This window comes from Blastococcus sp. SYSU DS0541 (genome assembly GCF_054050875.1).
On sequence record NZ_JBJHAD010000024.1, the window covers coordinates 1 to 44,512 of the forward strand.

A 44,512-nucleotide genomic window follows, 5' to 3' on the forward strand; every position below is an offset into this window, starting at 1 on the left:
CATCTAGAATGAAACCGAGCACGACCCCGGCCGCCCGCGCCCGGCCGGCGCGCCCCCCCCCCCCCCCCCCCCCCCCCCCCCCCCCCCCCCCCACCCCCACCCCCGTCCCCCCTGCACCACCACCCTGGAGTTCCCACCATGCCCACGAGCCGCACCGCTCGTGCCGCCCTCGCCGGCGCCGTCCTGCTCACCCCGTTGACCGGCTGCGCGGCCACCGGCACTCCCGCTGCGCCCCCCGCGACCGGCGACACCACCGGCACGCTGCCGACCGCGCACGTGCACGCCGTCGCCGTCGACCCCGGCGACGGTGCACTGCTGCTGGCCACCCACGAGGGGCTGATCACCGTCGACGCCGACGGTGGGCCGGCAGCCGTCGGCCCGGTCATCGACCTCATGGGGTTCACCGTCGTCGGCCCCGACCACTACCTGGCCTCGGGTCACCCCGGGCTGCGCACCGACCTGCCCAACCCGGTCGGGCTCATCGAGAGCACCGACGGCGGGACGACCTGGACACCGCTGTCGCGCGCCGGCGAGTCGGACTTCCACGCCCTGACCGCCCTGCCCGGCGGCGGCGCGCTGGGCTATGACGGGACCCTGCGCCGCACCACCGACGGCACCACCTGGGAGCCGCTGGGCATCCCGGCCGAGCCGCACACCCTCGCCGCCGCCCCCGACGGCCAGGTGCTCGCCACCACCGGCGCGGGGCTGCTGCGCTCCACCGATGCCGGAGCGACGTGGGCGCCGGTGGACGACGTGCCGCTGCTGCAGGTGGTCACCTGGTCCGGCGACGGCACGGCCGCGGTCGGGATCACACCGGACGGGGCGGTGTGGACCAGCACCGACGGCGCGGTCAGCTGGGTGCAGCAGGGGCAGCTGGACGGGACGCCGCAGGCGGTCGCGGCGACCACCGACGACGGCGACCTGCGCGTCCTCGTGGTGACCGACCACGGCCTGCTCGAGTCCACCGACGGCGGCGCCACGTTCACCGCGGTGCTGTCGGCCTGAGTCCCGGCACCGGTCAGCCGGTCGGGCAGTCGCGCAGCGCCGAGTCCTCGGGCCTCTGGTCCTGGCCCGTGGGCGGCACGGAGGTGACGGCCCAGTGGTGCATGTCCTGCCTTCCATGGCCGTGACGTGACCGGCGTTGCTACCGTCGACATCGCCGATCCCCTGTCCCGCGCGCAGAGTCGCAGGTCAGGAGCCCGGAGGAGGGCTCGCCTAGTGGCCGATGGCGGCGGTCTTGAAAACCGCTAAGAGGTAACCCCTCTTCGTGGGTTCGAATCCCACGCCCTCCGCAGTGTGATGTCGCAGGACATCGGCATGGCCCGGACCCACGATTGGTGGGTCCGGGCGGTGCCTTGCTCCCGAGCCCGTGCCGCCCGGCCGCGGATGTGTCGGACGTCTCAGAACGGCACGCCGCGTCCCAGCGCGTGAGACGACGCCGAACCGTTTCCGGCGCATCCGAAACCGTTTCGCAAGGGTAAAGAGCCAGGTCGCTGCGGCAGTCGCTGACGCTCGGTCACGCTCCGGTGCGTGACCGGTCCGTACCGCTGTGTGGACAGGGTTGCGAGGCTCACCTAACGTCCCGGCCGACCGCCCGAGAGGGCCGCCGGTGGCCCCCCGCCGGTCGGCTGGACGGTCTTCCTCTGACCCAGGAGACGCATCCTTGAAGAGAGCTCTGGCCGTCGTCGCCGGCGCCGCCCTGGTCATGGCGGTTCCCGTGACGGCTTCCGCCGCACCCCCCGCTGAAGGCGCGCCCGCGAACCCCCAGCGCGCCCACGACCTGCCCAACCCGCTCGCCGAGACGCAGCAGGAGCTGCGCGCCGAGGCGCTCGAGCAGGTCCTCACCGGGCAGGCCACGCCGCGTGGCGACAACAAGGTCGTCGAGGTGGCGCGCGGCCGCTACGTCGAACTGGCCCAGGAGGACAGCGACGCGATCTGGACCGTCCTCGGCGAGTTCAGCGACCTGCCGCACAACTCGATCCCCCAGCCGGACCGGTCGGTGGACAACAGCACCATCTGGACCGAGGACTTCTCGCAGGGGTACTTCGACACCCTGCTCTACAGCAGCGCGCCCGGCGTCAACTCGGTGGCGAACTTCTACGAGCAGCTCTCCTCGGGCCGCTACACCGTCACCGGTGAGGTCGAGGACTGGGTGCAGGTGCCGGGCACCGGCGCCTCCTACGGCGACAACGACCTGGGCGACAGCGCCGTCTGGGCCTTCATCAACGACTCGGTCAACGCCTGGTACGACCGGCAGATCGCGGCGGGGCAGACCCCCGAGCAGATCGACCAGTACCTCTCGCAGTTCGACGTCTGGGACCGCTACGACTCCGACGGCGACGGCAACTTCGACGAGGCCGACGGCTACATCGACCACTTCCAGGCCGTGCACTCCGGCGAGGGCGAGGAGGTCGGCGGCGGCGTCCTCGGCGACGACGCCATCTGGAGCCACCGCTGGTACAACCAGACCAACCGGGTCGGCACCGCCGGCCCGACCGTGAACGGTGCGGTCAACCCGCTGGGCGGCACGCCGGTCGGCGGCTCGAAGTACTGGATCGGTGACTACACCGTCGAGCCCGAGAACGGTGGCGTCGGCGTCTTCGCCCACGAGTTCGGCCACGACCTCGGCCTGCCCGACCTCTACGACACCTCGGGCAACAGCGGCGGCGCGGAGAACAGCACCGCCTTCTGGACGCTGATGAGCTCCGGCTCCTACGGCAACTCCGGTCGCCCCGAGGACGGCATCGGCACCCAGCCGATCCACATGGGCGCCTGGGAGAAGCTGCAGCTGGGCTGGCTCAACTACGAGGTCGTGGATCCGGGTGAGAGCGCCGACCTGCGCCTCGGCCCGTCGGCCTACAACTCCAAGGAGAACCAGGCCGCCGTCGTCGTCCTCCCGGAGAGGGAGGTCACCACCGAGATCGGCACGCCGTTCGAGGGCGAGGACTTCTGGTACTCGGGCTCGGGCGACAACCTCGACCACAGCATGCTGGCCGCCAAGCCGGCCGGCGCCGGTGAGCTGACCGCCAAGGTCAGGTACCAGATCGAGCAGGACTGGGACTACGCCTACGCGGTCTGGTCCACCGACGGCGGCAACTCCTTCACCTCGATCCCGACGAACCTGTCGACGACGACCGACCCCAACGGCCAGAACTTCGGCCAGGGCATCACCGGCAGCACCGACGGCGAGTGGGTGGACCTGACGGCGAGCCTGGCGGGCGTGCCCGACGGCGCGCAGATCGGCTTCCGTTACTGGACCGACGGCGCGGCGACCGAGCCGGGCCTGCAGGTCGACGCCGTGGCCGTCGACGACGCCGCCGTGACCGAGTGGACGCTGGACGGCTTCGAGGTGACCACCGGGACGACGACGAACTCGTACTTCAACGCCTACATCCTGGAGAACCGGGCCTACACGGGCTACGACACCGGGCTGAAGACGGGGCCGTACAACTTCGGCGACCCGCGCCGGCCGAACTGGGTGGAGCACTTCCCGTACCAGGACGGTCTGCTGATCAGCTACTGGAACACCCAGTACAACGACAACAACGTCGGCACCCACCCCGGTGCGGGCCTGGTCCTGCCGGTCGACGCCCACCCGGGCCTGCTCTACGAGCCCACCGACGACGAGGGCGAGGACCGCACGAACGGGGAGAGCTGGCGCGCACGGGTGCAGTCCTACGACTCCACCTTCGGGCTCCAGGCGACCGACAAGATCACCCTCCACGACCCGGACACCGGTGTCGGCCAGAAGGTCGGCGGCCTCCCGGCCGTGCGCACCTTCGACGACACCAAGGACTGGTGGGTCGCGCCGGGCGAGCAGCCCGACGCCACCGGCTGGACCGGCGTCGACGTGCCCGAGACCGGGACGACGATCACCGTCACCGGGATGAGCGCCGCGGGTGCCCTCATGCAGGTCCGGGTCAACTGACCCGGTAGAACCACGCGAACGGCCCGCCGGCACCCGCCGGCGGGCCGTTCCGCGTTCCGGGACGCCGCGCGCCGCGGGCCTGTCCCGCGACATGCCGGACCGGCGGCCGGATCGGGGGTGACCGAGGTCGCACCGGGGGCATCCGCGCTGGTCAGCGGGTGCGAAGTCGACATGGCGGCGACCCGGGCGAGGGGTGACCGCCCCATCGGGGGGCCGGTCGCAACGATCGGGTGACGGGCCTTCCGGAGTGGCGTCGAACCCGCCGACGGGGAGTCCGGACAGCCGTAGCTTCTGCCGTGATCGCGGCACTTCCCCGGCCGCGACGCGCGCACGGAGGAGTCCCCTGGTGATCATGGGCACGATGCTGCTGTGGCCGGCCGCGACGGTGCTGGGCTTCCTGCTCTGCACCGCGGTGGTGGTCGCGCTCGGCACCAGCTCCACCGCCCGGTACGAGCACGCCCGTGCCGCCGCCGGCGAGCAGGCCCAGCGCGCCGCGGCGCGCTCCTCGGGCACCCATCCGGCCGGCCGCCGCGTCGCCGCCGCTCCCGCCGGCGGCGGGCAGGGGCAGCCGCGCCCCCGGGGGGTCGCCGTCGCCGTCCGCCCCGCCGCCGAGGCCCCCGCCCCGGCCCGCGTCGCCGTCGCCGCTCCGGGCGCCGGGCACGGCTGGTGGCTGGTCGACGAGGCGGCACAGGTGCTGGCCGGCCCGTTCGAGGACCGGATCGACGCCGACTGGGCGGCGCTGGCCGGCGGGCTGGCGGCGGTCTCCGTCTTCGGGGCCCCGCGCGCCGGCGGCGGCATCGCTCCCCGCCCCTCCCCGGCGGACCGCGCCTGGCTGGCCGAGCTCGGCGACCAGCTGGACCGGCTCCCCGAGGACTGGGACGCGCTGCTGACCGACACCGACCCGCTGACCACCCTGGTCGTGGAGGTCGCCGCCGCGCTGGTCGAGGCGGGGCTGCCGCTGCACGACGCCGCAGGCGCCGGGACGGGGGGCGGGGTCTGCCTGGTGCCCGAGGCCGCCTCCTGCGGGGTCCTGGTCAGCTGGCGCACCCACGACCGGATGGGCGTGCAGCGCTCGCGGGGCGACGCGGCGCTGGAGGCGGTGCAGGAGGTCATGGACGCCGCCCTCGCCGACACCCTCGCCGAGCTCGGCTTCGTCGTGCAGACCTACGGGGCCTCCGGCATCCCGCTGGTGACCGCGCTGCGCTGACCCGCGGCCTCGTTGCGGGGCAGGTGGCGCGCCGCTCCGGCGAGCGCCCGGAGGGTGAGCCGGCCGTCGGCCAGGCCGAGGCGCACCACGTCGTCGAAGACCGGCTGCCGCGACCCGGCGGAGCGGAGCACCGCGTCGACGAGGGCCGGCCGGTGGCTCAGCCAGGACGCCGTCGAGGAGTGCCGCAGGTGCCGGCCCAGCCGGCGGCCCAGCGCCCGCCGGTAGGCGGCCCCGGCTCCCGCCCCGGCCGCGGCCGCCGCGCCGGCCAGGGCGCCGGAGAGCAGCGCGTAGAAGATGCCCTCGCCGGTGAGCGGGTTGATCAGGGACGTGGCGTCGCCGGCCAGCAGCACCCGCCCGTCGGGCTGCCGGGGGCGACCGGTGCTCAGCGGCAGCCGGTGGGCGCGCAGGCCGTCGGGCGCGACGCCGGGCAGCAGCCGGCGCAGCCCGTCCTCCAGGCCCGCCCGGGTCGCCCCGCCGGAGACCAGTTCGCCGTAGCCGACGTTGGCCCACCCGTCGCCGATCGGGAAGGACCAGGCGTAGGCGGGCCAGCGCTGCTCGGTGGTGACGATGACCTGCACCCCGGCCTGCCCCGGCAGCTCGGGGGCGTAGCCGCGCAGCGCGACGGCGAGCCGGGTGGGCGGGTTCCGCTGCACGCGCAGCGCCCGGCGGACCACCGACTCCGCGCCGTCGGCGCCGATCAGCACCCCGGCGGTGACGGACCCGTCCACCTCCACGCGGTCGGGGAGCAGCCGGAGCTGCCGCACCTGGTGCCGGCGCAGCACCGCGCCGGCGTCCTGGGCGGCCGCGACGAGCCGCGCGTCCAGCACGGCGCGGGGGATCACGTGCGAGGGGCGTTCGGTGGCCCGCTCCACCGTGGTGCCGCGCGGGGAGGTCAGCCGCAGCCGCGGGACGGCGGGGAACCCGTCGGTGACGGTGGCCGGGTCCACGCCCAGCCCGACGAGGACGTCGAGCGCCTCGGCGGCGATGCCGTCGCCGCACACCTTGTCGCGGGGGAAGTCCGCGCGGTCGAGCACCAGGACGCGGCTGCCCGGATCGGCCCGCCGGGCGGCCAGGGCGGCGGCGGCGCCGGCCGGTCCACCCCCGACGACGACGACGTCCCAGTGCTCCACCCGCCCGACGCTAGGGGAGGGCCGCTGGTCAGCGCGCGACCGGGCGCGGGACGCCGTCCCAGTTCTGCGAGAGCAGCCGCCGCCAGCTGTCCAGGTCGTGGTCCGCCGGCTCGGTGGTGGCGATGAAGTCGAGCAGCACCTCGCAGAACCGGTCGGGCTCGTCCAGGTGCGGCCAGTGCCCCGCGTCCTCGAACACCTCCACCCGGGCCGAGGGGACGGCGGTGCGCACGGTCTCGGCGTGCTGCGCCGGGACGATCGGGTCGCGGCCACCCCAGATGACCAGCATGGGCACGGAGTCGGCGAGGTAGAGCCGGTCGAGCGCGGTGACCGCCTGGCCGCGGACGTCGACCACCCCGCGCAGGGTGCGCAGGAACGCCCGCCGCGCCTCGACGTCCTGCAGCGCGAGGAGCGCGTCGACGGCCTCGGCGAGGTCGCCGACCTGCCGCCAGCCCGCGGCGCGACCGACCGTCTCGACCACCCGCAGGCCGCTGCGGAGCGGGCCGGAGACGCCCGCGAGGGCGGTCACCACGAGCTCCGCGCCGGGCAGGGTGGCGGCCCGCAGCCCCGCGGAGAGCTCCGGTCCGAGCCCGCCGCTGCCCACGAGCGCCAGCCGCTGGCACCGCTCGGGGAACTGGTAGGCGAACTGCAGGGCGATGCCGCCGCCGAGGGAGTGCCCGACCACGGTGGCCCGCTCGACGTCGAGCACCGAGAGCAGGTCGCGCATCCCGTTGGCGTAGGCGGCGATGGAGTAGTCGCCCCGGGGCTTGTCCGAGTCGCCGTGCCCCAGCAGGTCGGGGGCGATGACGGTGTGGGACCGGGCGAGGCGGTCGATGACCCCGGCCCAGGTCTGGCAGTTGTTCCCCATGCCGTGGAGCAGGAGCAGCGGCGGGCCCTCCCCGGCGAGGAGGAAGGCCCGCTTGTGCCCGTGGACGATCCGCGACTGGCGGACGAGGCGGGGTGCCATCGGCCCAGTGCACCACGGACCGTGTTGCCACGGGGTTACGACTGCGCAGGTCAGGACGAGGAGGGCGCGGTCCACTTCCGCGGCGGGTGCTCGTAGGCCGCGGCGAACCGCAGCAGGCCCTCGGCGTCGCCCACCACGCCGAGCGCGTCGAGCCGGCCCGCGTCCAGGTAGCCGTCGTCGACCATGCGCCGCAGCTGGGCCAGCAGCGGCTGCCAGAAGCCGTCGACGTCCAGCAGCGCGGCCGGCTTGGCGTGCAGGCCGAGCATCCCCCACGTCCACGCCTCGAACAGCTCCTCGAGGGTGCCCGCGGCGCCGGGGAGGGCGACGAAGGCGTCGGCGAGGTCGGCCATCAGCGCCTTGCGCTGGTGCATGGTCGCGACCACCTCGAGGCGGGGGAGCCCCGGGTGGGCGAGCTCGTCGTCGACGAGGTGCTGCGGGATCACGCCCACGACCTCCCCGCCGGCGGCGAGGGCGGCGTCGGCGACGACGCCCATCATCCCGACGCGGCCACCGCCGTAGACGATGCCGACGCCGGCCCGGGCCAGCCCGGTGGCGAAGGCCGCGGCGGCCTCCTGGTGGGCCGGCGGGCCGGCGTGCGACCCGGTGAAGACGGCGATGCGCACCCGGGTCTAGCCGCCGTAGTAGCGGAAGACCGGCTCGGCGATGCAGACCGGCTTGTCGCCGCCCTCACGCTCGATCACGGCCCCGAGCGTCACCTGCAGGCCGCCGGTGACCTCCTCGACCGACTTCAGGGTCGCGGTCAGCCGCACCCGCGAGCCCACCGGCACCGGGGAGGGGAAGCGCACCTTGTTCAGGCCGTAGTTGACGCCCATCACCGTGTCGGTCACGGCGAGGACCTGCCCCGAGAGGGAGGCGAGCAGCGCGAGCGTGAGGTAGCCGTGCGCGATCGGGCCGCCGAAGGGGCTCTCCTTCTTCGCCCGCTCGACGTCGACGTGGATCCACTGGTGGTCACCGGTCGCCTCGGCGAACTGGTCCACGTGTTCCTGGGTGACCTCGTGCCAGTCGCTGGTGCCGAGCTCGGTGCCGGTGAGCCCGCTCAGCTCGGCCATGGTCGTCGTGGTGCTCATCGGTGTGCGCTCCTCCGTCGGACGTGGGTGCCTCCCTGCAACGTAGTCCTGGGCACATAGCGCTCTGCCCACCCCGGCGGGGCAGAGCGCGAGCTCCCGCGGCACACCTCCTGACCCGGCCCGGCGGCGCGGCGGCGCGCGACCGGGTTCACTGGCCGTCGTGCTCTCCTCGACCGACGGCTGGACCGCCTGCAGCCAGGGGCACCGCCACTGGGGGCGGGCCGGCGCGGCCGGCCTGCTGATCCACCGCGACGGACCGGACGGCGTCGAGCTGCTCCTGCAGCACCGGGCGTGGTGGTCCCACCACGGCGGAACGTGGGGAACGCCGGGAGGAGCGCTGCACGTCGGGGAGTCGCCCGCCGACGGCGCGCTGCGCGAGGTGGGTGAGGAGCTGGGGCTCGGCGCCGCCGACCTCGTCCTGGGCGAGAGGTCCGTCGACGACCACGGGGGCTGGGCCTACACCACGGTGCTCGCCCGGCCGGTGCGCCCGTTCGAGGCGGTCGATCTGCGGCTGGACGGCGAGAGCGACGGCGTGGCGTGGGTGCCGCTGGCGGGGCTGGCCGCGGTGGCCCTGCACCCGGGCCTGGCCGCCTCGCTCGACCGGCTGCGGCCGCTCCTCGCCGGCGACGGCGCGTAGAACCCGTGGTCACGGGGCATCGTCGGGCCGATGTCCCCGAGGGTTAGGTTCGGCGCATGAGCGCCCGCGACGACGTCTCCGAGATCTTCGACAGCTCCGCGTGGGCGCCGGTCGAGGGCTTCGACTTCACCGACATCACCTACCACCGGGCCGTCGACGCCGGCGTCGTCCGCATCGCCTTCGACCGCCCGGAGGTGCGCAACGCGTTCCGGCCGCAGACCGTCGACGAGCTGATCACCGCGCTGGAGGACGCCCGGCTGTCCACCGACGTCGGGTGCGTGATCCTGACGGGCAACGGGCCCAGCCCCAAGGACGGCGGCTGGGCGTTCTGCTCCGGCGGCGACCAACGGGTGCGCGGGAAGTACGGCTACGAGCACGACAAGGGCCGCAGCAGCGGTCGGCTGCACGTCCTCGAGGCGCAGCGGCTGATCCGCTTCATGCCCAAGGTGGTCATCTGCGTCGTCCCGGGCTGGGCGGCCGGCGGCGGGCACAGCCTGCACGTCGTCTCGGACCTGACCCTGGCCAGCGCCGAGCACGCCCGGTTCAAGCAGACCGACGCCGACGTCGGCAGCTTCGACGGCGGCTTCGGCTCGGCCTACCTGGCGCGGCAGGTCGGCCAGAAGTTCGCCCGGGAGATCTTCTTCCTCGGCGAGGAGTACACCGCCGCCGACGCGCACGCCATGGGCATGGTCAACCGCGTGGTGCCGCAGGCCGAGCTGGAGCGCACGGCGCTCGAGTGGGGCAGGGCGATCGTGGCCAAGAGCCCGACCGCCCAGCGGATGCTCAAGTACTCGTTCAACCTGATCGACGACGGCCTGGTCGGCCAGCAGCTCTTCGCCGGGGAGACCACCCGGCTGGCCTACATGGCCGAGGAGGCCGTCGAGGGCCGGGACGCCTTCCTCGAGAAGCGCGATCCCGACTTCACCCGCTTCCCCTGGCACGTCTGACCGAGGAGGACCGAATGATCGTCGAGGTGGTCACGGGCGCCGACGAGCGCCCCGAGGCGCGGGTGGTCGACGTCGACGACCTGGGCAGCATGCACCTGGCCCTGGGCGCCGTCACCGACGAGGAGGCGGCCGAGGCGCTGGAGCGGTCCGGCCTGGGCCGGCTCCAGGACGCCGAGACGGCGGTGCTCGACGTCGCCGCGCTGCGCGCCGCGGCCGAGCCGCGCGCCACGGCGCCGGACTGGAACACGCGGTGGGACGAGATGGTCGCCGGCGCCCGCGCGCGCGGCCGGCTCTCCGACGACGGCGCGAAGCTGAAGGTTCAGGTCGAGAGCGCCGCGGGGGCCTGAGCAGCGCGGTCGGGTCCGCCCGGCGGTTGCGGAGAGAAGTCGGCCACACCCAGATGATCGAGATCGTTGTGGTGGGTCCGTTCGCGGGTGAGTATGTCCCGGTGCATATGACTAGCCGTTTCGGGACGGCGTCGTGAGCGGCACGCCGGGGCGTCCGCTGAGCCCGGAGCTGTCCGAGCAGCTGCTCGCCGTCGCCGTCGACATCCTGGCCGACGAGGGGTGGGGTCGGCTGAACAGCGACCGCATCGCCGCCCGCGCCCGCGCGGGCAAAGCCGGCATCTACCGCCGCTGGCCGTCCATGGCGGCGATGGCCCGGGCGGCGGTGAGCCGCTTCGAGCTGGTGGTCGTGCCCCAGGACGCCGGCTCGCTGCGCGCGGACCTGCTGGGTCTGATCACCGACCGCTGGACCCGTCCGCTGGACCGGCAGGAGCGCGCGGTGGCCAGCCTCGTGGGCGCGGCCCGGCACGACGAGGAGCTGCGCGCGGGGCTCGACGAGGCGCTGGTGCGCCCGCTCGCCGCCGCCGTCCAGACCCTCGGGGAGCGCGCCCAGCAGCGCGGGGAGCCCGTGCGGCTCGAGCGGCTGCGGCTGCTCACCTCGGTGCTCGAGGCGTTCTGGTGGCAGCGCTACCGGATGGCCGAGCCGCTGACCGCCGAGCAGGTCGAGTTCGTCGCCGACGAGGTGCTGCTGCCGCTGATGCGGCCGGTCGGCGAGACCGTCGCCGTCTGAGCCTCCGCCGGGTCAGCAGGCCTGGCGCGAGGGCTGCGGACCGGCCTGGGCCGCGGGGATCCCGCGCAGCCGGTCCAGCAGCAGGCTCGCGGTGTCCGCGAGCCCGTCGAGCACCAGGGCGGTGACCCGCTCCAGCTCCGCGCCGGCCTGGGTGGCGTCCGCACCGGAGGCGACCAGCGGCCGGTGCCGGACCATCAGCGCCCGGACGGCGGAGAGCCAGGTGGCCGCCGTGACCGTCGCCGTCGTGGCCACGTCCTCGGGTGTCGGGCCGTCGTCGGCGCGGGCCTGGTCGCTCCAGGCCTCGGCCAGCGCCTCGGTGAGCAGCCGCTCGCTCTCGAAGGCCAGGTCGCGCTCGTGCGCGCGCAGGGCCTCGGACTCGGCGACCAGCCGCACGTGGAGCCGGTGGTCGGCGTCCCCCAGGGCGGCGACCCGGTCGTGCACGAAGGCGCTGAGGTAGCCGCTCAGGGCGGCGAGCGGGCACTGGCCGGCGGGCCGCAGGCGCACCGCGTCGGCCGGGCCGGACACCCACGGGGTGCGCCCGTCGTAGAACAGCTCCTCCTTGGTGGAGAAGTGGTTGAACACGGTCTGGACGGCGACGTCGGCACGGCGCGCGACGTCGGCGATCGTGACCGCGTCGAACCCGCGCTCGGCGAAGAGCTCGTGGGCGACCGCCCGCACGTGCGCCCGCGTCTGCGCCTTCTTGCGCGCTCGCCGGTCCGTCAGATCACCCACGGTGAACAGCCTAGGCACCCATCGTGGTGATCGCCCGGACGGCCGACCGAGCGGTCTGCCGGGCCCGGCCGCCCTGGGGGTCTGCGCCGAACGTCCGGGCCCACCAGGCACGATGGCCGCGGGTCGACCCGGCAGAGGGCCGGGCGCCCCGGACGACGACTGCGAGGAGGGGCCGCCCGGTGCGGACGAGAGCTGCGGTGCTGCGCGAGGCGGGGACCGAGTACGAGGTCGTGGACCTGGAGGTCCTGGACCCCGGGCCCGGCGAGGTGCTGGTCGAGATGGCGTACGCCGGCCTCTGCCACTCCGACGAGCACCTGCGGCACGCCAACCCCGGCGGGCGCTACCCGATCGTCGGCGGGCACGAGGGCTCCGGCGTCGTCCAGGCCGTCGGCGCCGGCGTCACCGGCGTGGCGCCGGGAGACCACGTCGTCACCAGCTTCCTGCCCGCGTGCGGGCACTGCCGGTTCTGCGCCTCCGGCCGGTCCAACCTCTGCGACAAGGGCGCCACCATCGCCACCGGGCAGCTGCCCACCGGCACGTTCCCCTACCGCCTCGACGGCGAGCCGCTGGGCGGCTTCTGCATGATCGGCGCCTTCGCGCGGCACACGCTGCTCAGCGAGTTCTCCTGCGTGCGGATCGATCCCTGGCTGCCGCTGGACACCGCGGCCCTGGTCGCCTGCAGCGTGCCCACCGGCTGGGGCTCGGCGGTCTACTCCGGCGGCGTCCGGCCCGGTGACACGGTGGTCGTGGTGGGCCTCGGCGGGGTGGGGGTCAACGCCGTGCAGGGCGCGGTGCACGCGGGCGCGATGCACGTGATCGGCGTCGACCCGGTGGCCATGAAGCGGGAGTTCGCCGAGTCGTTGGGCGCCACCCGCACGGTCGCCGACGCCGGTGAGGCGGTGGGCCTGGCCCGCGAGCTGTCCCGCGGCACCGGCGCCGACGTCGTCGTCGTGACGGTGGGGAAGATGACCGGCGAGGTCTTCAAGGCAGCCTCGGCGTGCCTGGGCAAGGGCGGCACCCTCGTGCTGACCGCGCTCGCCGACCGCCCCGACGAGGGACGGGCGACGCTCAACGGGCAGGTCACCACGGTGCTCGAGCACCGGGTGCAGGGCGCGATGTTCGGCTCGTGCAACCCGTTCACCGACATCCCGCGGCTGCTGCGGCTGCACGAGGAGGGCCGGCTGGAGCTGGACCGGCTCATCACGCGCCGCTACGCGCTCGACGAGGTGAACCAGGGCTACCGCGACCAGGCCGCCGGCGAGACGGTCCGCGGGCTGCTCGACCACTCGCGCTGAGGCGGGGTGGGGTTCGGTCGTGCCGCGCGTGGGCAGCCCGGGAGGGTGACCGACCTCCGCATCGCCGTCCTCGACGTCGACGGCACCCTCGTCGACAGCAACTACCAGCACGCCCTCGCGTGGTACCGGGCCTTCCGGTCGCTGGGCGAGACCTTCCCCGTCTGGCGCATCCACCGGCTGATCGGCATGGGTGGTGACCGCCTGCCGGCCGCGCTGGGCGGGGACGAGGTCGAGGAGCGCATCGGCCAGGAGTCGCGTGACCGCTGGGTGGTCGAGTTCGACCGGCTCATCGACGAGGTCGCTGCCCTGCCGGGCGCCCGCGACCTGCTCACCGCCCTCGGCGACCGCGGTCATCGGGTCGTGCTGGCCAGCTCCGGCAAGGCGCAGCACGTCGACCACTTCCTCGACCTGCTGGGCGCCCGGGACCTCGCGGAGACGTGGACGACCAGCGAGGACGTCGAGTCCAGCAAGCCCGCGCCCGACCTCCTGCAGGTGGCCCTGCGCAAGCTCGGTGAGCCGGCGTCGACGCCGGCTGTCGTCGTGGGGGACTCGGTCTACGACGTGGAGGCCGCGAAGAACGCCGACATGCCCGCGCTCGTGGTGCGCTCCGGCGGGTTCGGCGACGACGAGCTGCGCGGGGCGGGGGCTCTCGACGTCTTCGACACCCCCGGCGACCTCGCCGCCGCGCTGGACCGCCTCGACCTCTCCACCGCCTCCACCTGACCAGGCCCGCCCGCCCGCGACCTCGGGGCCCGCGCCCGAGGTGAGTGAGGGTCCGGCGGACGCTGGCGCTCTGCCCACACCCCGTGGGCAGAGACTGACCGTGCCCGTGGACCTGCCGGGTGACGGCAGGCGGGTGCGTCAGGCGGCAGGGGTCGTCCCGCGGCCCAGCCGTCGGAGCGCCTCGTCCGGCCGGTCGGTGATGAGGGCGTCGACCCCGAGCCCGACCAGGAAATCGATGTCGGCGGGCGTGTTCGCCGTCCACACGTGGACCTCCTTGCCCGCGGCGTGCGCCTGCGCGACGAACCCCGGGTCGGCCCGCACCAGCGCGACCCCGGGGCCGACGCCGTGCGCGGCGCCCGCCAGCAGCTCGGTCCGCACGGCGCGCAGCCGCTTGCCGATGAGCTGCACGGTCGGGACGCCGGGGGCCAGTGCGTGGACGCGGCGCACCGCGAGCTGGGAGAAGCTCATCACCCGGAACGCCGGCCGCCCGCCCCACTGCGCCGGCCGGTCGCCCCGCAGGAGGCCGTAGCGGCGCAGCGAGCGCACCAGCTCCTGCTCCACGCGGTTGGTGTGCCGGGTCGGGTGCTTGGTCTCGATGGCGAGCCGGACGCTCCCCGGTGTCGCGGAGACGTACTCCAGCAGCCGGTCGAGGGTGAGCACCCGCCCGTTCTCGACGTCGGGCTCGTCCGCGGCGACCGCGTCGTCCACCCGGATCCGCCGCGCCCGCCGGGCGCCGAACCGGAACTGCTCGAGCTCGGCGAGGTCCAGGGCGGAGACGACGCCGCGGCCGTTCGAGGTGTGCCGGACCCTGCGGTCGTGGACGCAGACCAGCACGCCGTCGCGGGTCATCCGCACGTCGCACTCCACCGCGTCGGCGCCGATGACCGTGGCGTTCCGGTAGGCGGCCAGCGTGTGCTCGGGCGCCTCCGCCGTCGCCCCGCGGTGCGCGACGACCTCGGGGCCGGTCACCGGGTGCGGGGGCGTGGAGCGGTCGTGCGGCACACAGCGATCTTCCCCGTGCGGGACGGCCCTCGCGACGACGGGTGCCGCCGTCAGACGGCCAGTCGCGCCCGGTACTCGGCGACGGTGATCATCGGCGGGCGCTCGTCGACCGCGACGGCGCTGCTGCGGGGCACGAACCCCGTGCCGTCGCGCCGGAACTGGGTGAGCAGCCCGCTCGGCTCACCGGCGCAGGCGGCCCGGGCCAGCACGGTGGCGACCACCTGCCCGGCCATCTCGCCCAGCGCCTCGACGTCCTGCGAGGTGTGCCGGCGCTCGCCGAGGTCGACCTGGGCCAGCGAGGAGAGCCCGCCCAGGCGCAGCAGGTCGACGAGCAGCCCCACCTCCACGCCGTAGGCCGAGACGAACGGCACCTGCTCCAGCGCGGAGCGGCGGCCGGCGTACTCGCCCCCGAGCGGCTGCACGATGCCGGCGAGCTCGGGCCACAGCGCGTTGAGCAGCGGCCGGGCGGTGAGCTCGGTGACCCGGCCCCCGCCGGCGGGCACCACGGTGTCCCCGACCTCCAGCGGCCGGGTGTAGCAGCCCTTCACGTAGGCGATCTGGGGGTCGGCCAGCAGCGGCCCCAGCAGACCCGGCACGTAGTGGACGACGTCGCCCAGCAGGTCGGCGTCGAGGAATACGACGAGGTCGCCGGTCGTGGCGGCCAGCGATTTCCAGAGCGCCTCCCCCTTGCCGCGGCGGGTGCCTGCGGCGGGCAGCACGTCGGTGGTGGCCACGACCTCGGCGCCGGCGGCCCGGGCGACGGCGGCGGTGGCGTCGGTGCTGTCGGAGTCGACGACGACCAGTTCGTCGACGAGAGGGACGCCGCGCACCCAGTGGGCGTGCAGGTCGGTGACGAGCCGGCCCACCGTCGCCTCCTCGTTGCGGGCGGGGAGGACGACGCTGACCCGGTGCCCGCCGCGGCGTTTCGCCCGCAGCAGCGCATCGACGTCGATCGCGTCGAGGGAGGTCGCGGTCGACGTGCGGTCGGCGAACCAGGCGCGGGCGTCGGGTCTCACCCGCACACTGTGGGTCAGGCCGGGAGAGCGCACCAGGGAGCGGCGCCGCTGTTCACCGGCCCGTCACGCGGGCGTTCCCGGCACTGGGGCCTCCGGGCCGACGGCGACGGCGCGCGCCAGCCCCGTCGGAGAGCTCCCGGCGGCACCGAGTCGCGGGGCGGCCGGGCCTCCTCCACGATGCGGGCATGACCCCAGGTCAGCTGCCCGGACCGCAGGTCCGGGGCGAGGACCGGCGGCGGGTCGCGCTCCTGCTGGAGACCGCCGACGTCCTGGCCGAACGGGCCCACCGGACCGCCGATGCCTCCCAGGCGCAGGTGCTGCTGCGCCGGTCCGCCCAGCGCCGGGCGCAGGCCGCCCGCCTGGCCTCCACCGGCCCGCCCTCGACGGACGGGCACCGGGGCGACGGTGCGCCGTCGCGCAGCGGAGGCGGCGCGCAGAACTGAGGTCCGCGGGGAGGCCGCGCGGCGTACCGTCCCCGGCGTGGTCGCTGGACTCCCCCCGGCGCCCCGCTGGGCGTGGGCCGTCATGGTGCTGGGCCTGCTGGCGGTCTCGGCGCTGGCCTACCTCCTCCTGAACCGGCCACCCCCGCCCGGGTTCACCGCCCCCGCCTCGGCAGGGCTGGGCCTGGAGGAGACCGCCCCCGCCGCCGTCCCGCTGCGGATGCTCGTCGTCGGCGACGGCACCGCCCTCGCGCCCGAGGGGGTCACCGCGTGGCCGCAGCTGGTCGCCGACGGGCTCTCCGGCGGGGGCACCCGCCCGGTGGAGCTCACCGTCGCCGCGGCCGACGGCAGCGGCTACCTGGACGCGCCGCCCGAGGGCGCGACCTTCGCCCAGCACGCCGAGGCCGCCGGCGGTGACTGGGACGTCGTCGTCTTCTCGGGCTCCCGCCACGACAACGACGCCTTCCCCGACGTGCAGGCCGCCGCGCAGGCGACCTTCGAGGCGGCCCGCGCGGCCTCGCCGGACGCCGCGCTGGTGGCCGTCGGCCCGGCGTGGCCGGAGCTCCCTCCGCCCGGGTACATCCAGACCGACCGCGACGCGGTCTCCGCGGCCGCCGCGGCGACCGGCATCGCCTTCGCCGACCCGCTGGCGGAGGGCTGGCTGACGGGGGAGGGGCTGGTCGGCGAGGACGGCGCGACGCCCACCGAGGCCGGGCACCGCTCCGTGGCCGACCGGGTGCAGCCCCTCGTCGAGCCGCTGGTGCCGGCCGGTGGGTGAGCCGAGCGCATCCGCCGTCGCCGGGGACGAGCGCCCCGCGCCCCGGCGCGGTTACCGTGGCCGGATGCTCCGCTGGCTCTGCGCGTCCGTCGCCGGGGCCGTCGTGTCCGGGTTCGCCTTCCTGCTGATCACCGGTGAGTACAGCAACGAGGGGCCGGTGCTCCTGACGCTGGTCGGCAGCCACGGGGTGCACGCCGGCGACCTGTTCGTCCTCGCGGGGTGGGCGGTCGCCGTCCTGGCGCTGGTCGGGCTCGCCGCGCCGCCCGGCCGGGTCGCGGACGCGGAGGCCCGCGCACGCGGCTGACGCCGTCGTCCTCACGGGGGATGCGGACCCGGGGCGCGGGCCTGTCGGCGCGCCGCGCGGGGCACCGGGTGGCAGAGTGACGCCCGTGAAGACCTGGCTCGACAGCTGGCCGGTGTACCGCCAGCTCACCGGCTCCGACCCCCTGGGCAGAGGCAAGGCCGCGCGCAGCAAGGCCACCGAGGCCACCGTGTCGCGCACCGCCACCGCCGACAAGATCGTGAAGAGCGTCTGCCCGTACTGCGCCGTCGGCTGCGCCCAGAACGTGTACGTGAAGGACGAGAAGATCGTCCAGATCGAGGGCGACCCCGACTCGCCGATCAGCCGCGGCCGGCTCTGCCCCAAGGGGTCGGCGAGCAAGCAGCTGGTCACCAGCCCCACCCGCGTCACGACGGTGAAGTACCGCCGTCCGTTCGCGACGGAGTGGGAGGACCTCGAGCTCGACACGGCGATGGAGATGATCGCCGACCGCGTCCTGGAGGCCCGGCGCAAGGGCTGGCAGGACGAGAACGACGGCAAGCGCGTCAACCGCACCATGGGAGTAGCGAGCCTCGGAGGGGCGACCCTCGACAACGAGGAGAACTACCTCATGAAGAAGCTCTACAGCGCCCTGGGCGCGATCCAGATCGAGAACCAGGCGCGCATATAGCACTCCGCGACGGTGCCCGGTCTGGGTGCCTCGTTCGGTCGTGGCGGCGCCACGAACTTCCTGGAAGACCTCGCGAACTCCGACTGCATCGTCATCGAGGGTTCGAACATGGCCGAGTGCCACCCGGTGGGCTTCCAGTGGGTGGGTGAGGCCAAGGCCCGCGGCGCGAAGATCATCCACATCGACCCGCGGTTCACCCGCACCAGCGCGATCGCCGACCTGCACGTCCCGCTGCGCATCGGCACCGACATCGCGTTCCTGGGCGGCCTGATCAACCACGTCCTGAGCAACGAGCTGTACTTCGAGGAGTACGTCGTCGCCTACACCAACGCCGCGGCGCTGGTGGGCGAGGAGTTCGTCGACTCCGAGGACCTCGACGGCCTGTTCTCCGGCTACGACCCCAAGAACCGGGTGTACGACGAGGACACCTGGCAGTACGAGTTCGAGGAGCCCCCGCACTCGGGCGCCGACGACCCGGCCGAGGCCGCCGAGCAGGACCGGCTCGAGGACGACCCCGCCGTCAAGAAGTCCGACCGCGCGCAGGCGGCCGGCAGCGGTGGCCCGCCGATCCCGGCGAAGCCCAAGCGGGACGAGACCCTGCAGCACCCGCGCACCGTCTTCCAGGTGCTCAAGCGGCACTTCGCCCGCTACACCCCGGAGATGGTGTCCGAGGTCTGCGGCATCGAGCCGGAGGTCTTCGCGCAGGTCGCCGAGTGGGTCACCAGCAACAGCGGCCGCGACCGTACGACGGCGTGGGTGTACTCGGTGGGCTGGACGCAGCACAGCGTCGGCGCGCAGTACATCCGCACCTGCTCGATCCTGCAGACGCTGCTCGGCAACATCGGCCGCCCCGGCGGCGGGATCATGGCGCTACGCGGGCACGCGAGCATCCAGGGCTCCACCGACGTCCCGACGCTGTTCAACCTGCTGCCGGGCTACCTGCCGATGCCGCACTCCCACCAGCACGACACCCTGGAGGACTACGTCGCCGACGCCGCCGGCAAGGGCGGCTTCTGGGGCAACAAGCCCGCCTACATGGTCAGCCTGCTCAAGGCCTGGTGGGGCGACGCCGCGACGCCGGAGAACGACTTCGCGTTCGACTACCTGCCCAGGATCGACGGCGACCACAGCTCCTACCGGACGATCGCCGACATGATCGCGGGGAAGGTCTCCGGCTACTTCCTCGTCGGCGAGAACCCCGGGGTCGGGCACCCGAACAGCCGGATGAACCGGTTCGGGCTGGCCAACCTGGACTGGCTGGTCGTCCGCGACCTCCAGATGATCGAGTCGGCGACCTTCTGGAAGGAGGGCCCGGAGCACGAGACCGGCGAGCTCGCGCCGGAGACGGTCGGCACCGAGGTCTTCTTCATGCCGGCCGCCACGCACGTGGAGAAGGAAGGCACCTTCACCCAGACGCAGCGGCTGCTGCAGTGGCGGCACAAGGCGGTCGAGCCGCCGAACGACGCCCGCAGCGACCTGTGGTTCTACTTCCACCTCGGCCGGATCCTCCGCGAGCGGCTGAAGGACTCCACCGACCCGCGGGACCGCCCGCTGCTCGACCTCACCTGGGACTACCTCCCCGAGGGCGAGCACGAGGAGCCGAGCGCGGACCTCGTGCTGCGCGAGATCAACGGCTACGGCCCCGACGGTCAGCTGCTGAACTCCTACATGCAGATGAAGGACGACGGCTCGACCACGGGCGGCTGCTGGATCTACTGCGGCGTCTACGCCGACGGGGTGAACCAGTCCGCGCGGCGCAAGCCCGCGAAGGAGCAGGGCGCCGTCGCCTCCGAGTGGGGCTGGGCCTGGCCGCTCAACCGGCGGATGCTCTACAACCGCGCGTCGGCCGACCCGGACGGCAAGCCGTGGAGCGAGCGCAAGAAGTACGTGTACTGGGACGAGGCCGCGGGCGAGTGGACCGGCGACGACGTCCCCGACTTCGAGAAGAAGAAGCGGCCGGACTACGTGCCGCCGGACGGCGCCAAGGCGCAGGACGCGCTGGCCGGCACCGACCCGTTCGTCATGCAGGGCGACGGCAAGGCCTGGCTCTTCGCGCCGGCGGGCGTGGTCGACGGCCCGCTGCCGACGCACTACGAGCCGGCCGAGTCGGTGGTGGAGAACGCCTTCTACAAGCAGCAGGCCAACCCGACGCTCGAGATGATCGAGGGGCCGTGGAACCGGGCCAACCCGACGCGGAGCGAGGTCTACCCGTTCGCCGTCACCACCTACCGGCTGACCGAGCACCACACCGCCGGCGGGATGAGCCGCACGCTGCCCTACCTCTCGGAGCTCCAGCCGGAGTTCTTCGTGGAGGTGAGCCCCGAGCTGGCGCGGCTGCGGGGGCTGAGCAACGGCGAGTTCGCGACGCTGGTCAGCGCGCGCACGGCCGTGGAGGCGAAGGTGCTGGTGACCGAGCGGGTGCGGCCGATCAAGCTGCGCGACGGCACCGTCGTCCACCAGATCGGCATGCCGTACCACTGGTCCTACGCCGGCATCTCCACCGGTGATGCGGCCAACGACCTGCTCGGCATCGTGATGGACCCGAACACCCACATCCAGGAGTCCAAGGTCAGCACCTGCGACATCGTCGCGGGGCGGCGGCCGCGGGGGCCCGAGCTGCTGGAGTTCGTCGAGTCCTACCGCCGCCGGGCCGGGGTGCCGTCGGGGAAGGTCGGCGTGAACGGCCGCGACCCGGTGGCCGCCGAGGCCGGCGAGGGGTCCACCCAGTGACCCCCGCTGGGATCAGGTTCCCTGATCGTGGCGTGTCCTCCCTCAGGGTGTGCGGTGAGGGTGGACGCGCTGAGGTGAGGGAGGACGTCGACGGCCCGCGTCGGCACGACCGCGAGAGGAGGGGAGCGAGATGACGATCAGCTCGGCCAGCCCGGCCTTCACCGGCCGCGACCCGGAGAACCGGCTGTTCGGCCCGCTGCCCGACGTCACGGCGGAGGCCGGCTACGAGGAGGAGCACCCCAAGCGGGTGGGCTTCTTCACCGACACCTCGGTCTGCATCGGCTGCAAGGCGTGCGAGGTGGCGTGCAAGGAGTGGAACACCCTCCCGATGGACGACTCCCACGGCGTCCGCGACGCCCTGGGCCTGTCCGGCATGTCGTACGACAACACCGGGCAGCTGGGCGCGAACTCCTGGCGGCACGTGGCGTTCATCGAGCAGAGCCGCGCCGTCGACCTGCCGATGCCCACGTTCGGCCGGCCCGGCGACGACCGCGCCGGCAGCGGCCCGTCCCCGGCGGTGGCCGGGGACGACGTCAGCCTGGCCAACGCCCAGCAGAGCGTGCTCAACGCCGAGGCCCTGAGCGAGTTCGACCCGCAGACCGGGCAGTCGGGCGCGGACAAGCAGATCCGCTGGCTGATGAGCTCCGACGTCTGCAAGCACTGCACGCACGCCGGCTGCCTCGACGTCTGCCCCACCGGGGCGCTGTTCCGCACCGAGTACGGCACGGTGGTCGTGCAGGGCGACATCTGCAACGGCTGCGGCTACTGCGTGGCGGCGTGCCCCTACGGCGTCATCGACCAGCGCAAGGACGACGGCCGCGTCTTCAAGTGCACGATGTGCTACGACCGGCTCACCGACGGGCTCCAGCCGGCGTGCGCCACGGCGTGCCCGACGCAGTCCATCCAGTTCGGCGACCTCGACGAGCTGCAGGAGCGCGCCGACGCCCGGCTGGCGACGCTCAAGTCGCAGGGCGTGGAGACGGCGCGGCTGTACGGGCGGGACGAGAACGACGGCGTCGGCGGCGACGGGGCGTTCTTCCTGCTGCTCGACGAGCCCGAGGTCTACGGCCTGCCGCCGGACCCGGTCGTGACCACGCGGGACCTGCCGGCGATGTGGAAGGCGGCCGGCAAGGCCGCGGTGATGATGGTCGGGGTCGCGGTCACCGCCGTCCTCGGCTCGCGGAGGCGCTGACATGACCGGCGGTATCACCAGCCCCGGCGCCGGGTGGCGCCAGGCCGACCGCGGCCCGGCGGTGCAGCAGCGCACCGGCAGCAAGCGACGCCGGAAGCACGGCCGCGGCCGCCACCGCGGCGAGGTCGCGATGGTGGACGACGTCGAGTTCACCTCGTACTACGGCCGGCAGATCGTGAAGACGCCGGTGTGGAAGTCGCCGGACGTGCCGCTCTACCTGTTCCTGGGCGGGGCGGCCGGCTCCTCGGCGATCCTCGGCGCGCTCGCCGACCTCACCGACCGGCCCACGCTGACCCGGGTGTCGCGGCTGACCGCCGGGGCCGGGTCGATGGCGTCGGTGGTCTTCCTCATCCACGACCTCGGCCGCCCGGAGCGCTTCCTGCACATGCTGCGGGTGTTCAAGCCGACCTCGCCGCTGTCGGTCGGCTCCTACATCCTGGCGCCGTTCAGCGCGGCGGCCGCGGCGACGGCGGCGGTGGAGCTGCTCGGCTGGTTCCCGCGGCTCAAGCGCTTCGGCGGCGTGGTGGGCGCGATCTTCGGCGGCCCGCTCGCGACCTACACCGGGGTGCTGCTGGCCAACACCGCGGTGCCGTCGTGGCACGCGGCGTACACCCAGCTGCCCTACGTCTTCGGTGGTTCCGCGATGGCGGCCGGGGGTGGCGTCACGATGATGTTCACGCCGGTCGAGGAGGCCGGGCCCGCGCGGAAGATGGCGATCGCCGGCGCGGCGATCGAACTGGCCGCGATGCACAAGGTGGAGAACGACCACGGGATCCTGAGCGAGCCGTTCCACGAGGGCCGGCCCGGCACCCTCATGCGCGCGGCGCAGGCGTGCACCGCGGCGGGCGCCACCCTGACGGCGGTGGCCGGGCGGCGGCGTTGGGGCGCGGTCGCCTCGGGCACGCTGCTGGCGGCCGGGTCGCTGCTCACCCGCTTCGGCGTCTTCGAGGCCGGCATCGCCAGCACCAAGGACCCGAAGTACGTGGTCGTCCCGCAGAAGCAGCGGCTGGCGGCACGGCAGCAGGAACACGCCGACACGACGACGCGCTGACCCGGCGGCGGCTCCCGCAGCGCCGGCGGGCCGCCGGGTCAGCGCAGGGCGGCGCGGCCGGGCGGACGCACGACCGGGGGAGTCGCGCGGCTCGGTGACCACGGGCACACCTCGGTCCGCGTACCTTCCTGGCCATGTCGGGGACTGATCAGGCCGCGAGCCGGACCACGCCGCGGCCGCCCGGCGGCCTGCTGCGCTTCCGCAGCGACATCCAGGGGCTGCGCGCCGTGGCGGTGGGGCTCGTCGTCGCCGACCACGTCTTCGGCTGGCCGCACGGCGGCTTCATCGGCGTCGACGTCTTCTTCGTGATCTCCGGTTACCTGATCACCGCACTGCTCCTCCGGGAGCTCGCGTCGACGGGCACCGTCTCCTTCCGCGACTTCTACCTGCGCCGCGCCAAGCGGATCCTGCCCGCGGCCATGGCCGTGCTCGTGGTGACCGTCGTCGTCGGGTACCTGCTGTGGTTCCTGCCGCGGGCCAACCAGACCGCGGTGGACGCGCTGGCCGCGGCGCTGTTCGTCGAGAACTGGCACCTGGTGGCCGTCGGGGCGGACTACCTGCAGGCGCAGGGGCCGCCGTCGCCGGTGCAGCACTACTGGTCGCTCTCGATCGAGGAGCAGTTCTACGCGCTCTGGCCGCTGCTCCTGCTCGTCGCCTACGGCCTCTTCGGCCTCCGCCGCCGGCCGGGCCGGCTGGTCTGGATCCTCGGCGTCGGGATCGCGATCTCGCTGGCGTGGGCGGCCTACCGGACGGCCACCGCCCCGACGGCCGCGTACTTCGACACCCTCGCGCGCGCCTCGGAACTGCTGGTCGGGGGGCTCGTCGCCGTCGTCGGGGGCCCGGCGGTCGTCGCCGACCGGTTCCGCGCGGGGCTCTCCGTCGGCGGGCTCGCGGTCATCTTCGGCTCCGCGGTGGTGATCTCGCCGTCCTCGGCGTTCCCGTTCCCGTGGGTGCTCGCGCCCGTGGTCGGGACGGCGATGGTGCTGCTGGCCGACCCGCCGCGGTCGGCGGCCACCGTCCTGCTGACCAACCCGGTCTCGCAGCGCCTGGGCCAGTGGTCGTACTCGATCTACCTGTGGCACTTCCCGGTCGTGGTGTTCGGGGTGGACATCCTCGGCAGCTCCGTCCCGGTGCAGGTGGCTCTCCTGGCGCTCACGCTGGCCCTCTCCGCGGCCTCCTACCGGTGGATCGAGCGGCCCGTCCTGGCGATGCGCCCCGCCTTCCGCCCGACCTCCGGGTGGTCCAGGCCCCGCCGCCCCGGGTACCTGCTGCCGGTCGGCGTCGCCGGGGTGCTGCTCGTGGTGGGTGCGGCGCAGTTCTGGGGGCCGGCGTGGCTGCGCGGCAGCGACACCGTCAGCGCTGGTCCGGCGGCCTCCACCACGGGGGAGCGGCCGAGCGCGGACCGGCTCGCGGAGCAGGTCGAGGCGGCGCTGGCCGCGGACTCCTGGCCGGACGACCTCACGCCTTCCCTGGACGGGCTCGGGCCCGCGCAGCAGGCGGAGGAGATGGGCACCGAGGCGCCGGGGTGCCGGAACACGGTGACGGCGGGAGGGGAGCCACTGGTCTGCCAGGACGGGCCGGCGGACGCGCCCAACACGGCGCTCCTGGTCGGTGACTCGGTGGCGATGAGCTGGGGGCCCACGGTCGACGCCATGTTCTCGGGCGACGACTGGCAGGTGCTCGGGCTGGGCTTCGCCTCCTGCCCGCTCGTCGACGTCGCCGCGGCGCCGCCGGCCGAGCCGCCCGGCTTCCCGGAGGATTGCGCGGCCGCGCGGGAGCGCACGCTCGAATTCATCGAGGAGACCGCCCCCGACGTGCTGGTCATGTCGGCCGGGCAGGGGTACTTCGGCAACTTCGTCAGCGGCGCCACCGGCGACGACGCGATCGAGGAGTGGCAGCGCGGCCTGGAGTCGACCCTCGAAGCGGTGACGCCGCTCGTGGACTCCGTGGTGGTCCTCGGCAACCCGCCGCTGGGCGCCGACCCCCGCGCGTGCGGGGGACGCCTGAGCGGCCCGCAGGACTGCGTCCGGTCGATCAGCCGCGGCTTCCTGGACAAGACCGAGGCCGAGCGGGCCGCGGTGGAGACGCTCCAGGAGGCCGGGGCCGACGTCACGTACGTGGACACCCGGGAGCTGTTCTGCGCGGATGGCCGCTGCCCCGCCTTCGCCGGCTCCGTGCTGCTGCGCACGGACGAGACCCACCTGACCGCGGCCGCCGCGGACATGGTCGCGGCCGCCGTGCGGGAGATGGTCCCGGAGAGGGTCACCTCCTGAGCGCGGGCCCTCCCGCCCGCCCCGCCGGAGGCTGAAAGCCGTTCCGGGTGGTCGCTCTCTGCCCACTCGGGCGGGGCAGAGAGCGACTGGCCGGGGAGCACCTCCTGCCCTGCTCAGACCCGGGCGACTCCCCAGCGAGCGCGCCACGCCGGGAGACGGGCCGCCCGGTCGTGACCGGCAGCCCGCCCGCCGGCCAGGGGCCGCGGCGGGCCTACCCGAGGGGCGTGGTCTCGCGGCGGGCCGTCGGCGGCCGCCAGCCGGTGTTGTCGCGACGGGGTGCGTCCACGGGCTCGGGCTCGGCCGAGTCGACCAGAGCCCCGCGGCTCGGCGCGAGGTCGGCCGGGTCGAGGGTGATGGAGCCGAACCGCCCGTGGACCAGCGCCGGCACCAGATCCGGGCGTGCCCGGGCCATCTGCTCCTCCGCCGCCTCCGCGACGAGGACGCACGGGGTGCTGGCGGGGGAGCCCAGATAGGGCTGCGACGCCGCCCCCGGCATCGGCTGCCAGGGCACGCCCATCGCGCGCAGCAGCCGGCGGACCCGGTCGTCGACGATGGTGACGAGTCCCGGGGCACCGCAGTTGCGCGCGTACCGCCAGAGGCCGTGGCAGAGCGCCACGCTGAGCTCGGCACCGGCCGCGCCGGTTCGGTACCGCGGGTCGACCACCAGGCTGCCCACATCCCACACCTCCTCGGGGGCGAGACCGACGGTGCCGAGGCTGTCGGCCACGGGCAGGTGCCACGGGTCGTCGGCGACGTCGAGCAGGGTCTTCACCGGGCTCCCGGCGTCGGCGACGATCAGCCGGGCGGTGCCCAGCGCGACGCCGCTGACGTCGTCGACCACCGCGACGAACCGCGACCGCGCCTCGTACGGGCCGTACTCCTCGTCCAGGAGCTCCGGCGTGTTGCCGAAGGCCTGGAGGAAGACGGCGGCCTCGACCTGGCGGGCGGCCTCCCGCTCAGCCGGGGACTGCGCCACCAGCAGCCGGAGCCCCATGTCAGAAGCCCTTCGCGACGACGGTGCGCGCGTCGAAGAAGTCGGCGGTGAAGGCGACGGCGGTGTCGGGGTCGAACGCCTTGCAGGTGTAGATGTCCACCGAGAAGAACAGCCGTGGCTGCTCCCAGGCGTAGAAGTGCGCCCCGGAGGTCTCCCAGTGGATCCAGCCTGCCCAGCCGTAGAGGTCGGAGCGGTGCGTCACGGGCTCGAGGAGCTGCACCATGTCCACCTCGCGGGACAGCGCCGAGAGGTAGGTCCGGATCTGCGCGTCGTCGACGGGCGCGGCCGGGCAGCCCTCGATCACCAGTCGCTGGCGAAGGATCTCCGGGGCGAGCTCCCGCCAGGCGAGAGGATGAGAGACCAGGTCAGAGGCAGGGGAGGACGGCGTCACCCGCTCATAGTCCACACCCGGTAGCGGACGGTGTTCACCCAGGTCGGCGTGTCGCCTGGTCGTGCGTCCCCCGTAGGGCGTCGTCCTGACCCTCGGAGTCAGCGGGCGGTCGGCCCCCGCTGCAGCTGGGGGATCAGCGTCGCGTCGACGAGCCCGGAATCGGAGGCGGTCAGCCAGCGCAGGAAGTCCTCGACCGGCATGGGGCGGGCGATGGCGTAGCCCTGGGCGACGTCGCACCCCAGCCGGGCGAGGGCCGCGCTCGTCGCGAGGGTCTCGACCCCTTCGGCGACCAGGTTCAGGCCGAGGGCGTGGGCGAGCGCGACGGTGCTCTGCACGATCGCGGCCGCCCGGGGGTCGCGGTCGACGTCGGCGGTCAGGCTGCGATCGAGCTTGAGCTCGTCGGCCGGCAGGTGGCGCAGGTAGGCCAGCGAGCTGTAGCCGGTGCCGTAGTCGTCGATCGACGTGCGGACGCCGGAGCGGCGCAGGTCGGCGAGGACCGTGCGGCCGCGCTCGGGGTCGGCCATGAGGGTGTCCTCGACGAGCTCGAGGGTGAGCGCCCGCGGGGGCAGGCCGTGCCGGTGCAGCGCGGCGGCGACCTTGCCGGCGAGGTCGAGGTCGGTGACGTTGGCCGCCGAGAGGTTGACCGACACGGGGATCTCGCGGTCGGGCCACCACCGGGCGGCCGCCTCGAGCGCGAGCTCGAGCACCCGGTCGGTCAGGGGTCGCAGGAGGCCCGCCTGCTCGGCCGCCGGCAGCAGCGCGGCGGGGGAGAGCAGCCCGCGGGTCGGGTGCTCCCACCGGACCAGCGCCTCGGCGCCCACGATGCTGCCGTCGTGCATGTCCATCTGGGGCTGGAGGAAGACCCGCAGCTCGTCGCCGGCCAGCGCCGTCCGCAGCTCCTCCATCGTGCGCAGCCGGTCGCTGCCCGCGGTGCCGGTGACGGGGTCGGGCACGTAGACGTGCACGCCCTCGCGGGCGCGCTTGGCGCTGTACATGGCGACGTCGGCGCAGTGGAGCAGCTCCTCGACGGACGCCGCCGGGGCCGGCGCGGTGGCGACGCCGATGCTCACGCCGACGTGCAGCCGGACGTCGGCGACCGTGAAGGGCGCCAGCAGCAGGTCGCGCAGCCGCTCGGCCAGGGCGCGCGCGTCGGCGAGGTCCGCGGCCGGCATCAGGACGGCGAACTCGTCTCCGCCGAGCCGGGCCAGGACGTCGCCGGAGCGGAGGGAGCGGCGCAGCCGCGGGCCGATCTGGCGGAGCAGGTCGTCACCGGCGGTGTGGCCGAGGCTGTCGTTGATCTCCTTGAAGCCGTCGAGGTCCAGCAGCAGCAGGGCTGCGGGCTGGGCAGGCGTCGCCACGGTGATGACCCGCTGGGTCTGCTCCAGGAGCGCGCGGCGGTTGGCGAGCCCGGTGAGCTCGTCGGTCCGCGACTCCAGCTTGATCTGGTTGTACCCGCGCACCTCCCGGAAGGTGACGGCGATGCGGAGGACTCCGGCCAGCACGCAGCCGATGGCCAGCCACCCGGCGATGTCGGGCACGGGCTGCGACCAGGGGCTGAGCACGAGGAGGCTGGCGAACAGGCAGGCGAGGGGCACCGCCAGCAGCCGCCATCCGATGCGGGAACCGGTGGACCTGGCCGGGGGCGGCTGCTCGACCGCGCCCGCCGCGGCGGCGGCGGTCAGCACGATGCCGGCCAGCCAGCCGAGCTCCAGCGGGCCCCCGTCGACGTAGGTGCCCCGCACCTTGAGGGCGAACAGGACGAGGTCCGAGACGCAGATCAGAGCCAGCCCCGAGCCCAGCAGCACGAAGGTGCGGTCCAGGCGCACGCCGAGGATGGCGCCGATGGCCATCAGGACCGCGATGAGCAGGACGGTCGTTATCGGCGCGACCAGATCGACGGCGGCCACCGGCGTCTCGCCGGGGTCGGTCAGGAGGTAGGGGCCCACCAGGAAGGCGACCCCCGCGGAGAGGCTGCCCAGCGCCGCCACCACGCCGTCCAGCCACATGCTCGGGTGGAAGTGGGGTACCCGGGCGCGGATCAGCACGACGAGGGGCACGTACACGAGCAGGTAGGCCGTGAACGAGACCACGTGGGACAGGGCGGAGGACGGCTCGTTGCCCTGCAGGCCGGCGGAGAGCACCCGCAGCGCGTTGCCGAACGCACCGAGGGTGAGCGCGACAGCGAGCGCACCCCAGAGGATGCGCTCGCTGCGCACGCGCCGCGCCGCGACCACGCAGGCGGCCGCGGCGGCGAGGTAGGGCAGGTTGTAGAGGACGACGTCGTAGGCGCGGTCCCAGGCGGCACCGGCGGGGCGCGGTCCGATGCCGGTGGCGAAGAGCGCGACCAGTCCGACGGTCAGGAGGAACAGGGAGCTGGGACGACGAGGCACGGCCCTCTCCTGATCTCGCTGGTCCATGGATCAGGACATCGGCGGCGGATCGGTTCCGCTGGACCCGGGCGCGCTTCGGCTCACCCGGAAGGGGCAGTCGCGCCGGCGGCCGGTGCCGGAGGGCGCACCCGGTCACGAGTCGTCGTCGGACTGCCGATGACACTCGCATGGACCGTGGGAACGGAGCAGGGCAGTCGCTGCGGGTGGCACCGGAGCTCGCGCCGACGGACGACACCTTGGTCCGCCGCAGTGCCGAGGCGGTGGCATACGGCCGCCATGCCGCGCCGCCGTCGGCCTACGGTCCGGCCGACGTCCACCGGCTGCTCCCCGTGCCGGCCGGTGGTCCGGCGGTGGCCCGAGCGGACGACGAGGTCGCTCCGATGCCGGCCGACCGTCCGGTGCAGGTCCACGCCGACGAAGACGGGTCTGCGGACACGGGGACGTCGAGGGCCACCGGCTTCCTGGCCCGCCTGCGCCTGCTCCCCAGGGCGGCGTAGCACCGACGGTCGCCGCACCGACCGCGGCTGCGGCGTCGTCGTCCGAGCCCCCCGCGCCACCCCGATGGGCGGCGCGCCACCGGTACGCACGCGCACGTGGTGGGCCGGGTCTCGAGTGGCCCCGCGGATCCACGGTGCCCGGCTGACGCCGCCGACGTGCACCCATCGTCGAGGCCGCCCGCCCACCCCGGTCGCCGCATGGCGGCCTCACCAGGGCTTTTCCTCAGCACCGGCGACGCCAGTCGGGCAGTCGGCGACTCCCGAGTGTGACGAATCGCGGCGCGCCATAAAGTAGCACGCAATATGTGATGGTCATCACTGTCCACCCGGGCGTCGACGGTGGATCTTTCAACTACCGAGCTTGGTGCTCGGGGCTCAACGCTGAGCCGGGCAGGCGAAGAACCGTCGGCGATCAAGTGGTCGCCTCAGCCGACGGGAAGCCAGTGGCGAACCCAGGCCCTCCACGTCTCCACGTCAGAGGTAGTCCTGTCATGCCCTCAGCCCTGTCCCGCGCCCGGGACCTCGCCGCCACGCCTGCTCGCCGGCCGCTCGCCCGATGAGTCGCCGCGAACGAGCCGTCTGGTACGGCTCCGTCGTCTTCGGCGTCCTCGCGCTGGCGCTGTTCGCCCGCTTCTGGTTCGACCCCGACCGGCTGGCCGATGCGTCGCCGGAGACGCCCCGCTGGCTGGCGGTCGGCCTCTTCGTGCTGCTGACCCTGGTCGTGTGGCACCGGATCTTCATGGACGGGCTGGGCCACGTGCTGGCGCGGCGGATGCCTGTGTACGTGGCCCCGCCGTCTCCTGAGCCCGGCCTGCGGGTCGCCTTCATCACCACGTTCGTGCCCGGCAGCGAGCCGCTGTCGATGCTCGCCCGGACGCTCGAGGCCATGGTGGCGGCCGAGTACCCGCACGACACGTGGGTGCTCGACGAGGGGAACGACCAGGGCGCCCGGGAGCTGTGCCGCCAGATGGGGGTCCGGCACTTCAGCCGTCACGGTGTGGAGCGGTGGAACCAGCCGGAGGGCCGCTTCGCCGCGCGGACGAAGGGCGGCAACCACAACGCCTGGTACGAGGCGCACGGCCACCGCTACGACGTCGTGGCGCAGATCGACACGGACTTCGTCGCCACGCCCGATTTCCTCACCGCGACGCTCGGGTACTTCCGCGACGCGCGGACCGGTTGGGTGGTCACTCCGCAGATCTACGGCAACACCGGCACGCTCGTGTCCCGGGGGGCAGCGCAGCAGCAGTACACGTTCTACGGGCCGCTCCTCCGGTCGATGAGCGCCCGCGGCATGGCCATGATGCTGGGCGCCAACCACGTCGTCCGCGTCGCGGCGCTGGAGTCCGTGGGCTGGTACGAGGGTCACATCACCGAGGACCTCGCCACGGGCATCAAGCTGCACGCCGAGGGCTGGCGCAGCCACTACGTGCCCCGCGCCCTGGCCATCGGCGAGGGGCCGGGAACATGGCTGGCGTACTTCAACCAGCAGGCCCGGTGGGCCTACGGCTGCTTCGCGCTGCTGCTCCAGGTGACCCCGCGCCGGCTCCGGGCCCTCGGTGTGCGCCGCGGTGGCCTGTACCTGTGGCTGCAGCAGAACTACTTCAGCGGCGTCGCTTTCGTGCTCGGCGCGGCCCTCATCGCCTTCTACTTCGCGACCGGCATCGCGCCGGCGGCGATCTCCCTGCTCCCGCTCGTGGTGGCCTACGGGCCCTACCTCGTCTGGCGGCAGCTGCACACCTTCTGGATGCAGCGGTTCAACGTGCGGCCGGAGCAGGAGAGCGGCTGGCAGTGGCCGGGGCGGCTGGTCGGCACGGTGGTGCAGCCGGTCTACGCGCTCGCGTTGGCCTACGTGCTCGTCGGCCGGCGGCTCAGCTTCAAGGTCACGCCCAAGGGCATCGGCTCCGAGCGGGTGACGCCCCTGCCGGTCTTCCGGCAGCACCTGGTGATGGCTGCGCTCATGGCCACGGCAATCGTGTGCGGTCTCATGCTGGGGCGCACGGGGTGGCCGATGCTGGCCTGGGCGACGGTCATCGTCGCGGCGATGGTGGTGGTGCCTCTCCTGGAGATGCCCACCCGCGTGGCCGCGCTGGCGGAACGCCGCACGGCGGCCGCAGTGGCCGGCAGGCACCGGGCCTTGGCGGGCCGGGGCGAGGTGGCCGTCGCCGGGGCGGGCGTCCCCCGTCAGGAAAGCCTGAACCACGTCGCCGTCCTGCCGCCGCGGGATGCGGAGCACGACGCGCGCCCGGTGCTGCAGCCGGTTGCCGAGCCGGCTCGGGCGGGCGCGAGAGCTCAGTCCGGGGCGTAGACCCGCACCCAGTCGACCAGCATGGTCGCGGTACGTGGCGTGGAGGCGTCAGGGGGGCCGGGGAGCCGGCCCCCCACCGCGACGTTCAGCAGCAGGTACTGGGGGCTGTCGAACGGCCACGTGCCGCCGTCGGGCACGTCCGCCCGGCTCGCGGTACCGGTCGTCCGGCCATCGATGGAGAACGTGATCCGGTCGGCGGACCAGTCGGCTCCGTAGACGTGGAACTCCTCCGACAGCGGCTCGTCGACCGGGGTGACGACGCTCTGCATCCAGTTGGTGCCGTCGGGCCGCGGTCCGTGCACCGTCTGGAGCGCCTCGGTGGCCGGGCCGATCGACTCAATGAGGTCGATCTCCCCGCAGGCCGGCCAGCCGACGCGCTGGATGTCCTGGCCGAGTGTCCAGGCCGCCGGCCAGATGCCGTTGCCGGACGGCACCTTGGCCCGCACCTCGATGCGGCCGTGGTGGAACGTCCGGGCGCCGAAGGTGGTCACGCGGGCCGAGGTCCAGAGCGGATCGTCGGCGGGGCCGGTGGCGCGCGCGGTGATCGCGAGGTTGCCCTCGCCGTCGAGCGCCAGGTTCGCGCGCTCGGCCGTGTACGTCTGGAGCTCCTCGTTCCCCCAGCCGCCGCCCCCGAGCTCCGGCGACCACACGTCCGGGTCGGGCGGGCTGCCCGCCGGGCCGTCGAACTCCTCGGCCCACAACAGGGCACGGTCGTCCGACCGGTCGGCGCCGCAACCGGCGAGCCCCGCCACCAGGGCGAGGCTTCCGGCGGTCGCCACCAGCCGTGTCGTCATGCGCACGGAGTCCATCGTCCCAGCCCGCGGGCGGCGCCTGCGCGCGCTCGAGCAGCGCCGCCCCTTGGGCCGGGCGATGCGCGGCCTGCGCTCAGACGAGTCCGCTGTCGATCGACTGCTGCCACGCCATCTCGTCGATGACGGCGCGCTTCTCGACGTCATCGAAGCGCACCTTCTTCCAGCGGCCGTCGGCGCCGTTGTTGGTGCTCCTGCGGTGCCACTCGCCCTTGCGGGTCAGGAACCAGGACCGGCCGTGGAAGTCGGGCCCCTCGAACGCCCAGCCGGTCAGGCGGGTGAGGCCGGTGCGCCGGCGCTCGGGCTCGCGTGCGTAGGGAAGCAGGTAGAGGCAGACGTCGGTGAACTGCGCCGCGGAGAGCCGACGAAGCTGGTGGACCGCCGAGCGCACCTCCTGCTCGGTGCGCCGCTCGTCGCGGGCGTAGAGCAGCCAGACGGCGTCCTCGTCGGCGAGTTCGAGCAGGGTGGTGCGCTGCCGCAGCCGCTCGGCCTCCGCGGCGGCTGCCTCCTCCTCGCGGCGCTTCTCCTCGGCGGCCGCGGCGGCGCGGGCGCGAAGCCGGGCGTTGGCCAGGTCGCGGTCGCACACCCGCCAGCCCTGCCAGAGGTCGGAGTGGGCGGCGCAGACGGCTCGGGTGCACTCGGTGCACTCACCGATCGCGGGCTCGCCGCAGCGGCAGGTGGCCGCGTCGTCGTCGCGGGTCTGGATGTAGATGGTGCCGCAGCGACGAGTCTCCGCCTGTGACGAAACTGCCGGGACGTCCCCGTCAGCGGGAACGCCGACGAGTTGGTCGACACGGACGTCGGCGTCGCACCGCCAGTAGCCGGTCAGGATCTGCGTGCGCGTGGCCGTCGCCCCACAGGAGGGACAGGGCATGCCGCGCAGCCTAGGAGCGCCGACGTGCCTGGATGCTTTTGGAAGGACGTGTCGTCGATAGCTCGGCACGCTCGCCACATGCGTCACGACGGCCCCTGAGGGGCTCAAGCGGCCTATGAATCAGCCCGAAGCCCTACTGCGTCTGCGTGTGCGACTGCGACTGCACTGGACCGCCTGCCCACTGAGTGTGCGGCTGACGGTCCACGTCAACTTTCGGCGGCGACCGCCGTCGTGGCGGGGTCAATGGGTGATCGACCTCCGGACGCGATGAACCTGGGAACACCGGCGAGTTGCGAGGTCAGGCTGGCGAGTGTTTCACGGCGCGGATTGACCGCTCCTCGAGGGAGCAAGAACGGGGCCTGTGCGTGCGAGTGGTAAAGGTTGCCTCGCCTCGTACTCACCGCGGTTTTGTAGCCGGCGCTCCTGGCGACAATCGCCTCACGGTCGCCGCAAGCGCGAGCATCACCGTGCGGATAGGCGAAGTGATCGATGGGGACCTGGGTGAGCTCCTCAAGCCACACTTTGCTGTCAACGATCTCGCGACGCGCGTCTTGTTCGGACAGTGGTCGCAAATAGACGTGGGAGATCGTGTGCGATCCCAATGACACGAGTGGATGGCGAGAAAGGTTACGGATTTCGTCCGGAGTCAGCGCATGCTCGTTCATCAGGGAGCGCAGTTGCACCCCGGCCTTCGCGAACGTAGGGCGAAGCGCCTGGCTTCTTTCGGCGACGTTCCCCTCAATCCACCGATTGACGCCCGCCAGAGCGCGGATCTTCTGTCGTCGGGACGTTGCCTCGACCCGACCGAAACCATCGATCTCGAAGTTGTCGGCACGCTTGACGAGTTCGACGAGACCTCCCCACCAGTAGTACGCCTCGCGGGTGGCAAGGCCTACGGTCGGATAGATGACTATAGGCACGTTGTACTGCTCGAAAACGGGCAGCGCCGCCGTCAAGTTGTCTCGGTAGCCGTCGTCGAACGTCATCACGACGAACCGCCCCGGGATGCGCTCGGTCAAGCGCCGCATCGCTTCGTCCATGTCGACGACAGCGATGCCGTTTTCGCGGCACCAGGACAACACCAAGTCGAGGTAGCGTGTCGAGCAGCGGATGTCCTGATATAGGTAATCCGCCGGATTGTCGACCACGCTGTGCCACATGAGTGCACAGCCGCTGCCGCCGAATCGCTTCTCCAGCACCCGCTGAGCGCCCGACCAGCGTGTTGTGACGTCCACTGTCCGAATGGCCATCGGGCGAAGTGATGACTTGATGATTGCCGCGGACAATGTGGTGGACCTCCTGGCAGGCTCTGTCGGTACGCGTGGTGCGCGTGATGGGGCGTCGGGTCTGAAAAGACCAAGCAGGGAAATAAGTCACGCTGCGGCCTTGGCGACGGATCGCGACGGAGCGCATCGTCGGTATCATGGCATGGCGTAGCGCGACGGAGGCCTGTGCACCTGAGGCTGTCGCTTGGGAGATGCCTCAAAGGAGGCAGGGGCTGATCTGCGGCAGCTCCGCGAATCCTTATGCCTGGCAACATGCCCTCGGGCTGCACGCGGAGTAGCGGTATGACAACGGTCCGATGCCGCGAGGTAGCTGCGAATTGCAGGGTGATGCCTTGAGGGGCGACACCTTCACACGGGGAGAGGTTGACGCGGAGAGATGCCGGGATCACGCGAGCAGGGGGACCTTGAGGGTCTGCGTATTGCCATGGTCGTGCCTGGACCGTTGGACAATTCCGGTGGCGTCGAACTCAGCGCGCAGAGGCTGCTGAAGCTTCTCCGGTACCTGGGAGCCGACTGCCGCGTTGTTTGGCGACAGCGCTCGCATATCGCCGCATCGTCAGACGACAATGACCTGCCAGTTGTGGACGTCCGTGGCGGCAAGGTGCTCAACAGACTTCTGTTTGGCTGGCGCGCCACGCGTGCGGGCTTGCTCGGTTCCCCGCAGGTGCTTCACATCCAAAGCCTGGAGTACGCGTGGCCCTTGGTGGCCCTTCTCCCATGGCAGAGGGTGCGTCGTCGAACGATACCTGTCGTCGTCGTTACGACACACGGATCGCTGAGCAGCTTGTATTCCAAGACAGCCTTCACGGCATGGCAGAAGCTGCGGAATGCGCCGTTTGTTCTGATCTTCAAGCGTATAGAGACATTGGCTGTTTCGCGTGCCGACTACGTGATCAGCGTTTCCGATCATGCCGCCCAGGATGTGCGTCGCAGCGGCTACAAGGGTCGACTATCGGTTATACCGAACGCTGTCGACACCGACACGTTCACGCCGGGTGATGGCGTCGTGGAGAATCGGAGCCTCTTGTGGACCGGCAGGGCGGCCGCCTACAAGAACCCGACAGCTGCAGTCCAGATCATGCGCAGTCTTCGCGGCAGTCATCCGTCGGCGTCTCTGACGATGGTGGGGCCCGACCTCAGCTGCAACGCTCCGAACGTGAGCTGTGTGGGCCGGCTCTCACAAGCCGACCTCGCTGAATTGCTTCGCGGGGCTTACGCGTTCGTCTCCACGTCGTCCTACGAGGGAGATCCCCTGGCGGTGAAAGAGGCCCTGGCGTGTGGCGTTCCGGTGATCGTGACGCCGATCGCATCCCAGGGTGTAACGGATGGCGTCAACGGTCTTGTGGTGCCCCATGCGCCGACGTCGTCCCAGGGCTTGAAGGCGTTCGAGGGTGCGCTGTCGCGATTACTGAGCGACGAAGCGCTGCGGCATCGGCTCGCCGAAGGCGCGCGCGCTGGTCGCGAATCATTGTCTCCGAGGTTCGAGTTCGAGAGCTACAGGACGATCTTCAGCCAGATCTACAGCGACGTCGCGTCATCACGAACGACAGACCAGCGATAGCGTGGTGCGCACACAAGCCCGATCCCGGGCGGGATGGGTAGTAGTCGGCCAGGCGGCTTCCAGCCTGTGCAACTTCATACCTTCGATCGCAGTGGCGCGCGTGGTCGACGTGGAGGCGTTCGGCGCCTTCAGCCTGGCGATGGCTGTCTTCTTCGTGTCGCTGGAGCTCATGCGGCCGCTCGCACTCGAGCCGCTCATCGTCCGCCACAGTGGCAGTGGGCGGGATGGCGATTTGATTGCCGCCTCCGGTGCCCTGTCGCTGGCGATGCTCCTCGGCCTCCTGGTCGCGACGGTGACTGCGGCCGTGGCTGCAGTGGTCGGAGGCGAGGTAGGTGGGGTGTTGGCCGTCATTGCGGCATGCCTTCCATTCCTCTTCCTCCAGGACGCCTGCCGGTACGTGCTGTTCTCCCAAGCTCGTATGGTGGCTTCGGCGTGGGTGAACGCCACCTGGCTGCTCGTCACGGCCGCTGGGCTGCTCGTCCTACTGTTGTGGGATGCCACTAGCGCCCCCTCCGCCCTGGCGGTCTGGGGTTTCGGAGCGGCGTGCTCGGCCGCACTCGCCCTCGGACTCATCCGCCTCCTACCGGCCGTCCGGGGGGCCCGAGCTTGGCTGCTGCGGCATCGCGACCTCAGCTTCCGGTACGTCACGGAAGTCATCGTTGACGCCGGCGCCTTCCAGCTGACTCTGCTCGCAGTCGGGGTGCAGGGGGGTCTTGCAGCGCTTGCCGCGTTCAACGGTGCCCGAGTTCTTCTAGGACCTCTGAGCATGCTGTATGTCGCGGCCGGGACATTCACGGTGTCCGAGGGGGCGCGGATGCGCGGGATCACCTCCAGGGGTATCTACCGCCTGCTGTGCGTCGTGGCTGCGGTGCTCGGTGTGGTGGCGCTGAGTTGGTCCGGGGCGCTCTTGGCGCTGCCATCCGACTTCGGTGAACTCTTCCTCGGAGACAGCTTTGCCGTCGCAGAGCACGCGTTGGCGGGCCTAGGGGTCTACTGGGCGGCCAAGGGTGCGATCGATGTATTCCGAGGTGGTCTGCGCCTTGCCGGGCTCTCCAGGCGGAGCCTTCACGCCATGCTCGCCATCGCGCCGTTCGGCGTCCTAGGGGGACTCGTGGGAGCCACCTTGGGCGGCGCGGCCGGAGCGGCCTGGGGCCTCGGCATAACCAATGCAGTGGGAGCCATTTTCTGGTGGCGACTGCTTCCGCGCCAGTACACCTAGCGAGCCGGTCTGTAGCCGATCACCGCCTGGGGACGACACGAAAAACGAAGGAGTCAGAACTTTGAGCGAATTGGACGTAGTCATCCCGGCCTATGGCGACGCGTTACGTCTCCAACGCCTCTTGCAGCGCCTCGACGACGAAGCGTCGGGGACTGGTCGACGACTCACGGTCATCGTCTCCGACGACGGATCGCCGACCCCACTCGAGGGAGGAGTAGCCGTCCAGTCCTTCCCGCACCTCGTCATCAAGGTGGTCCGAGGCGAGAACGGTGGGCCAGGGGCCGCGCGCAACCGCGGGACATCGGCGTCGTCGGCGGAGTGGATCGCTTTCCTCGACGCCGACACGGTGCCCGAGGAGGGTTGGCTCTCACGCCTGCATGCGCGTCTGGACCGCGATGAGGCGGTGGATGCGTATGAGGGTGCTGTATCAGTTCCCCCCGACGACGCCACGCCCTTCTCACACGCGACCGCCATTCAAGCCGAGGTTGCCCACGGCGGAGCCAACATCATCTACCGTCGGCGGGCGCTGATAGACATCGGCGGCTTCAGCGAATCCTTCTACGACTCCGTTCGGCGAATGCACTTCCGCGAAGACATCGAGTTGTACTTCCGAGCGTCGAAGGCTGGGTTGCGGATAACGACTGCTCCTGAACTGACCGTTTCGCACCCTCCGTTGGAGTCATCCTTCCTCACGCCGTTTCGCCTGGCGCGCCGGTACTACTTTGATTCGCTTCTCGACCGGGAACACGCATCAGTTTTTCGCGAGGTCAATCGGGCCAGGCGGGTGGGCCCGCTGTCCCTCCGTGCTGCGAGGCACGCCGCCGGCGTCGGCCACGTCGGGGCGGTTGCCCTTGCCCTGGCCGGTGCGATGGTCGGCTCTCGGCGTGTGGCATGGACAGGCGCCGCGCTTTCGACGGCCACCTGGTGTGCCAACGGCATCGCCCTGGCCTGGGGTAAGGAAGTGCGATTCAGCCATGTCGCGAGCCTGGCGGCGGCTTCGTTCGGCACCCCTTGGGTTTACACATGGCACTACTACAGGGGTGTCTGGGTCTTTGGCCACCGGCCCCGACTTCGGTGACGAGATTTCGGCCGGCGTGCTCAGAAGGGGAGAGCAATGATCAGTGAGCGCCAGTTCCGATTGGCCTTGAAGCGTGGGCTGCCCGTGATCATCGGGACTGCTCTGCTGACCGGGGCAGCGGCAGCCGCTGTGTCTGTCCTGCTGCCACCCAGCTATGTGGCAACGCAGGAGCTCACTGTCGTGGCGCCGCTCGTTCCGGCAGGAAACGCTGGCGGAGAGTCCAGCCAGGTCCGTCGCCTGACTACGAGTGCGGCGCTGCTGGTTTCCGACTCCGTGCTGCACCGTGCGGTCGACGGTGGCACCGGTGACGTCGAGGAGCTCCGAGAGTCGGTCAGTGTTGAGACGGATTCCGACTCCGACCTCCTGACCATCTCGCTTGTCGACGGGGACGAGGCCTCGGCCGTGGACACCCTCTCCACCATCGTCTCGTCCGCAAGGCAGTTGGAGGTGGCTACAGAGCAGGCGCGGATCCAGGCGGCACTCGAGGGCGTTGACCGAGACATCGCTGACGTTGCTGGCGACGACGACGCGGCCGCGGTGTACCTGTCGGGATTGCGGGACACCCGAGTGGGTCTGTTGGCGGCCCTGTCTTCGCTCACGCCGTCCATGCAACCCGTGGCGGAGCCCAGTGTGCGAGCGACCTCCGTGGGGCCCTCCTTGCCGGTAGCCATCGCCGTTGGTGTGGTGGCCGGAGGTCTGCTCGGAGCGTCGTGGATCGTGCTCGGCACTCGCTTTCGCCCACGCGTTCTCCATGGGGAGGACGTCCGAGCGCTCGGCTTGCCCGTTGTGGCAGGACCAGACGACTCGGTGGCGCAGGCAGCGAGGCGCATCAGCAACTTGTCCTTCACTGCTTCTGGCGAAGCGCGCTCCTTGGTGTTGGTGATGCTCGGTCGCGCGGAGGCGCTCGTCGACCATGTCGTCCAGATCTCGACGCGCATGGAGACTCCGCTGCGGATCGTTAAGGTGGACGGCGGCGATGCGTGGAATGAGAGCGTGCCGCTCGACGAGTCCGTGGTCGTCAGCCGGCTCAGCGAGGAGGACGTCTTCTCGTCCACCTTCGAGCGCGAGACTGCCGGCGCCCCTGGGCGCCCCGTCATCACCACCGTCTCGGCCTCGGATGAAGTGATCGTGCGAGCCGGCTCGATCGTGGGTGCGGCGGTGCTCGTCGTCCCGGTGGGATCTGATGCGGCTCCTTTGCAGCGGGTTTCCACTGCGCTGCGCGAGTCCGGCGTGGATGTAGTGGGCGTCGTGGTCATGGGAAGGCGCTCGACCCGGTCGGACAAGGGCTCACGTGCGGATGTCCAGCCCCTCGAATCGAGTCGGAGCTAGGCGTGCCCTCCCGGCACGTGCGTACCGGCCGCCACCGTGACGTGCGTAGAGGCGCCGCTGCGGGCGCCTTGGTCGCGGCACTTGCCGTCGCAGCGCTAGCACTAGGAGCAGCCGCGGCCGCTCTTCCGCCTGTGATTTTGACCGGTGCCGCCGTTGGGCTGCTCGTGATCAGCCTTTTCGCTGACCGCAGGATGGTGCTGCTCGCAGTGCTGCCCTTGTCCTTCGCCACCTGGCGTGTACCGGTCGCGCCTCAGGGGCTGAGCGTCGCGGATGTCATCCTGCTGCTAGCAGTGCTGGTGGCAGTGTCTCGTGGACTTCGCCTCTCATCGGTCGGTCGTGCGGTCTTGTCCATAATCCTCACCTATCAAGCGCTCCTTCTTCTTCCTGTGGTCGCCCATCCGACCATCGACGCCATCGCCGATTGGGGGCACCGCCTGTTCCTCATGGGCGGCGCGGTTCTCGTGGGCAGTGAACTGGCGCACGGAGGGAATAGGAGGACCGCCCTCCGTGCCTTTCTCCTGGGATGTGCCGTCTTCGCGGCAGTGTCGATCTACGCGTCGATCGCCAGCAGCTTCGCCCCTGCGTATCCGTTGGGCGTGAACAAGAATCACGCGGGAAAACTGCTCGCCATCGGTGCCATGGTGATGTACGCGGTCGGCCGAGATGTCTTCGACAGTGCTCGCATGCGCACTGCCGTCGGGACAACGGTAATTCTTGGGCTCGTTGCGACACAGTCTCGGGGAGCGTGGCTCGGTCTCGGTGTCGCGTTGGTCGTCTGGTCCTTCTACTCTCGCCCGAGCCTGCGCGTCAGCCTCGCCATGATCGCGACAGTGATCGGCGGCGGAATCTACGTGGTGAGCAGTCTCCTCGCCGAGTCGGAACGAGAAAATGCCCGGCAGACGAGTTCGCTCGAGAGTCGGCAGTACTTCGAGCAGGTCGCGCTCGACTTCTTCGCGGACGCCCCACTCCTTGGCCAAGGCATCAGGTATTACCTCAATCCGGAGTTCGAGTTTCCAGCTCCGCTCAGTGCGGAAGGGGACGCTCGCCCGTCGCCGCATAACGTCGTGGTCGAGGCACTCTCGGAGGCGGGCCTGGTGGGTCTTCTGGCGCTGGCACTGCTCATCGGTGGCGTGAGTTGGATTCTGTACCAACAGAAGACTCGGTACGCCATGCTTGCACTGAGCAGCCTCTTGGGGAACTTCGTGCACGGCTTCGTTGACATCTACTGGGTGGCGGGCAGCCTGACCGTTCCATGGTTGCTTGTTGGTCTTGCCGTTGGGCGGACCGCGCTCGGCGTCGATGGGGCTGAGTCTCGAGGGGCGCTGCGTCGAATGTGGCGAGCAGCGCCGCGGAGAAGCTTGGAAGCAGTTCAGGCCGTCCAAGCGCGGGTGCCGTCGGCCGGTCAAGTGCAGCGGTGAAGCGGGCCTAATTATTCGCGAGGACGGCGTCGACCACGCCTCGCATCTTCACCGCGAACTGCTGTCGGGAGAAGTTCTCTGCGTGCCTGCGAACGAAGGCGCTGTCGTAGTGGCCGGAGTCGAAGTCTCGGAGTTGGTCGGCCCACGTGGCCACGTCGTCTCTCGCAGTCGTACCAGCGGGCACCAACTCCCCCGTCACGCCAGGTGCAACTGAGTCTCGGGCGCCGCCCGCATCTAGTGCGATCACCGGCGAGCCGCACGCCATGGCCTCCACGGGGACGATGCCGAAGTCCTCGACCCCAGGCATGAGGAGCGCTCGGCACCGGCGGAACAGGTCTCGCAGCTCGTCGTCACTGACGCGTCCAAGGAAGTGGGTGCCTGGCCCTGCGAGCGATTCGATCTCCGAGCGGAAGCGGCCGGCCCCCGCTACGAGCAGCCGGACGCCAGCCTTCTCGGCGGCGCGGATAGCGAGGTCGGGACGCTTGTACGGGACGAGTCGTCCCGCGAGGAGGAAGAAGTCTTCGCGGGGAACCGTGGGATCGGGGCTGTAGTACTCCGTATCCACCGGGGGGTGCACCACCATCGCTTCGCGATCCCACCATTGGCTGATCCGGTCCGCGACCGCCCTTGAGTTGGCCACCATGGTATGGACGCGCGCCGCCGCACCCTTGTCTAGAGGCCGAAAGGCCGCCGAGAAGCTGCGCAGCGCCGCGGCTCCTATGCGTTGGCCCGGCTCTCCTTGTCTCATCTCCGGCGCCCAGGCCCAACGTGCGGGGGAGTGGACGTAAGCGACTACCGGGGCTGTCGTACCGCGCACGACCTGAGTCGCGAATGCGTGGTGCGAAGCAATGATGACATCGCTTTTTGGAAGTGGAAGGCGAGCCATGGCCATCGGCAGCAGCGGCAACAGATGAGCGTAGAAATCGCCTCGCAAGAGACGGCTCAAGCTGGTGGTCCGCAGGCGACCTTCAAGCTCGGGAGGTAGGACGCCGGGGCGGCCGATTGGAGCGAGGATGGGGGCGTCAGGCCAAGCCTTCGCCAGTTCCGCCACGACCGCTTCCGACCCCGCATACTCCGTGAATCGCTCGTGTACGAGTGTTATGCGAGGGTTCTGATCCATACTTCCGCCCGTTCCGTTGTTGGCTCCGTTGAGCATTCCAGAATGCTCGCCGATGTCCGGTCGCCGTGATGCCGTTACGTCCACCCATACCTGCCTGGCCGTTGTGACGCATGTCACGTTTAACGGTGAGGGCCGCGTTGGCCCTGTGCATCAGCCGTGCGTGTGCGGAGTGTCCGCACGAGGATGATGCCAAGGGTTACGGAACGTGACAACAAGTCCGTCTTTTTGGCGACGGGCCGGGTCACTCGGTAGGAGAACGACCTGACCTGCGCCTTCTCGGAAACCCAAAACCCAGGTACGGTCCGCCTGCCAGTTGAACTCTTGAGTTTCTGGCACACACGGGGATAGATGCTGGGCAGTTCGTGCCCGGTGGAGCGCACGGGGGTTCGCGACTTGTCCATGCTCGACGTTCACGGTGACCTTACTCGTCACATTCCGCAGCAGCGTGGACGCCGGGCGTCATGGCCCGTGGCACGGCTGCGCGGTGAGGGGACGGAAGCTCGCCGAGCATGGCGGGCTCGGTACGTTCGCCGGCTCGTCGTCCTCGACGTGGTCAGTGCGATCGTCGCCGGCACGTTGGGCCAGATCGCCGAGACCCAGCCGGTGAGCGGATCGCTCGACCTGGTCGGCAGCCTGGTGACGGTGCTCGTGGCCTTCCCCCTGCTGTGGGCGGCGGCCATGCTCATCGCCCGCGCGTACGAAGAGCGGTTTCTGTGGATCGGGGCCGAGGAGTTCCGCCGGGTCTTCTTCGCCGCCGCGATGCTGCTGGCCACCATCGGCACCGTCTCGTGGGCCTTCCACCTCGAGCTCGCCCGTGGCTTTGCCATCGTCGCCTTGCCCGCCGCGCTCCTGCTCACCACGGGTCACCGCATGGCGCAGCGCTCCTGGCTGCACGGCCAGCGCCAGGACGGTCGGCTCCAGCAGACCGCGATCATCGTGGGCCACCGAAGCGGCGTCGCGGCTCTGCACGAGCAGCTCGACCGCGCCATGGAGCACGGTTACCGGGTCATCGGTTGCTGCGTTCCCAGTGGGTCGTCACAGACCTTCGACGGGTTGCCGGTTCTGGGATCGCTGGACTCCGTCGTCGACGTCGTGCGCCGTTATGAGGTCGACACGGTGGCGGTCCTGCCCTCCCCGGAGCTCGACGGCCCCTCCCTGCGGCAGCTGGGCTGGGATCTGGAGGACACGCAGGCCGAACTGCTCCTGGCGCCCGCGGTCACCGAGGTCGCCGGCCCACGCGTGCGGATCCGGCCCGTGGCCGGACTGCCTCTCATGCATGTCGAGCGTCCCGAGTTCACGGGTCACCGCCGCATCGTCAAGAACCTTTTCGACCGCTCGGCGGCGCTGTTCGGCATCCTGCTGATCTCTCCGATGCTGGTCGCTCTTGCCCTGGCGGTCAAGCTGACCAGCCGTGGGCCGGTGTTCTACAAGCACGAGCGGATCGGCCGGGGCGGCCAGCCCTTCGAGGTCTACAAGTTTCGCAGCATGGTGCCGGACGCCGACAAGCTCGTGGACACGCTCTTCGAGGAGAGCAATGAGGGCAACGACGTCCAGTTCAAGATGAAGCGCGACCCGCGCGTCACCCGCGTCGGCGCGGTGATGCGCCGGTACTCGCTGGACGAGCTCCCGCAGCTGTTCAACGTGCTGAACGGCAGCATGAGCCTCGTAGGGCCGCGCCCGCACGTCACTCGCGAGGTCGAGCAGTACGGCTTCGACATGGCACGTCGACTGCTGGTCAAGCCCGGCATCACGGGTCTCTGGCAGGTCAGTGGCCGCTCGGACCTCTCGTGGGACGACTCGGTGCGACTTGACGTCCGGTACGTCGAGAACTGGACCCTGACGTTCGACCTGATGATCCTGTGGAAGACCATCGGCGCCGTTCTCCGCGGCTCGGGCGCCTACTAGGGCTCGCCGCACCGAGACGCACCCGGACTCAGCCCGCTCGGCCCTAGGTTGTAGTGACCAGGTAGGTCGTTGACGCGGCTGATCGGTGGTTGGCCGTCGAGTGCGGTGTGGCTGCGGTGGTGGTTGTAAGTGTGCAGCCAGCCGGGGAGCACGTCGGCGCGTTCGCGGCTGGAGTG

The 44,512-nt window shown here is 72.0% G+C and carries 36 protein-coding genes, 1 tRNA gene and 2 pseudogenes; 24 read left to right on the top strand and 15 right to left on the bottom strand.

Annotated features, from left to right (window positions below; genetic code table 11):
• Window positions 1-138 precede the first annotated feature (138 nt).
• From ACI794_RS19315 to ACI794_RS19330, 4 genes are all read left to right on the top strand, one after another.
• Window positions 139-1,005: a F510_1955 family glycosylhydrolase gene (locus tag ACI794_RS19315; RefSeq protein ID WP_456617131.1), complete on the top strand. Its 867-nt coding sequence runs from the start codon at window positions 139-141 to the stop codon at window positions 1,003-1,005.
• A 199-nt stretch (window positions 1,006-1,204) separates the two neighbouring features.
• Window positions 1,205-1,292 (top strand) — tRNA-Ser (locus ACI794_RS19320).
• Between the two features lie 371 nt (window positions 1,293-1,663).
• Window positions 1,664-3,928: an immune inhibitor A domain-containing protein gene (locus ACI794_RS19325; protein ID WP_456617132.1), complete on the top strand. Its 2,265-nt coding sequence runs from the start codon at window positions 1,664-1,666 to the stop codon at window positions 3,926-3,928.
• A gap of 352 nt (window positions 3,929-4,280) precedes the next feature.
• Window positions 4,281-5,135 (top strand): hypothetical protein, encoded by an 855-nt coding sequence (locus tag ACI794_RS19330; RefSeq protein ID WP_456617157.1) that lies wholly within the window; start codon window positions 4,281-4,283, stop codon window positions 5,133-5,135.
• On the opposite strand, the gene ACI794_RS19335 is transcribed toward ACI794_RS19330, so the two are convergent.
• From ACI794_RS19335 to ACI794_RS19350, 4 genes are read right to left on the bottom strand one after another with little or no spacing between them, the layout of a single operon-like run.
• Window positions 5,093-6,265: a geranylgeranyl reductase family protein gene (locus ACI794_RS19335; RefSeq protein WP_456617133.1), complete on the bottom strand. Its 1,173-nt coding sequence runs from the start codon at window positions 6,263-6,265 to the stop codon at window positions 5,093-5,095. The genes ACI794_RS19330 and ACI794_RS19335 overlap by 43 nt on opposite strands.
• Before the next feature lie 28 nt (window positions 6,266-6,293).
• The gene (locus ACI794_RS19340; protein ID WP_456602872.1) at window positions 6,294-7,229 is read right to left on the bottom strand and encodes an alpha/beta fold hydrolase; all 936 of its coding nucleotides are present in this window, start codon (window positions 7,227-7,229) and stop codon (window positions 6,294-6,296) included.
• Window positions 7,230-7,279: 50 nt separating this feature from the next.
• A complete protein-coding gene (locus tag ACI794_RS19345) occupies window positions 7,280-7,852 on the bottom strand; it encodes an LOG family protein (protein WP_456617134.1) in 573 nt (190 codons plus the stop codon).
• 6 nt (window positions 7,853-7,858) lie between these two features.
• The gene (locus ACI794_RS19350; RefSeq protein ID WP_456617135.1) at window positions 7,859-8,317 is read right to left on the bottom strand and encodes a MaoC family dehydratase; all 459 of its coding nucleotides are present in this window, start codon (window positions 8,315-8,317) and stop codon (window positions 7,859-7,861) included.
• 160 nt (window positions 8,318-8,477) lie between these two features.
• Here ACI794_RS19350 and ACI794_RS19355 point away from each other — a divergent pair, with 160 nt between their 5' ends.
• The 4 genes from ACI794_RS19355 (at window position 8,478) to ACI794_RS19370 (ending at window position 10,975) form a co-directional block, all read left to right on the top strand.
• Window positions 8,478-8,954, top strand: coding sequence for an NUDIX domain-containing protein (locus ACI794_RS19355; RefSeq protein WP_456617136.1), 477 nt, complete (start codon window positions 8,478-8,480; stop codon window positions 8,952-8,954).
• 56 nt (window positions 8,955-9,010) lie between these two features.
• Entirely contained in the window at window positions 9,011-9,901 is an 891-nt protein-coding gene (locus ACI794_RS19360; RefSeq protein WP_456617137.1) for a 1,4-dihydroxy-2-naphthoyl-CoA synthase, read from the top strand.
• A gap of 14 nt (window positions 9,902-9,915) precedes the next feature.
• Window positions 9,916-10,248: a hypothetical protein gene (locus ACI794_RS19365; RefSeq protein WP_456602876.1), complete on the top strand. Its 333-nt coding sequence runs from the start codon at window positions 9,916-9,918 to the stop codon at window positions 10,246-10,248.
• Window positions 10,249-10,381: 133 nt separating this feature from the next.
• Complete coding sequence (locus ACI794_RS19370; RefSeq protein WP_456602877.1) at window positions 10,382-10,975, top strand: TetR-like C-terminal domain-containing protein; 594 nt, start codon at window positions 10,382-10,384, stop codon at window positions 10,973-10,975.
• A 12-nt stretch (window positions 10,976-10,987) separates the two neighbouring features.
• On the opposite strand, the gene ACI794_RS19375 is transcribed toward ACI794_RS19370, so the two are convergent.
• Window positions 10,988-11,707 carry a TetR/AcrR family transcriptional regulator gene (locus ACI794_RS19375; protein WP_456602878.1) on the bottom strand — a complete coding sequence of 240 codons (720 nt, stop codon included), beginning with the start codon at window positions 11,705-11,707 and terminating at the stop codon, window positions 10,988-10,990.
• Window positions 11,708-11,886: 179 nt separating this feature from the next.
• Between ACI794_RS19375 and ACI794_RS19380 the strand changes: the two genes are divergently transcribed.
• Together ACI794_RS19380 and ACI794_RS19385 are read left to right on the top strand one after the other, a co-directional pair.
• Window positions 11,887-13,002 (top strand): NDMA-dependent alcohol dehydrogenase, encoded by a 1,116-nt coding sequence (locus tag ACI794_RS19380; protein WP_456617138.1) that lies wholly within the window; start codon window positions 11,887-11,889, stop codon window positions 13,000-13,002.
• A 45-nt stretch (window positions 13,003-13,047) separates the two neighbouring features.
• Complete coding sequence (locus tag ACI794_RS19385; RefSeq protein ID WP_456617139.1) at window positions 13,048-13,725, top strand: HAD family hydrolase; 678 nt, start codon at window positions 13,048-13,050, stop codon at window positions 13,723-13,725.
• Window positions 13,726-13,863: 138 nt separating this feature from the next.
• On the opposite strand, the gene ACI794_RS19390 is transcribed toward ACI794_RS19385, so the two are convergent.
• A complete protein-coding gene (locus tag ACI794_RS19390) occupies window positions 13,864-14,727 on the bottom strand; it encodes a glycerophosphodiester phosphodiesterase (protein WP_456602881.1) in 864 nt (287 codons plus the stop codon).
• 50 nt (window positions 14,728-14,777) lie between these two features.
• Window positions 14,778-15,743: a glucosyl-3-phosphoglycerate synthase gene (locus ACI794_RS19395; RefSeq protein ID WP_456617140.1), complete on the bottom strand. Its 966-nt coding sequence runs from the start codon at window positions 15,741-15,743 to the stop codon at window positions 14,778-14,780.
• Between the two features lie 185 nt (window positions 15,744-15,928).
• Between ACI794_RS19395 and ACI794_RS19400 the strand changes: the two genes are divergently transcribed.
• From ACI794_RS19400 to ACI794_RS19430, 7 genes and pseudogenes are all read left to right on the top strand, one after another.
• Window positions 15,929-16,186 carry a hypothetical protein gene (locus ACI794_RS19400; RefSeq protein WP_456617141.1) on the top strand — a complete coding sequence of 86 codons (258 nt, stop codon included), beginning with the start codon at window positions 15,929-15,931 and terminating at the stop codon, window positions 16,184-16,186.
• Window positions 16,187-16,223: 37 nt separating this feature from the next.
• On the top strand, window positions 16,224-16,961 hold the full coding sequence (locus tag ACI794_RS19405) for a hypothetical protein (protein WP_456617142.1): 738 nt from the start codon (window positions 16,224-16,226) through the stop codon (window positions 16,959-16,961).
• Between the two features lie 64 nt (window positions 16,962-17,025).
• Window positions 17,026-17,265 carry a hypothetical protein gene (locus ACI794_RS19410; protein WP_456602885.1) on the top strand — a complete coding sequence of 80 codons (240 nt, stop codon included), beginning with the start codon at window positions 17,026-17,028 and terminating at the stop codon, window positions 17,263-17,265.
• An 85-nt stretch (window positions 17,266-17,350) separates the two neighbouring features.
• Window positions 17,351-20,641: pseudogene (gene fdh / locus ACI794_RS19415) on the top strand (formate dehydrogenase).
• A 130-nt stretch (window positions 20,642-20,771) separates the two neighbouring features.
• Window positions 20,772-21,833 carry a 4Fe-4S dicluster domain-containing protein gene (locus tag ACI794_RS19420; protein ID WP_456602886.1) on the top strand — a complete coding sequence of 354 codons (1,062 nt, stop codon included), beginning with the start codon at window positions 20,772-20,774 and terminating at the stop codon, window positions 21,831-21,833.
• Between the two features lies 1 nt (window position 21,834).
• Window positions 21,835-22,884: an NrfD/PsrC family molybdoenzyme membrane anchor subunit gene (gene nrfD, locus ACI794_RS19425; protein WP_456617143.1), complete on the top strand. Its 1,050-nt coding sequence runs from the start codon at window positions 21,835-21,837 to the stop codon at window positions 22,882-22,884.
• 134 nt (window positions 22,885-23,018) lie between these two features.
• Window positions 23,019-25,157, top strand: a complete 2,139-nt coding sequence (locus ACI794_RS19430) for an acyltransferase family protein (protein ID WP_456617144.1) — start codon at window positions 23,019-23,021, stop codon at window positions 25,155-25,157.
• A 211-nt stretch (window positions 25,158-25,368) separates the two neighbouring features.
• Here the strand turns inward: ACI794_RS19430 and ACI794_RS19435 are convergent, their stop codons facing one another.
• From ACI794_RS19435 to ACI794_RS19445, 3 genes are all read right to left on the bottom strand, one after another.
• Window positions 25,369-26,151 (bottom strand): hypothetical protein, encoded by a 783-nt coding sequence (locus tag ACI794_RS19435; RefSeq protein WP_456617145.1) that lies wholly within the window; start codon window positions 26,149-26,151, stop codon window positions 25,369-25,371.
• Between the two features lies 1 nt (window position 26,152).
• Window positions 26,153-26,557 carry an S-adenosylmethionine decarboxylase gene (locus ACI794_RS19440; RefSeq protein WP_456617146.1) on the bottom strand — a complete coding sequence of 135 codons (405 nt, stop codon included), beginning with the start codon at window positions 26,555-26,557 and terminating at the stop codon, window positions 26,153-26,155.
• 83 nt (window positions 26,558-26,640) lie between these two features.
• Window positions 26,641-28,932, bottom strand: coding sequence for a putative bifunctional diguanylate cyclase/phosphodiesterase (locus ACI794_RS19445; protein WP_456617147.1), 2,292 nt, complete (start codon window positions 28,930-28,932; stop codon window positions 26,641-26,643).
• Window positions 28,933-29,985: 1,053 nt separating this feature from the next.
• On the opposite strand from ACI794_RS19445, the gene ACI794_RS19450 reads away from it, so the two are divergent.
• Entirely contained in the window at window positions 29,986-31,737 is a 1,752-nt protein-coding gene (locus ACI794_RS19450) for a glycosyltransferase (RefSeq protein ID WP_456617148.1), read from the top strand.
• Here ACI794_RS19450 and ACI794_RS19455 read toward each other — a convergent pair.
• From ACI794_RS19455 to ACI794_RS19465, 3 genes are all read right to left on the bottom strand, one after another.
• Window positions 31,722-32,531, bottom strand: a complete 810-nt coding sequence (locus tag ACI794_RS19455; RefSeq protein WP_456617158.1) for a glycoside hydrolase family 16 protein — start codon at window positions 32,529-32,531, stop codon at window positions 31,722-31,724. The two genes, ACI794_RS19450 and ACI794_RS19455, sit on opposite strands and share 16 nt — an antisense overlap.
• Before the next feature lie 91 nt (window positions 32,532-32,622).
• On the bottom strand, window positions 32,623-33,420 hold the full coding sequence (locus tag ACI794_RS19460) for a hypothetical protein (protein WP_456617149.1): 798 nt from the start codon (window positions 33,418-33,420) through the stop codon (window positions 32,623-32,625).
• A 206-nt stretch (window positions 33,421-33,626) separates the two neighbouring features.
• Entirely contained in the window at window positions 33,627-34,706 is a 1,080-nt protein-coding gene (locus ACI794_RS19465; RefSeq protein WP_456617150.1) for a polysaccharide deacetylase family protein, read from the bottom strand.
• A gap of 376 nt (window positions 34,707-35,082) precedes the next feature.
• Here ACI794_RS19465 and ACI794_RS19470 point away from each other — a divergent pair, with 376 nt between their 5' ends.
• The 5 genes from ACI794_RS19470 (at window position 35,083) to ACI794_RS19490 (ending at window position 41,311) form a co-directional block, all read left to right on the top strand.
• On the top strand, window positions 35,083-36,267 hold the full coding sequence (locus ACI794_RS19470; RefSeq protein ID WP_456617151.1) for a glycosyltransferase family 4 protein: 1,185 nt from the start codon (window positions 35,083-35,085) through the stop codon (window positions 36,265-36,267).
• Between the two features lie 100 nt (window positions 36,268-36,367).
• Entirely contained in the window at window positions 36,368-37,486 is a 1,119-nt protein-coding gene (locus tag ACI794_RS19475; RefSeq protein ID WP_456617152.1) for a hypothetical protein, read from the top strand.
• A 61-nt stretch (window positions 37,487-37,547) separates the two neighbouring features.
• Window positions 37,548-38,564: a glycosyltransferase family 2 protein gene (locus ACI794_RS19480; protein ID WP_456617153.1), complete on the top strand. Its 1,017-nt coding sequence runs from the start codon at window positions 37,548-37,550 to the stop codon at window positions 38,562-38,564.
• Between the two features lie 36 nt (window positions 38,565-38,600).
• Complete coding sequence (locus ACI794_RS19485) at window positions 38,601-39,893, top strand: hypothetical protein (protein WP_456617154.1); 1,293 nt, start codon at window positions 38,601-38,603, stop codon at window positions 39,891-39,893.
• A gap of 131 nt (window positions 39,894-40,024) precedes the next feature.
• Window positions 40,025-41,311 carry an O-antigen ligase family protein gene (locus tag ACI794_RS19490; protein WP_456617155.1) on the top strand — a complete coding sequence of 429 codons (1,287 nt, stop codon included), beginning with the start codon at window positions 40,025-40,027 and terminating at the stop codon, window positions 41,309-41,311.
• A 7-nt stretch (window positions 41,312-41,318) separates the two neighbouring features.
• Here ACI794_RS19490 and ACI794_RS19495 read toward each other — a convergent pair whose 3' ends face one another.
• Complete coding sequence (locus ACI794_RS19495) at window positions 41,319-42,467, bottom strand: glycosyltransferase (protein ID WP_456617156.1); 1,149 nt, start codon at window positions 42,465-42,467, stop codon at window positions 41,319-41,321.
• Between the two features lie 363 nt (window positions 42,468-42,830).
• On the opposite strand from ACI794_RS19495, the gene ACI794_RS19500 reads away from it, so the two are divergent.
• Window positions 42,831-44,336 carry a sugar transferase gene (locus ACI794_RS19500; protein ID WP_456617159.1) on the top strand — a complete coding sequence of 502 codons (1,506 nt, stop codon included), beginning with the start codon at window positions 42,831-42,833 and terminating at the stop codon, window positions 44,334-44,336.
• On the opposite strand, the pseudogene ACI794_RS19505 reads toward ACI794_RS19500, so the two are convergent.
• Window positions 44,333-44,512 (bottom strand): annotated as a pseudogene (locus ACI794_RS19505) (hypothetical protein); the annotation flags it as partial. The gene ACI794_RS19500 and the pseudogene ACI794_RS19505 sit on opposite strands and share 4 nt — an antisense overlap.

Coding starts and splice junctions, on each gene's coding strand:
- ACI794_RS19470 (WP_456617151.1), top strand. CDS start 35,083: ATGCCGGGATCACGCGAGCAGGGGGACCTTGAGGGTCTGCGTATTGCC.
- ACI794_RS19495 (WP_456617156.1), bottom strand. CDS start 42,467: ATGCTCAACGGAGCCAACAACGGAACGGGCGGAAGTATGGATCAGAAC.
- ACI794_RS19340 (WP_456602872.1), bottom strand. CDS start 7,229: ATGGCACCCCGCCTCGTCCGCCAGTCGCGGATCGTCCACGGGCACAAG.
- ACI794_RS19350 (WP_456617135.1), bottom strand. CDS start 8,317: ATGAGCACCACGACGACCATGGCCGAGCTGAGCGGGCTCACCGGCACC.
- ACI794_RS19485 (WP_456617154.1), top strand. CDS start 38,601: ATGATCAGTGAGCGCCAGTTCCGATTGGCCTTGAAGCGTGGGCTGCCC.
- ACI794_RS19435 (WP_456617145.1), bottom strand. CDS start 26,151: ATGGGGCTCCGGCTGCTGGTGGCGCAGTCCCCGGCTGAGCGGGAGGCC.
- ACI794_RS19330 (WP_456617157.1), top strand. CDS start 4,281: ATGGGCACGATGCTGCTGTGGCCGGCCGCGACGGTGCTGGGCTTCCTG.
- ACI794_RS19360 (WP_456617137.1), top strand. CDS start 9,011: ATGAGCGCCCGCGACGACGTCTCCGAGATCTTCGACAGCTCCGCGTGG.
- ACI794_RS19460 (WP_456617149.1), bottom strand. CDS start 33,420: ATGCCCTGTCCCTCCTGTGGGGCGACGGCCACGCGCACGCAGATCCTG.
- ACI794_RS19315 (WP_456617131.1), top strand. CDS start 139: ATGCCCACGAGCCGCACCGCTCGTGCCGCCCTCGCCGGCGCCGTCCTG.
- ACI794_RS19455 (WP_456617158.1), bottom strand. CDS start 32,531: ATGACGACACGGCTGGTGGCGACCGCCGGAAGCCTCGCCCTGGTGGCG.
- ACI794_RS19410 (WP_456602885.1), top strand. CDS start 17,026: ATGCTCCGCTGGCTCTGCGCGTCCGTCGCCGGGGCCGTCGTGTCCGGG.
- ACI794_RS19430 (WP_456617144.1), top strand. CDS start 23,019: ATGTCGGGGACTGATCAGGCCGCGAGCCGGACCACGCCGCGGCCGCCC.
- ACI794_RS19450 (WP_456617148.1), top strand. CDS start 29,986: ATGAGTCGCCGCGAACGAGCCGTCTGGTACGGCTCCGTCGTCTTCGGC.
- ACI794_RS19365 (WP_456602876.1), top strand. CDS start 9,916: ATGATCGTCGAGGTGGTCACGGGCGCCGACGAGCGCCCCGAGGCGCGG.
- ACI794_RS19420 (WP_456602886.1), top strand. CDS start 20,772: ATGACGATCAGCTCGGCCAGCCCGGCCTTCACCGGCCGCGACCCGGAG.
- ACI794_RS19400 (WP_456617141.1), top strand. CDS start 15,929: ATGACCCCAGGTCAGCTGCCCGGACCGCAGGTCCGGGGCGAGGACCGG.
- nrfD (WP_456617143.1), top strand. CDS start 21,835: ATGACCGGCGGTATCACCAGCCCCGGCGCCGGGTGGCGCCAGGCCGAC.
- ACI794_RS19500 (WP_456617159.1), top strand. CDS start 42,831: ATGCTCGACGTTCACGGTGACCTTACTCGTCACATTCCGCAGCAGCGT.